The organism is Streptomyces sp. NPDC060366 (assembly GCF_042725135.1).
GTDB lineage: Bacteria > Actinomycetota > Actinomycetes > Streptomycetales > Streptomycetaceae > Streptomyces.
Window position 1 is genome coordinate 393,663 of record NZ_JBHXDC010000003.1, and the last position, 57,671, is coordinate 451,333.

The window sequence follows — 57,671 nt, forward strand, 5'->3', positions numbered from 1 at the left end:
GTGCTGGGGCTCCGGCCGCGTCGAAAGTGCCAGCCGCCCGTGGTCGGGTCCGTGGTGGGGGGCCGGGGGGGCCCCCCCCCCCCCCCCCCCCCCCCCCCCCCCCCGGGGGGGGGGGGGGGGGGGCCCCCCCCCCCCCCCCCACTCCTCTGTCGCCTTGGTGCTGTTCGGCCGTCTCGGACCGGGCCGCCTAGAGAGTGCCGAAGCCCACTCGTCGTGTCGTCGGCTCGCCGATCTCCACGTACGCGATGCGTTCGGCCGGTACGAGCACCTTCCGCCCCTTCTCGTCCGTGAGGCTGAGCAGCTTCGCCTTGCCGGCGAGTGCGTCGCCGACGGCGCTCTCGACCTCCTCGGCGGACTGCCCGCTCTCCAGAACGATCTCGCGGGGCGTGTGCTGCACGCCGATCTTGACCTCCACCGCTATGTCCCTCCGAACGGTCGGTGCGTTGCGCGGTCAACCGCGCGGTACGCAGCACACATTAGCCCGGCGGGACGATGCTCAGGACGGTGGCGGGGCACGCCCGCAGCGAACACGGACCGGGTCAGGCGCCCGGCTGCTGCTCGCTGCCGTGCAGCGGGAATCCGGCGATGCCGCGCCATGCCAGCGAGGTGAGAAGTTCCACGGCCTTGTCGCGGGGGATGACCGACTCGCTGGAGAGCCAGTAGCGGGCCACCACCTGGGAGACACCGCCGAGCCCGACGGCCAGCATCATGGACTCCTCCTTGGAGAGGCCCGTGTCCGAGGCGATCACGTCGGAGATCGCCTCCGCGCACTGGAGCGCGACCCGGTCGACGCGCTCGCGCACGGCCGGCTCGTTGGTCAGGTCGGACTCGAAGACCAGCCGGAACGCGCCGCCCTCGTCCTCGACGTAGGCGAAGTACGCGTCCATCGTGGCCGCGACCCTGAGTTTGTTGTCGGTCGTCGACGCCAGGGCCGTACGCACCGCGTGCAGCAGGGCCTCGCAGTGCTGGTCGAGAAGCGCCAGGTAGAGGTCCAGCTTCCCGGGGAAGTGCTGGTAGAGGACGGGCTTGCTGACGCCGGCCCGTTCCGCGATGTCGTCCATCGCCGCGGCGTGGTAGCCCTGTGCGACGAAGACTTCCTGAGCCGCGCCCAGAAGCTGATTGCGTCGAGCGCGGCGTGGCAGGCGCGTGCCTCGCGGGCGCGCCGCCTCGGTCTGCTCTATGGCTGTCACGCCGCCTCCCAGAATCGTTCCGTGCGCGCTGTGCGCCGCCTTGCCATCGTACTTTTGGGTATCCCGGCTGTGCGTGGTCAGGTCGCAGAATTTCACGGACCGGACGGTCGGGGAGCCGGATATCCGTCCGGCCTCGTATGCGGCGGCGGAGAAAAGTATCCAATGCTGACAAAAGGCGAACCCGGTCCTGGGCACTCGCTCAGCGGTAGTCGTCCTCGTCGAGGGAGACGATACGCGCCTGTTCGGCGGCGTCCGCCTCGTCAGCCTCGGTCGTATCGAGGGGGGCGGGTGGATCGTCGCCCTCCGGCCGCACATCCCTGTGCTGCTCGGCTGCGTCGGCCTCCGGGGTCTCCTCGTCGATTTCCTCGAGTTCGCCGGAATCCGTCCCGGCCGTCCGTTCTTCCTCGTCGGTGTCGTTCGGGAATGTGTCCGGGCCGTTCGGGTCCGCCGGCATGGGGCGCCCTTTCCTTCTCCGGTCGTCTTCCGTCTTTCATTCGCGAAATGAGGCGAATACCGACGCCTACTTACGAGGGTAGGAGGTCCGGACGCGCGGCGCTATGCGTCCTGTGACGGTGAACACGCGAACCGGCGCGTGATCGTCTCGTAACATTGCCCGCATGTCTTCGACCGAGCTGCCGGAAACCCTCGCCGCCGCCGTCCCGCGCGTGAGTGCCGTCCGGGTCGCCGAAGGTGAGCGGCTGCGTACGGTCGCCCTGCCGGGGCTGACCCTGAACGTCCGCTCACGGCCCCCGACGCGCGCCGGACTGCCGCGCGCCCTGTACGTGCACGGCCTCGGCGGCTCCTCGCAGAACTGGTCCGACCTGATGCCGCTGCTGGCCGACGTGGTCGACGGCGAGGCGGTCGACCTTCCCGGCTTCGGGGACTCCCCGCCGCCGGAGGACCGCAACTACTCGGTCACGGCCCACGCGCGGGCCGTGATCCGGCTCCTCGACGCGAACGGCCACGGCGCGGTCCACCTCCTCGGCAACTCCCTGGGCGGCGCCGTCACGACCCGGATCGCCGCCGCCCGCCCCGACCTGGTGCGCACCCTCACCCTCGTCTCGCCCGCGCTCCCCGAGATCCGCGTGCAGCGCAACGCCCTGCCGACCGCCCTGCTGGCCGTACCCGGGGTCGCCGCGCTGTTCGGGCGGATGACACGCGAGTGGACGGCCGAGCAGCGCACGCGCGGGGTGATGGCCCTCTGTTACGGAGACCCCGGCCGGGTCTCGGAGGAAGGGCTGCGGCACGCCGTGGAGGAGATGGAGCGGCGGCAGCGTCTTCCGTACTTCTGGGAAGCGATGACGCGCTCCGCGCGGGGCATCGTCGACGCGTACACCCTCGGGGGACAGCAGGGGCTGTGGCGGCAGGCCGAACGGGTCCTCGCGCCGACACTGCTCGTCTACGGAGGGCGGGATCAGCTCGTTTCGTACCGAATGGCACGAAAGGCGTCCGCCGCTTTCCGTGATTCGCGGCTCCTGACGCTTCCGGACGCCGGACATGTTGCCATGATGGAGTACCCCGAGACGGTCGCGGAGGCCGCGCGCGGTCTCATCCGGGAGTCCGACGGGGCGACGGGTGGGACGGTGGGTGAGACGAACGACCGTGCCGACCGTAGTTACGGTAGAGGCGGCGCGGTCGTTGGTGAGCGCGACGACGGCGGTACTGGCAACGACAGCGACAACGACAGTGGCGGGAGCTGATCCTGGGCGTGGGACGACACAGCCGTAAAGGCCCCGCACCCCAGGGATCCGACAGCAAGAAGCGCGCTTCCGCCGGAAGCGGTCCGCCGGCCGGTCGGCGGGACGCGCCCGCCGCGCCGTCTCCCGGCGGGCGGGACCATGCCGCACCACCGTCGTACGGCACCCCCGCGCAGGGCGTGCCGCAGGTGCGCGGCGGACATCCCGAGCACCGTGAGCCGGGTGGCGGCTGGGGTCAGCAGCGCTACGGGGAATGGCAGGGCGGCGGCTCGCCGGGGCCCCGGCAGCCGCAGGGCCGGCAGCCGCGCTCGGCGCCGACCGGGCAGCGCCAAGTGCCGGGTCCGCGACGTGAGTTCATCGACGCCTTCGACGCGCCGCCCTCTCCGTACGGAGCCGGTGTCGGCGGCGGTACGGACGTCGACCCCGCGCGGTGGCGGCCCGATCCGTACGCCCCCGTCACCGACTGGGACGACGAGAACAGCCGGCCCCGTGCGGGCTCCGCCGACGGCTCGGGCCGCGGCTCCGACCGGGACGACCCCGAGGCCGACCCGGACGCCGACGGCGACGGAGAGCGGCCCGCGAAGGGCGGTCTGGGCCGTACCTTCACCGGGATCGCCGCGGCGGCCGTGACCACGGTGCTCGTCGTCGTGGTGGCCGGTCAGGTCACCGACCGCGGCGAACAGCGGGCCGGCGCGCAGCCCTCCGGCGGGCTCGCCCGCGACGGCGAGGGCGCCGCCTCGCGCTCGGACGGCAGGCCGACGCCGAAGGAGCCCGCCGTCCAGGCCCCGGCGCTGCCGCCCACCTACAGCGAGTTGATGACCAGGCAGTTCCCGCTGGCCGCCGATCTGAAGGGCTCGGGCGAGTTCGAGGCGGTGCCCGGACTGGCGAAGGCGCCCGGCGAGGGCCGCAAGATCCGCTATCGGATCGATGTCGAGAAGGGCCTCGGCCTCGACCGGAACCTGTTCGCCGACGCCGTGCAGAAGACCTTGAACGACGACCGGAGTTGGGCCCACGACGGGGCCATGACCTTCGAGCGGATCGCCGGTGGCTCGCCCGACTTCGTGATAACTCTGGCGAGTCCCGGGACCACGGCCGAGTGGTGCGCCAAGTCCGGGCTGGACACCACCGTCGACAACGTGTCCTGCGACTCCGCGGCGACCGACCGCGTCATGATCAACGCGTTCCGCTGGGCGCAGGGGGCCAAGACGTACGGCTCCAAGGCGATGCTCACCTACCGGCAGATGCTGATCAACCACGAGATCGGGCACCGGCTCGGGCACGACCACGTGAGCTGCCGGACGCCGGGCTCGCTCGCCCCGGTGATGCAGCAGCAGACCAAGACGCTCAACCTCGACGGCGTGAAATGCAAGCCCAACCCCTGGGCGTTTCCCGGCAGTTGAGGCATCGGCCGCAGCTTGACGCAGTGTGACCGAACGATCCCTTACCGCGACGGAACGCTACCGCGGTGGGAAAGTTACGTGCATTCACCCCTTCTGGTGGTGCGACGGACAACCGTCCGCCGTTCCACCCTGATGTCCGCTTACGGTCGTCCCGCTGTGAGTCGCCGATCCAACGGCGGCTTCCCACAGGGGAGATCGGGGTGTGCTCGTGCGGATCGGACTGCTTACGGACGGTGGCTACCCGTACGCGACAGGTGAGTCCAGGCTCTGGTGCGACCGGCTCGTGCGCGGTCTCGCACAGCACGAGTTCGACATCTACGCGCTCAGCCGCAGCGCCCACCAGGAGGGCACCGGGTGGATCCAACTGCCTCCTTCCGTAACTCGGGTGCGCACGGCGGCGCTCTGGTCCGCGCAGGGCGACGGCAGGGCGTACGGCCGGCGTGAACGACGGCGCTTCGTGGGGCACTTCGGGGATCTGATCACCGCGGTCTGCGCCCCGGACGGGCGAGCCGCGGAGAGCGTCGCCGACGACGCGCGCGGCGCCGGCGCCTTCGCCGAAGGGCTGTACGGACTCGCCGAGCTGGCGCACGAGCACGGCGGTCTCTCCACGGCCCTGCGCTCGGAGGCCGCCGTACGGATCCTGGAGACCGCCTGCCACGCCCCCGGCGCGCGCCGGAGCGTGCGCGGCGCCACCGTCCCCGACTACCTGGCCTTCGCTTGCCAGTTGGAACGCGCCCTGCGCCCGCTCTCCCTCGACTGGTACGACGACGACGGGCTCGGCGGCGTCGACCTCTGCCACGCGACGACCGGCGGATCCGCCGCCCTGCCGGGACTCCTGGCCAAACGCTTCTTCGGTGCGCCGCTGCTGGTCACCGAGTACGGCGTCCAACTCCGCGCCCACTACCTGGCCGCCGGACCCGGCGGCGACGCGCCCCTGCGCACGCCGGTACGCGCCCTGCTCGCTGCCTTCCAGGGCCGGCTCGCCGCCGAGGTCTACCGCCAGGCCGCCGTCATCACCCCCGGCAACACCCACGCCAGACGCTGGCAGGAGCGCTGCGGAGCCGATCGCGCCAAACTGCGCACCGTCTACCCCGGCATGGAGACGGAGCGCTTCGCGGCGCTGGGCGAACGCGAGGAGAGCGCCGGGGCCGGCGAGGGCGGTGACGGCGGCGATCCGAAAGCGTTGGTCTGGGTCGGCCGGATCGAGCCCGCCAAGGACCTCATCTCCCTGCTGCACGCCTTCGCCGACATCCGTAAGGAGGAGCCCGACGCGCGGCTGAGGATCATCGGCGCCGCGGCGCAGGGCACGGAGGCGACGGCTTATCTCGCCCACTGCCGCGCCTTGGCCGCCCAGTTGTTCCCCGACGAGGCTGCCGACGCGCACGCCGTGGGCGACAACTGCGTCTCTTTCGAGGAGGTCGGCGGGCCCGGCGCGCCGGAGCTGGTGGACGCCTACGCCGCGGGCGGGGTGATCGTCCTGTCCAGCATCGTCGAGGGCTTCCCCGTCAGTCTGGTCGAAGCGATGTTCTGCGGACGCGCGACGGTCTCCACCGACGTCGGCGCGGTCGTCGAAGTCATCGGAGGCACCGGGCTCGTGGTGCCCCCGCGCAATCCGCGGGCGCTCGCCGACGCCTGTGTCGCGCTGTTGCGCGACCCGGAGCGGCGCGAACGGCTGGGCGCCGCCGCGCGGGCCCGCGCGCTCGAACTCTTCACCGTCGAGCAGAATCTGGCGGCGTTCCGCGGCATCTACCTGGAGCTGATCTCGCACGCCCCGGTCCGGCGTCCGGCCGAGACAGTGAACGCGCACGGCGAGCCGCTGCCGTTCGCCAACCCGGCGGAGGCGTACGTACCCGGTCACTGGACCGCCGGGCAGGCCAGGACCGTACCGATGCCGCCGCCCGTACCGATGGTGCCTCCCGTGTCGATGCCGCTGCCCCCGCCCGCGACCGAGCCCGCGCCCTTCTCCCCGGCGACACGGACGTCGCGTCCTACGGAGGCGGTCGGCGTGGGTGCCGGACAGGCCCTGGGGGAGAGCGATGTCTGACGCGGGCACCACACCCGTGGGGACGGCCCGGCTCGCCCGGCGGCGGGGACCGGCCGACCCCGTCAGGACGCTGATGCGCAGCCACCGTGAACTGTGCGAGCGCGCCGTCGACCCGCTGGAGATCGCCGCCGGTCTGGAGGCGCACGGCGTCACCGACCGGGCCGCCGCGCGCTTCCGGCACCGGGACGTCTTCTCCCTCGCCGAGGAGCTGTACGCGCGCGTGCCGCGCGCCGCGGACAGTGACACGGACGACGCCGACACCACCGCGCCGTATCCGGCGCGTGCCGGCGATCCACGCGCCGGGTGGGCGCTGCGCACCCTGCTCCCGGGCGCCGTGTGCGCCGTCGCCGTCGTCGCCGAGCGGTATGTAGACGGTGGGGGAGCGCGCTCCGCGATAGGCGTGGCGGGGGCTGTCGCCCTCGCCATCGCGCTCACCGTCGCCCTCCGGCGCGGCCCGCTGCGCGTCGAGGGCCACACCGCGCGCGTCTCCCGTCTGTGGGTGTGCTGGCTGCTGGCGTACGTGCTGTACGGCGACGGGCTGCTGCGCCTGTCCGGCGGCGGCCCGCACGGGACCTCGCCCCTCACCGACGCGGCCGCGCCGCTCCTGGCCCTGGCGCTCGCCGTGGCCCCCGCGGCCTGGTGCGCCCATCTGCTCTCCGTACAGGCGCGGCGCGGGTTCGCCGACAGCCGCGGACTGGCCGAGTTCGCCTCCCGGACCCGGCCACCGCTGCTGGGCCTGCTCGCGCTGTACGCCCTCACACTCACCGCCCTGGCAGTCCTCGCCGAACTCGTCGCCGGCGGCGACCGGGGCGCGGGCGCCGGTCATCCCGTCGCGACCGTCGCCCTCGGCGGTCTGCTCCTCCTCGCCCGGCTGCTCACCGTCCACGGCTTCCCCGGGGCGGCGGCGACCGGCCTCGTCACCGCCTGCGCCGTCGAGGCGCTGGCCCTCGTCCTCGCGACGGCGGGCCGTGTCCCCGGCCTCGAATCCGTCTCCGCCCCCGTCCGGGCCCTCGTCGACGCGGGGGGAGCCGGCGCCGTACCGGCCCTCGCCTGCGGCGCCGCCGCGCTCGGCCTGCTGATCCACGCCACCGTCGCCCTGCCACGGGCCTCGGCCCACACCTGACCGGTGGGACCACCGACCTCCGGCGCACACCCCCTCCGGGCCACACCCCCGGACCCCCACAGACCTCCCGCGGAGCCGACGCCGCGGGCGTAACCCGAAGCACACCGCAACACCCTCTAAGGAGACGACAGAACATGACCCGTCAACCCCCAGCACCGACACGTCGGAACCAAGGGGCCGCGCGATGAGGGTCCTCCTGCTCGGTGCCAACGGTTTCCTCGGGCGCTTCGTCGCCGACCGGCTGCTCGCCGATCCCGCCGTCCATCTGACCGCACTCGGCCGCGGCGACGACGCCGACGTACGGTTCGACCTCGCCGGCGGCAGTCCCGGAGCCCTCACCCGCTTCCTGGACGCCGTCCACCCAGGAGTCGTCATCAACTGCGCCGGCGCCACCCGGGGCGGCGCCCGCGACCTGACCCGGCACAACACCGTCGCCGTCGCCACCGTCTGCGAGGCGCTGCGCCGCAGCGGCTGCGGCGCCCGGCTGGTCCAGCTCGGCTGCTCCTCCGAGTACGGGCCCTCCCAGCCCGGCTCGTCCACCGCCGAGGACGCGGTGCCGCGGCCCGGCGGCCCGTACGGCGTGAGCAAGCTGGCCGCCAGCGAGCTGGTGCTCGGCGCCGGGCTCGACGCCGTCGTCCTGCGGGTCTTCTCGCCCGTCGGACCCGGCACCCCCGCGGGCTCCCCGCTCGGAAGGCTCGCCGAGGCGATGCGCCGCGCCATGCAGTCCGGCGACGGCGAGCTGAAGCTCGGCGGCCTCGGCGTACAGCGCGACTTCGTCGACGTACGGGACGTGGCCCGTGCCGTGCACGCGGCCTCGCTCTCGGCGGCGCAGGGCGTCGTCAACATCGGGACGGGGCGCGCGGTCCGGCTCAGGGACGCCGCCGCCGTCCTCGCCAGGGTCGCCGGATACGGCGGCGCCCTGCACGAACTGGACACGCCCACCGGCCCCCCGCGCCCCGCGCACGCCACCCTCGGCCCGCCGCGCGGAGAGCACCCGGCGGAGCAGCTGGGCGCCGGCCCGTTCCCGTACCCCGACGGCTGCGGCGGCTGGCAGCAGGCCGACGTGCGCACCGCGCGTGACCGGCTCGGCTGGCGGCCCCGTATCAACCTGGAGGAGTCGCTCGCCGACATCTGGATGGAGGCGGCATGTCGCATCTGACGACCACCGGCGGCAGCCTGTCGGCCACCGGGGCCGCCGGGCTGGGCTTCGGCATCCCCGGTTACGCGCATCCGCTGCTCGCCCCGGTCGAGTGGGCCGAACTGGCGCGCCCCGGCACGCCGTTGCACTGGGCCGTGCTCAACGTCTCAGACGGGCCCGGCGCCATGCCGGACCCGCACTGCCTGGAGGCCGCGGGCCGGCTCAGGAACGCGGGCGTGCGGGTGCTCGGGCATCTCGATCTCGCGTACGGCGCCCGGAGCTTCGGCGAGATCGTCTCCGACGCGCACGACTTCCACGACTGGTACCGCGTCGACGGCTTCTACCTGGACCGGTGTCCGGCGCAGGCGTCGTACCTCCCCGACGTCCGGCGTACGGCGGCGACGCTCGACACGGTCGCCCACCGCGGGCATCTGGTCCTCGGCCACGGCACGCATCCGCACCCCGGATACGCCGAGATCGCCGACCAGTTGGTCACCTTCCGCGGGCCGTGGACCGACTACCGCTGGTCACAGGCGGCCGAGTGGACGGCGGACCATCCACCCGAGCGCTTCGCGCATCTCGTCCACGGCGTGCCGCGCAGCCATCTTGACGAGGCGATGAGGATCGCGCGCTGGCAGGGCGCGGGCACGATCTTCTTCACCGACCGGAGCGATCACGACGACCGGACGGGGCAGAACAGCCCATTCGCGGCCCTGCCCGGCTACTGGGACGAAATCGTCTCGCAGATCGGACCGGGTGTCTCGGAATGAGAAGGCGCGTGGCAGTGTTACTGAAGGAACAAACGTACTGACCAACCGACCAATCCCCTGTTGAGGTCCCTGTGTCGCTGCCACCCCTGGTCGAGCCCGCTGCCGAGCTCACCGTCGACGAGGTCCGCAGGTACTCCCGTCACCTGATCATCCCGGACGTCGGGATGGACGGGCAGAAGCGGCTGAAGAACGCGAAGGTGCTCGTCGTTGGCGCCGGCGGGCTCGGCTCGCCCGCGCTGATGTATCTGGCCGCGGCCGGTGTCGGAACGCTCGGCATCGTGGAGTTCGACGAGGTCGACGAGTCGAATCTCCAGCGGCAGATCATCCACAGTCAGGCGGACATCGGCCGCTCGAAGGCCGCTTCCGCGCGTGACTCCGTCCTCGGCATCAACCCGCTGGTGGAGGTCGTCCTTCACGAGGAGCGGCTCGAGTCCGAGAACGTGATGGAGATCTTCTCCCAGTACGACCTGATCGTGGACGGCACGGACAACTTCGCCACCCGCTATCTGGTCAACGACGCGTGTGTGCTGCTGGGCAAGCCGTACGTATGGGGCTCGATCTACCGCTTCGACGGTCAGGCGAGCGTCTTCTGGTCCGAGCACGGTCCCTGCTACCGCTGCCTCTACCCGGAGCCGCCGCCGCCCGGCATGGTCCCGAGCTGCGCCGAGGGCGGCGTACTCGGCGTCCTGTGCGCGTCGATCGGGTCCATCCAGGTCAACGAGGCGATCAAGCTCCTCGCGGGCATCGGTGAGCCGCTGCTCGGCCGACTGATGATCTACGACGCGCTGGAGATGCAGTACCGCCAGGTCAAGGTCCGCAAGGACCCCGACTGCGCGGTCTGCGGCGAGAACCCGACCGTCACCGAACTCATCGACTACGAGGCCTTCTGCGGCGTCGTGTCCGAGGAGGCGCAGGTGGCGGCGGCCGGTTCGACGATCACTCCCAAGCAGCTCAAGGAGTGGCTCGACGACGGCGAGAACATCGAACTCATCGATGTGCGGGAGCCGAACGAGTTCGAGATCGTCTCCATTCCGGGCGCCAAGCTGATCCCGAAGAACGAGTTCCTGATGGGGAACGCGCTCCAGGATCTGCCGCAGGACAAGAAGATCGTCTTGAACTGCAAGACGGGTGTCCGCAGTGCGGAGGTGCTCGCGGTGCTGAAGTCGGCGGGCTTCGCCGACGCCGTGCACGTCGGCGGCGGGGTTGTCGGCTGGGTCAACCAGATCGAGCCGGAGAAGCCGATCTACTGAGTGACGCTCTTTGTGTAAGGAGGCCGGTCCACACGTCGTGTGGACCGGCCTCCTACGTATGCGGGCCGCCGGGGCCCGTCGGACTCACTTGCAGACCGTTCCGTCCTTCGGCACCTTGCCGTCCAGCAGATAGCCGTTCACGGCGTTCTGCACGCACGAACTGCCGCTGTTGTAGGCGCCGTGCCCCTGGCCCTCGTACGTCAGCTCGACGCCGACGCCCTTGCCGAGCGCCTTCACCATCGCCCGCGCGCCCTCGTACGGCGTCGCCGGGTCGCCGGTGTTGCCGATGACCAGGATCGGGGCCGCGCCCGGCGCGCTGACGTCGGGCTTGTCCCACTCGCCCGGCACGGGCCACTCGGAGCAGCCCAGCAGGCCCCAGCCGAGGAAGTCGCCGAAGACCGGTGACACCTTGCGGAATTCGGCGAGCTTGGCCTTCGTCTGCGCGAGCGTGTAGCGCTGCTTGGAGTCCACGCAGTTGACGGCCGCGTTGGCCGCCTGGATGTTGCTGTACTGGCCCTTCTCGTTACGGCCGTTCATCGCGTCCGACAGGATGAGCAGCAGCGCGCCGCTGCCGCCGTCGGCCTCGTCCAGCCCCTGTTCGAGCAGCGGCCAGTACTCCTTCGAATAGAGCGCCTGGGCAATGCCGTTGGTGGCCTGCGTCTCGGTGAGCTTCCGGGCGCCGATGCCGTTGATCGGCTTCTTGTCGAGCCGGTCGAGCAGCTCGACGACGAAGTTCTCGATCTCCTGCGGGGTGCTGCCCGGCAGCGTGCACGCGTCGCCGCGGCTCACACAGTCCTTCGCGAAGTTGGTCAGGGCGAGCTGGAAGCCCTTGGCCTGGCCGAGCGAGCCCTGTTCGGAGCTCTCGGACGGGTCCACGACGGCGTCGAAGACGGTGCGGCCCACCGACTTCGGATACAAGTGGGCGTAGACGCCACCCAGTTCGGTGCCGTACGAGATGCCGAAGTAGTTCAGCTTGTCGTCGCCGAGGACCTGGCGCATCAGCTCCATGTCGCGTGCGGCGTTGACGGTGCCGACGTGCGGGAGCTCCTTGCCGGACTTCCGCTCGCAGCCGCCCGCGTACCACTTGAGGCCGTCGACGTACGACTTCTCCTCGGCACTGTCGTCCGGGGTCATGTCCCGCGCGTAGTACGCGTCGAGCTGCTTGTCGTCCTTGCACTCCACGGGCTCGCTGCGGCCGACGCCGCGCGGGTCGAAACTGACCAGGTCGTAGCGGGTGCGCAGCTTCTCGTAGTCCTTGCCGAAGGAGGGCAGTCCGGTCACCCCGGAGCCGCCGGGCCCGCCGAAGTTGAAGACGAGTGAGCCGATGCGCTTGTCCGGGTCGCTCGTCCTCGCCCGGATCAGGGCCAGCGGGATCGTGTCGCCCTTGGGCTTCGCGTAGTCGAGCGGGGCGGCCATGGTCGCGCACTCCCACTTGGTGCCGCCGGGCAGCGGCGACGGGGCCGTACCGCCGCCCTCGGCGGCCGACGGGGTGGGGCACGTCTTCCAGTCCAGCTTCTGGGACGTCAGGTCCTCGGGCGCGGCGCTCTTGTCGGCCCTGTTCTGGCCGTCCTGGTCGTTCCGGCTGTTCTGCCCGCCCTGGTCGCCGCTGTCGGGGCCCGAGTCGGAGCCCGAGCATCCGGCGGCGGCGAGCAATGTGGCGACGGCGACGGCGGTGACGGCGGTCAGCGCCGGGCGGCGACGCCCGGCGGGAGTGGTGGAGGCGGAGAAGGAGGGCATCGGCATCTCCCCATGGTGCGTCGTGACGAGGAGCGGCGCGCGGCCCGGGGTCCAGCCGAGTGGTTGCCCCGCTCGGGGACCGGTCTCAGAGGGCTCCCTTGCGGGTGAGGTGGTTGAAGCAGATCCAGCCGGGCAGCACCGGCAGCCACAGCGTCAGCGTCCGGTACAGGAGCACCGCCGGGACCGCCACCTCGGACGGCACGCCGCCGGTCACCACCAGACCGACCGTCAGCGCCGTCTCGACGGCTCCCACACCGCCCGGCGTCGGAGCGGCCGATCCCAGCGCGTTGCCCGCCAGGAAGATGACGGCGACGCTCGCGTAGCTCAGCCCGTGATCGCCGTTGTCGAAGGCCCGCACCGACGCGTCCAGGCACATCACGAACAGACCGGTCAGCAGCAGCATGCCGCCGATGCCGGTGGCGAGTTTCATGGGCCGCTGGAGCACGTCGAGCATGCGCGGCACGACCCCCGCGAACAGCGAACGCAGCCGCGTCACCAGGAACTTGCGCAGGAACGGGATCGCGGTGACGACCAGCACCAGCACGGCGACCGTCAGCAGACCCGCGATCACCGTCCTCGACGGGGTGAGGGAGGCCGTCTTCTCCGTACCGGTGAGATAGCCGAAGAGGAGCAGCAGCAGGATGTGAGCGCCGAGTCCGAACAGCTGCGAGGCGCCGACGCTGGCCACGGCGAGCCCCGGGCGTACGCCCGCGCGCTGCAGAAAACGGGTGTTGAGCGCCACGCCGCCGATCGCCGCCGGGGCGACGATCTTGACGAAGGACCCGGCGACCTGCGCGACGACCGTACGCAGGAAGCCCACCCGCTCCGGCACGAAGCCGAGCAGGCTCATCGCGGCGGCGAAGTAGCTGAGCGAGGAGAACAGGACGGCCGCCGCCACCCAACCCCAGTGCGCCTCCGCGACGACCGTGCCGAAGTCGATCCCGGCGAGGCTCGACAGCAGGAAGTACGCGGCGACGGCGCCCGCGATGAAACTGAGGAGCGTGCGCGGTCTGATCCGCTCCAGACGGACCGGCTCGACCGGTGCCTGCGGCCTGATGAGCAGCACCTGCGCGCGGATCTGGGAGAGCAGGTCCTCCTCGCGCGCGCCCTCCTGCGCGTCGTCCAGCGCCCTCTTCTCGGCCTGCTTCTCGGCGCGCAGCGACTTGCGGGCCGCCTTGCGTTCGGCGTCCGTGGCCGGTGCCTTCGCCTCCGACGTACGGGAGTGCTTGGCCGCCAGGGACGCCTGGAGCACCGCCTCGCGCTCGCGCTGGGACCGCTCACGGGCGAGCCGGCGCAGCGTCGCGCGCGTGGAGCGGCTGAGCGCGATCGGCTGGAGCAGCGGCAGACAGTCGGCGACCGTGTCGGGGCCGAGCACGTCCACGGCGGTGGCCACCGCGCGTTCGGCGCCGATGCGCAGTCCGACCGTGGTGAGGAGCTGTGCGATGTCCATCCGCAGTACGACGTCGCCCGCCGCGATCTCGCCGCCGCGCAGATCGGTGACGATCACCTGGCCGTCCCGGTCGACCAGCAGCGCGTCGCCGGTGAGCCTGCGGTGGGCGATACGGCGCGACTGGAGCGCCTTGACCTGTTCCCACGCGCCGCGTACCAGCTCGTCGGTGATCTCGTCGTCCGGCAGCGAGTCCAGGGAGCGCCCGCCCATGTGCTCGTACACCAGGATGACGGCGTCGGGGCCCAGCTCCGAAGTGGCGATCAGCTTGGGCGCGTTGGCGCCGGCGGCGATGGCGGCGTACGCCAGGAGCGCCTCCTGCTCCAGTGCCTGGCGCAGGGAGGGGATCGAGCGGCGGGTGCTGATCGAGCGCAGGGTGAGGCGGCGCCAGACCCGGTAGAAGAAGCCCTGTGCCTGCTGTTCCCGGTCGACGACGGTGACGTCCAGCGGTGGGCCCTCGTCGAGCGTCACCAGATAGCGGCGGCCCCGTTCGCCCTGCTCGGTGGAGTCGGCGGTGTCGTCGGGCTCGGCGCGCATCGCGCTGACGGGCCGGAAACCCACATGGCGAAGACCCGCCATCAGTGTCTGGCCGGTGGGCCGCACGTTCGGGGAGCCGACCGCGTAGAGCGTGCCGTACGCGACGGTCCAGCCGATCAGCACGGTGAGGATGATCGAGAACGGTGTGGTGTAGCCGGCGACCAGCATCGCGAAAGCGTCGAGCAGCAGCACCACCCACAGGACCACGCGCCAGCGCGGTCTGCGGGCCATCCCGACGGCCGTCATATAGGCGATGACGGGCGCGAGATAGCCGTGTACGGGGTCGGTGAGCCCTTCGCCGGGCTGCGCGCGCGTCAGGGCGTCCTGGATGGAACCGGGCGCCGCACGGGCGACCCAGAGATCGGTCGCGAGCGTCACACCGTGCGCGAGGACGGCGGCGAGGACACCGTCGGCGATGCGCAGGCCGTCGCGTTTGATCAGCCGCTCGATCGCGAACGCGACCGGGACGAGCAGCACGGCGATGCTGGAGATCAGACCGGCGACCTTGACGAGCAGGTCGGGGGCCTGGCCGGTGCCCTTGCTGATGTCCTGTTCGAGGCCGGACGTCGTGCCGTGGGCGAAGGCGGAGAGGCCGAGGACGATCGCGATGGCGAGGATGCCGATGAGCAGGCGCAGGAGGTCGGACGGGCGGTGCACGCGGGCGGCGAGCAGCGGCTCGTCACCGGAGAGCGGGTCGGCGTGGCTGCCGGGAGGGACGCCCCGGCCGGTCGCGCCGTCGCTGTCTGTGTCGGTGTCGGTGTCGGGTGCGTCGGCGTGGGCCTCGGCGGCTCTGTGGGCTCCGTGAGCTTCGGGGGCTTCGGGGGCTTCGTGGGTGGTGCCGGCCTCGCGTTCGGTGCCGTTACCGGCCTCGGCTCCGGCGTCGCCGCCCTTCTCGGCGCCGGTGTCGGCACCGGTCTTCGCGCCGTCGTCGGGGGCCGGATCGGGGCGTGGCTCGGCCTCAGGGGTGCCGGCCACCGTCGGAGGCTGCACGCCCTGCTCCTTTGTCGAGTCCGTGTCTTCTTGATCTCGTATCACCAGTCACCGCCCGGATGATGGTGGCACGCCAGGGTGACAGAGGGGGGTATCAGGGTGCATTGAGGAACACCGCGCCGCGTGCGCGGGACATGCCGCCGGGCCGGGACATGCCGCTGGGCCGGGCCGAGCGGTCGGGCCGACTGTCGGTGCCGTGCGGCAGGATGGGACGGATGACGAGCGACGAGCCCGACGAGGTGTCCGGAGAGCTGCCCGAGTACGCGGAGCGGGTGCTCGACGTCGCCGACCTGATCCCGTCGGGCCGGGTCATGGCGTACGGCGACGTCGCCGAGTGGCTGGGCGAGGGCGGCCCGCGCCAGGTCGGCCGGGCGATGGCGCTGTACGGCGGGGCCGTGCCCTGGTGGCGTGTGGTCCGCTCGGACGGTGTGCTGCTGGCCGGTCATGAGCTGCGGGCCCTGGCCCACTACCGGGAGGAGGGCACCCCGCTGCGGGAGGCGTCGCGCAGCGCCGAAGGTCATATGCCGCGCCTCGATATGAAACGGGCGCGATGGGACGGCCGACCGCCGGAACCGGGCGCTGATGCGGACGATGCTGCTCACATCTGACAGTTTCTGGCATTCCGCTGTGTCGCGAGAGGTCCTGCGAGTCCGCTGAGGACCGTACGGATGACGACGGGACATGGCGACCGAGGAGACCGCCGCGACCGCGGTGCCCGTGCGGGCCGTCGGATCATCGGGCGGACTCCCCGCTTCCGTGTCGTCCCACGGCGTAGCCTCGTCAGCTTGCGGCACACACATCCCAGAAAGCCCCGTCACCACCAGCACCCCCTCCAGGACCGGCGATCCACGTGAGCTCCTCCCCTTTCACCGGACGTACCCCGCACCGTCGGGTACGGCAGCGGACCTCCGGTGCGTACCGACTGGTGCGTACGACGCCGGCTCCGGTGGATCCTCCTGTGCTGGACGCAGCGCAACGTCCGGTGGTTGACCACGACCGCGGACCGCTGCTCGTGCTGGCGGGTCCCGGCACGGGGAAAACGACCACGCTGGTCGAGAGTGTCGCCGCGCGGGTCGCGCGCGGCCTCGATCCCGAACGGATGCTCGTCCTCACCTTCAGCCGCAAGGCGGCGGTCGAACTGCGCGACCGTACGGCGGTCCGGCTGGGCGGTGCGCAGGGGCCGCAGGCGACCACGTTCCACTCATTTTGTTACGCGCTGATCCGCGCCCATCAGGAGGCCGACCTCTTCACGGAGCCGCTGCGGCTGCTGTCGGGACCGGAGCAGGATGTCGCCGTACGGGAACTGCTCTCCGGCCAGCTCGACCTGGAGCGCGAGGGGCTGGCGCACATCCGCTGGCCCGACGAGCTGCGGGCCTGCCTCACCACGCGCGGTTTCGCCGACGAGGTACGCGCGGTGCTCGCCCGCAGCCGTGAGCTGGGGCTCGGCCCGGACTCCCTGTCCGTCTTCGCGCGCCGCACGGGGCGCCCCGACTGGACGGCGGCGGCGTCCTTCCTCGCCGAGTACCTCGACGTCCTGGACATGCAGGGCGTACTCGACTACGCCGAACTGGTCCACCGCGCGGTGCTGCTCGCGGAACGGCCGGAGGTCGCCGAACGACTGGCCGACCGGTACGACGCGGTCTTCGTCGACGAGTACCAGGACACCGACCCGGCGCAGGTCCGACTGCTCAGGGCGCTCGCCGGGCACGGCCGGACGCTGGTCGCGTTCGGTGACCCGGACCAGTCGATCTACGCGTTCCGGGGCGCCGACGTGAACGGCATCCTCGACTTCCCCGACGCCTTCCCGCGCGCCGACGGCCGTCCCGCCCCCGTGGAGGTCCTGACGACCTCCCGGCGTTCCGGCGCGGATCTGCTCGCCGCGACCCGGCTGCTGACCCGCCGGATGCCGCTCAACCGACTGCCGGGCGACAAGGTACGGGCACACCGCGAGCTGGCGGCGGTCCGTGAGGGCGGCCGGGTCGAGACGTACACCTACCCGACCGCCTCGACCGAGCTGGAGAACATCGCCGACATCCTGCGGCGCGCGCATCTTGAAGAGGGCGTGCCGTGGAGCGAGATGGCGGTGCTCGTACGAGCCGGGGGCCGGACCATCCCCGCTGTACGGAGGGCCCTGACCTCGGCGGGCGTGCCCCTGGAGATCGACGGCGACGATGTGCCGCTGCGTCACGAACCGGCGGTGTCGCCGCTGCTGACGGCGCTGCGCGCGGTAGCGACGGCGGCGGTGCGGTCGGGGCACGGCGAGGCGGAGGCCGGAGGCGAGGCTCGGGACGAGGCCGACGCCGGGGGCGAAGCGAAGTCGGAGCCCGAAGACGGGGCCGGGGGCGAGGGCCTGGGGGAGACCGCCGACGCCGACGCGACCGACACAGGCGCGACCGGCACCGGCTCCGGTACCGACGCCGAGGTTGAGGTCGGGAGCGACTGGCTCGACGTCGAGACCGCGCTCACACTGCTCACCTCGCCCCTCGGCGGTATGGACGCCGCCGACCTCCGCCGCCTCGGGCGGGCCCTGCGCGACGAGGAGCGGGCCGCCGGCAATCGGGTACCGCCGCCCTCCGACAAGCTGATGGCCCGCGCCCTCGCCGAACCGCAGCGGCTCGTCACACACGACCCCGCCCACGCGCGCGGCGCGCAGCGGCTCGGCGCGCTGCTCGCCAAGGCACGTGACCTGCTCGCGGGCGGCGGCACCGCCGAGGAGGCGCTGTGGGAGCTGTGGGACGGCACCCCCTGGCCGGCACGGCTGGAGCGCTCCGCCCTGCGGGGCGGCGCCGGCGGCCGTAACGCCGACCGTGACCTGGACGCCGTGTGCGCCCTGTTCGACGCCGCCGCCCGAGCCGAGGAACGCACCGGCGGGCGCGGCGCCCTCAACTTCCTTGAGGAGATCGACGCGCAGGACATCGCGGCGGACACGCTCAGCGGCAGGGCCGTACGGCCCGACGCTGTCCGTCTCATGACCGCTCACCGTTCCAAGGGCCTTGAATGGCGGCTCGTCGTCGTCGCGGGAGTCCAGGAGGGACTGTGGCCCGACCTCCGGCGGCGCGGCTCTCTTCTGGAGGCGGACAGGATCGGCCGCGACGGTCTGGCCGAACCCCTCACTCCCGGCGCCCTCCTTACAGAGGAGCGACGCCTCTTCTACGTGGCGGCGACCCGCGCCCGCGAACGGCTCGTCGTCACGGCGGTCAAGGCTCCCGCCGACGACGGCGACCAGCCGTCCCGCTTCCTCACCGAACTGGGCGCCGACCCCAAGGACGTCACCGGCCGGCCACGCCGTCCGCTCGCCGTCGCCGCGCTCGTCGCCGAACTGCGTGCCACGACCGTCGACCCGCATGCGGCGCCCGCGCTGCGCGACGCGGCGGCCCGCCGGCTCGCCCGGCTCGCCGCACTCAGCGACGAGGACGGCCAGCCGTTGGTCCCCGCCGCCCACCCGCACCGCTGGTGGGGCCTGTACGAGCCGACGCACAGCGCCGTGCCCCTGCGCGACAGGGACCAGCCCGTCGCCCTCTCCGGCAGCGCGCTGGACCAGCTCGCCAACACCTGCGCGCTCCAGTGGTTCCTCGGGCGGGAGGTCAAGGCGGACGAGCTGTCCACCGCCGCCCAGGGCTTCGGCAACGTCGTCCATGTCCTGGCCGACGAGGTGGCCTCCGGCCGTACCCCCGCCGACCTCGCCGTCCTCATGGAGCGCCTGGACTCCGTCTGGGACTCCCTCGCCTTCGACGCGCCCTGGAAGTCCCAGCAGGAGAAGCAGCACGCGCGCGTGGCGCTCGAACGCTTCCTGCGCTGGCATGTGATGGACCGCGCCGGGCGCACACCGGCGGCCACCGAGCACGCCTTCGACGTCACTCTTGAAGCCGGCGCCTATGAAGTACGCATCCGGGGCTCCATGGACCGTGTGGAGCAGGACGCCCAGGGGCGCGCCTACGTCGTCGACTTCAAGACCGGCAAAGCGGCGCCTACCAAGGAGGAGGTCGCGCACCACCCCCAGCTCGCCGTGTACCAGCTCGCGGTGGGGGAGGGCGCGGTGGACGAGATCTTCGACGGGCGGCGTCCCGAGGCGGGCGGCGCCGAACTCGTACAACTGCGGCAGGCGGCGCTCAAGAAGGAGGGCGGCGAGGACCTGCCCAAGATCCAGGCGCAGGAGCCGCTCGCCGGCGAGTGGGTCGGCGATCTGCTCGCGACGGCGGCGGGGCGCGTACTGGACGAACGCTTCACACCGAGCACCGGCCAGCACTGCGCGCACTGTTCCTTCCGTGCGTCGTGCAGCGCGCGGCCGGAGGGCCGGCAGATCGTGGAGTGAGTGCCCCTCCCGTATGAATCCCCTCGTGCACATGCACCCTTCGCGGCGGCTCGGGTGACCGGAAGGGGAACGGCACGTCAGGCACGGATCGCGAGACGCGCCCGACGTGCCGGATGTGCGAGGAGAGACGACAGATGACCGCGATCAAGCGGAAGTTCCTGATGCCGGCGCTGATGAGCGCGATCACGGTGGCCGCGCTGGCGAGTTGTTCCACCGGCGGTGCCACCGAGGTGGCGGAGGGCGCGGTCGGCACGGACACCGCCGGGGCCGCCGCGAAGCAGGCGGCAGCGCCGTCGACGGGGGCGCCCTCGGCCGGTCCGTTCGCGGGCCTCGACGCCGCGCGGATCGCCCAGAAGGCCCTCACCGCGACCAAGGGCGCGAAGTCCCTGCGGCTGACGGCGGAGAGCACGAACGACGGCCGCCTGCTCAAGGTCGATTTCTCGCTGGACGAGCGGGGCACCTGTACGGGAGGTCTGCGCCGCGACGACAGCGAGGCCGAGTTCACCGTGGTGGACGGCGTCACGTACCTCAAGGGCGACGACGAATTCTGGCGGGCTGTCACCACCGGCGGGAACCCGGACGGCAGGAGCGCCGACCCCAGCCGGAGCGCCGGAACCGGCGGTGCGGACGAGCTGGTCGAACTGCTCCGGGGCAAGTGGCTCAAGATTCCCGCGGGCGAGGACGCCGCCGGGCGCGCGCTGGGCGGCGCCTGCGATCTGGACGCGATGCTCGACCGCCTGGACACCGACCGGACGAAAGGCCTGACCACGGGCGCCGCCGCCGAGGTCGACGGCCGAAAGGCGTTGACTCTGGTGAAGCGGGAGGGCGGCGTGACGCGCACGACGTTCGTCGCCGCCGAGGGGGCGCCGTATCTGTTGAAGTCGGTCAGCGAGGGCGGCGCGGACCCCGGCACGGTCCTCTTCCGGGACTTCGGAGTACCCGTCAGCGCGACGGCACCGCCCGCCACCGAGGTCGTCGACCTGCGGGACATCCAGCCGTAGGCGGGCCCCGGGCCCGGGGCGCGGGGACCACCGACGACGGTGACGTCCAGCACCCGACAGCCGAGACGTCCCGGTCTGCCGGATCTGTCCGGCGTTCTCCTGTCAGTGGTCCCCGATAGCCTCTCTGAAGTGTCCGCTCGTATCACCGACCCCGCGCAGCTCAACGAACTCCTCGGCATTCCGTTCACCCCGGAGCAGACGGCGTGCATCACCGCACCGCCGGCCCCGCAGGTGATCGTGGCCGGCGCGGGCTCCGGCAAGACGACGGTGATGGCCGCGCGCGTGGTGTGGCTCGTGGGCACCGGCCAGGTGGCACCCGAGCAGGTCCTCGGCCTCACCTTCACCAACAAGGCGGCGGGTGAACTGACCGAGCGGGTCCGCAAGGCGCTCGTACGGGCCGGGGTGACCGATCCCGATCTGCTCGACCAGGAGAACCCTCCGGGCGAGCCGCGCATCTCCACGTACCACGCGTTCGCCGGACAACTCCTCACCGACCACGGCCTGCGGATAGGGCTGGAGCCGACCGCCCGGCTGCTCGCGGACGCCACGCGCTACCAACTCGCCGCGCGGGTGCTGAAGGAGGCCCCCGGCCCGTATCCCGCCCTGACCAGGTCGTTCCCCGCCCTGGTCAGCGATCTGCTGGCGCTCGACGCCGAACTCGCCGAACATCTCGTCCCCACCGGTGAACTCGCCGCGTACGACACCGAACTGCTGCGCACCCTCGAAGGCGCCCGGCTCACCAACGCCGACCTGCGCAAGGTGCCCGAGACCGCCACCGCCCGCCGCGAACTGCTCGATCTGGTGGGGCGGTACCGCACGGCCAAGAGCGCCCGCGACCTGCTCGACTTCGGTGACCAGATCGCCCTCTCGGCCGAACTGGCCCTCACCCGGCCCGAGGTCGGCCGCATCCTGCGCGACGAGTTCCGCGTCGTGCTGCTCGACGAGTACCAGGACACGTCGGTCGCCCAACGCCTGCTCCTGTCGGGTCTCTTCGGCTCCGGCACCGGCCACGCGGTGACGGCCGTCGGCGACCCCTGCCAGGCGATCTACGGCTGGCGCGGCGCCTCCGTCGCCAACCTGGACGACTTCCCCTCCCACTTCCCCTACGTCGACGGCACCCCGGCCGCCCGCTTCTCGCTCAGCGAGAACCGCCGCAGCGGTGGCCGTCTGCTCGACCTCGCCAACGGTCTCGCCGGGCCGCTGCGCGCCATGCACGAAGGAGTGGAAGCGCTGCGGCCCGCGCCCGGCGCCGAACGCGACGGGATCGTGCGGTGCGCCCTCCTCCCCACCCATGCCGAGGAGTTGGACTGGCTCGCCGACTCCATCGCGCATCTGGTGCGCACCGGCAAGGAGCCCGCCGAGATCGCGGTGCTGTGCCGCACCGCCGGTGACTTCCCCGCGATCCAGAGCGCGCTGGTGGCTCGCGACGTGCCCGTGGAGGTCGTCGGCCTGGCCGGGCTGCTCCATCTCCCGGAGGTCGCCGACCTCGTGGCGATGTGCGAGGTCCTCCAGGACCCGGGCGCCAACGCCTCCTTGGTACGGCTGCTCGCCGGCCCGCGCTGGCGCATCGGCCCCCGCGACCTGGCGCTCCTCGGCCGCCGCGCCCGACTGCTGGTCCACCGCGCGAAGGGCGGCTCCGACGAATCGGCCGATGCCGACGAACGACTGGCGGCGGCGGTCGAGGGCACCGACCCCGCCGAGGTGATATCGCTCGCGGACGCGCTCGACACGTTCCTGGAGTCGGCGGGAGGCAAGGACGACGGCCTGCCCTTCTCCGCCGCAGCGCGCGTCCGTTTCGCCAGGCTCGCGGCCGAACTGCGCGATCTGCGCCGCTCGCTGGCCGACCCGCTGATGGACGTCCTGCACCGGGTCCTCGCCACCACCGGCCTGGAGGTCGAGCTCTCGGCGTCCCCGCACGCCCTGGCCGCACGGCGCCGCGAGACCCTGGGCAACTTCCTCGACACGGCGGCCTCCTTCGCCGCGCTCGACGGGGACGCCACGCTCCTCGCCTTCCTCGCCTTCCTCAGGACGGCGGCGCAGTACGAGAAGGGCCTGGACAACGCCCTGCCCGGCGGCGAGAACACCGTGAAGGTCCTCACCGCGCACAAGTCCAAGGGACTGGAGTGGGATGTCGTGGCCGTCCCCGGCCTGGTCACCGGACAGTTCCCCAACAGCAAGGCGCGCGAGGCATGGACGTCCCAGTCGAAGGTCCTGCCGCACGCCCTGCGCGGCGACGCCCCGACGCTCCCGGACGTCCCCGACTGGGACGCCAGGGGCCTCAAGGCGTTCAAGGACGAGATGCGCACCCACCAGCACACGGAGGAACTGCGCCTCGGCTACGTGACGTTCACCCGACCGCGCTCACTGCTGCTGGGTTCGGGCCACTGGTGGGGCCCGACCCAGAAGCGCGCCCGCGGTCCCTCGGACTTCCTGAACGCCCTGTACGAGCACTGCGTGGCCGGTTTCGGCGAGGTCGAGGTGTGGGCCGACGAGCCCCCGGAGTCGGAGGAGAATCCCGCGCTGCTCGCGGCGGACACGGCGCGGGCCTGGCCGCTTCCGCTGGACCCGGACTCCCTGGCCCGCCGCCGCACCGCGGCGGACACGGTCCTGGCGCACCTGGACGCGCTGACGGCGTCCGCCGGACGGTCCGAGGTGGCGGATCAGCCGTACGACGAGCCTCCTCCTGAAGAGGACGCCCCGCCGCCGGACGACGTGTACGACCCGGCGGACGGACCCGACCCCGTCGAGGAGAGGGAGAACGACGATCTGGCGGACTGGGACGACTGGGAGACGGGACGCGAGCACTCGCGGACGCCGGAAGCCGTGGAGGAGCGGCCGGCGGACGTAGCGGCGTCCGCGGGTCCCGCGCACCTGCCCGGCCCCCGGCCTCCGGCCGACGCGGAACGCCTCACCCCCGAAGAACGCCGCACCCTCGCCTCCTGGGACCGCGACCTCGACGCCCTCTCCGGAGAGCTGCTGCGCGCCCGCGCGCGCGTCCGTGACGTCCCCGTACCGCCCTCCCTCTCCGCCTCCCAACTGCTGCGTCTCGCCGCCGACCCCGACGCCTTCGCGCAGGAACTGGCCCGCCCCATGCCCCGCCCGCCGCAGCGGGCCGCGCGCCGCGGCACCCGGTTCCACGCCTGGGTGGAGTCCCGCTTCGACGAGCTGCCGCTCCCGATGCTCGGCCCCGACGAGTTGCCCGGCGGAGCCGCGGACGAGCCGGAGATCGCCGACGAACGTGATCTGGCGGCCCTCAAGGACGCCTTCGACCGCACCCCGTACGCCCGGCGCACGCCGTACCGCGTCGAGGCGCCGTTCCAGCTCACCCTCGCCGGCCGCGTGATCCGCGGCCGTATCGACGCGGTGTACCGCGACGTCGACCCGCTCGACGACACCGTCACGTACGAGATCGTCGACTGGAAGACCAGCCGCGGCCGTACCGCCGACCCGCTCCAGCTCGCGGTCTACCGCCTGGCCTGGGCCGAGCAGCACGGCATCGCGCCGGACGCGGTGACGGCCACCTTCCTCTACGTACGCAGCGGCGAGGCCGTACGCCCCGAGGGGCTGCCCGGCCGCTCCGGACTGGAACGCATCCTCCTGTACGGCGCCGAGCACGCGACCGGCGACGGCACCGGCGACGGCACCGACCACGCGCCCGAAGACACCTCCGCCACCGCCGGCGAACACATGCCGGAACAGCGCCCCGAACAGGGAACGGCAGACGAGACCACCCCCGGAGCCGGATAGGCTCGATGTATGAGCGAGACCCCGGACAGCGCCGTCCGTACGCACACCCGTGACTACATCCGGTCCCACCGCGCGGCCTTCCTCGACGACCTCTCCGAGTGGCTGCGCATCCCGTCCGTATCGGCGCAGCCCGACCACGACGCGGACGTACGGCGCAGCGCCGACTGGCTCGCGGCGAAACTTCGCGAGACCGGCTTCCCGGTCGCGGAGATCTGGGACACCCCCGGCGCCCCCGCCGTCTTCGCCGAGTGGCCCTCCGACGACCCCCAGGCACCGGTCGTCCTGGTCTACGGCCACCACGACGTCCAGCCCGCGGCCCGCGAGGACGGCTGGCACAGCGACCCCTTCGAACCGGTCGTCCGGGACGGCCGGCTGTACGCGCGCGGCGCGGCCGACGACAAGGGGCAGGTGTTCTTCCACACACTCGGCGTCCGGGCGCATCTCGCCGCCACCGGCCGCGACAACCCCGCCGTACATCTGAAACTGCTCGTCGAGGGCGAGGAGGAGTCCGGCTCCCCGCACTTCCGCGCGCTCGTCGAGCAGCGGGCCGCCCGCCTCGCCGCCGACGCCGTGATCGTCTCCGACACCGGCATGTGGTCCGCGGACACCCCCACCGTCTGCACCGGGATGCGCGGCCTCGCGGAGTGCGAGGTGGAGCTGTACGGCCCCGACCAGGACATCCACTCCGGCTCGTTCGGCGGCGCCGTGCCCAACCCGGCCACCGTCGCGGCGCGCCTCGTGGCCGCGCTGCACGACGAGGACGAGCGGGTCACCGTGCCCGGCTTCTACGAAGGCGTCGCGCCGCTCACCGACGCCGAGCGCACGCTCATCGCCGAACTGCCCTTCGACGAGGAGGCATGGCTGCGTACGGCCAAGTCGCACGGCACGCTCGGCGAGGCGGGCCACTCCACGCTGGAGCGCGTCTGGGCCCGTCCCACCGCCGAGGTCAACGGCATCGGCGGCGGCTACCAAGGCCCCGGCGGCAAGACGATCATCCCGTCGTCCGCGCGGCTGAAGCTCTCGTTCCGGCTCGTCGGCGGCCAGGACCCGGACCGGATCGAGCGCGCCGTCGGTGACTGGATCGACGCCAGGATCCCGGCCGGTGTCCGCCACAAGACCACCTTCGCCGCGGCGACCCGCCCCTGTCTGACCCCGCTGGACCACCCCGCGCTCCAGTCGGTCGTACGGGCCATGGGCCGCGCCTTCGACCAGAAGATCCGCTTCACCCGCGAAGGCGGCTCGGGACCGGCCGCCGACCTCCAGGACGTGCTCGGCGCGCCCGTGCTGTTCCTGGGCATCTCCGTACCGTCCGACGGCTGGCACGCGCCCGACGAGAAGGTCGAGATCGACCTTCTTATGAAGGGCGTGGAGACGACCGCCTACCTCTGGAGCGATCTCGCCGCCGCTCTCCGCTGAACAGACACCCATCCATCCGGGGGAGTTGGAAGTACCAGTGAGCACCACAACCAGCGGCGGAGAAACCGCCGCACACCGGCCGATCGTCCTCACCTCCGACAGTGGCATCGACCGGGCCGCGCACCACCGCCTCGACGAGGCGTGGCTGGCCGCCGCGTGGAGCCACCCGACGACGCGGGTCTTCGTCGTCTCCGCCGGCCAGGTGTTGATAGACGACACCCCCGACGGTCGCACCGAACTCGTCATGACCCCGTCCTTCGAGGCGCCCCTCACCGAGACCCACCGCTACTTCCTCGGTACGGACGACGACGGAGTCAGCTACTTCGCGCTCCAGAAGGACACGCTGCCGGGCCGCATGGACCAGTCGGCGCGCCCCGCGGGGCTCCGTGAGGCGGCGCTGCTGCTCTCCCCGCGCGACGCGGGCCTGATGGTCCACGCCGTCGCGCTGGAGAACTGGCAGCGGCTGCACCGCTTCTGCTCCCGCTGCGGCGAGCGCACGGTGATCGCCGCGGCCGGCCACATCCGCCGCTGCCCCGCGTGCGGTGCCGAGCACTACCCGCGTACCGACCCCGCCGTGATCATGCTCGTCACCGACGAGCGGGACCGCGCGCTCCTCGGCCGTCAGGTGCACTGGCCGGAGGGGCGGTTCTCGACGCTGGCGGGCTTCGTGGAGCCGGGGGAGTCGATCGAACAGTCCGTGGCCCGCGAGGTGTTCGAGGAGGCGGGCATCACGGTCGGCACCGTCGAGTACGTCGCGAGCCAGCCCTGGCCCTTCCCCTCCAGCCTGATGCTGGGCTTCATGGCCCGCGCCACCTCCTTCGAGATCACCGTGGACGGTGACGAGATCCAGGAGGCGCGCTGGTTCTCGCGCGACGACCTGCGGACCGCGATCGAGTCGGGCGAGGTCCTGCCGCCGTCGGGCATCTCGATCGCGGCACGGCTGACGGAGCTCTGGTACGGAAAGCCGCTGCCGAAGCCGCTGAACTGACCGGCATGCGAAAGAGCCCCCGCCGGCCGGCGGGGGCTCTTTCGCATGTCGCGTCCTGTCGCGCCGTGCGGTGCACCGCACGTGGGCTCAGGCGCCGACCTTCTGCTTGACCTGCGCGAGAGACGGATTCGTCAACGTCGATCCGTCGTCGAAGAGCAGGGTCGGGACCGTCTGATTGCCACCGTTCGCCTTCTCGACGAACGCCGCCGAATCCGGGTCCTGCTCGATGTTGATCTCGGTGTACGCGATGCCTTCGCGGTCCATCTGGCCCTTGAGCCGACGGCAGTATCCGCACCATGTGGTGCTGTACATCGTCACGGTCCCCGGCATGTCTTCTCGCGCTCCTCTGGCAGGCTCGAAATGTCTTCGCTGAGAGGAGAACGTACGTGACCTGGTCACCATTCCCGTACTTGTACGACCAACGGGGCTCCCCTGTGGACAAGTGCAGCACCAGCCTCACGGGACCTGGCAGCATGGCGGGGTGACAGCAGCAACGCACTCCTCACTCTTCCCGCAGGATTCCGACGGCAGCCAGTTCGTGGCACCGCCGCGCGACGCCGACGCGGTGCTCGACGGGCTCGACCCCGAGCAGCGCGAGGTCGCGACGGCGCTGCACGGTCCGGTGTGCGTGCTGGCCGGTGCCGGCACGGGCAAGACGCGGGCGATCACCCACCGGATCGCGTACGGCGTGCGGGCCGGGATCCTCCAGCCCGCCAGCGTCCTCGCCGTCACTTTCACCAACCGGGCGGCCGGGGAGATGCGCGGACGGCTGCGCCAGCTCGGTGCGGGCGGTGTCCAGGCGCGTACGTTCCACTCGGCGGCGCTGCGACAGCTCCAGTACTTCTGGCCCAAGGTGGTCGGCGGTGAGCTGCCCCGGCTGCTGGAGCGCAAGGTCCAGCTGGTCGCGGAGTCGGCGGCCCGCTGCCGGATCAAACTCGACCGCAACGAGTTGAGGGATGTCACCGGCGAGATCGAGTGGGCCAAGGTCACCCAGACCGTGCCCGCCGACTATCCGGCCGCGGTCGCCAAGTCCCACCGCGACGCCCCGCGCGACCCCGCGGAAATCGGCCAGATCTACGCGATGTACGAACAGCTGAAACGGGACAGGTCCGTGATCGACTTCGAGGACGTCCTGCTGCTCACCGTCGGCATCCTCCAGGACCGGCACGACATCGCCGACCAGATCCGCGGTCAGTACCAGCACTTCGTGGTGGACGAGTACCAGGACGTGAGCCCGCTCCAGCAGCGGCTCCTCGACCTGTGGATGGGCGACCGGGAGAATCTCTGCGTCGTCGGCGACGCCAGCCAGACGATCTACTCGTTCACCGGCGCCACCCCGGACCATCTGCTGAACTTCCGCACCCGCCACCCGAGCGCGACGATGGTGAAGCTGGTCCGTGACTACCGCTCCACCCCCCAGGTCGTACACCTGGCGAACGGCCTGCTGAATCAAGCCAGGGGCCGCGCCGCCGAACACCGGCTGGAACTGATCTCCCAGCGCGACGCGGGCCCCGAGCCCGTCTACACGGAGTACGCCGACGAGCCGGCCGAGGCAGAGGGCACCGCCCGCCGGATCCGCGACCTCATCGCGGCGGGCGTCCCCGCCGGCGAGATCGCCGTCCTGTACCGGATCAACGCCCAGTCGGAGGTCTACGAACAGGCTCTCGCCGACGCCGGAGTGCCCTACCAACTCCGTGGCGCCGAGCGGTTCTTCGAGCGCCAGGAGGTACGGGAGGCGGGCGCCGCCCTGCGCGGCGCGGCCCGCTTCGGCGGCAACGACTCCCTGCTCGACGATGTGGTCGACCTGCCGTCGCAGGTGCGGGCCGTGCTCTCCACCAAGGGCTGGACCACCGAACCGCCCACGGGCTCGGGCGCCGTGCGGGACCGCTGGGAGTCGCTGGCGGCCCTCGTGCGTCTCGCCGAGGACTTCGTACGGGCCAGGCCGGAGGCGACCCTCGGCGATCTGGTGACCGAGTTGGACGAGCGCGCCGCGGCCCAGCACGCCCCGACCGTCCAGGGAGTCACCCTCGCCTCGCTCCACTCGGCCAAGGGCCTGGAGTGGGACGCCGTGTTCCTGGTCGGTCTGACCGAGGGCATGATGCCGATCACTTACGCCAAGACCGACGAACAGGTCGAGGAGGAGCGCAGGCTCCTCTACGTCGGGGTCACCCGCGCCCGGCTGCACATCTCCCTGTCATGGGCGCTCTCCAGGGCCCCCGGCGGCCGGGCCTCCCGGCGTCCCACCCGCTTCCTGAGCGGCCTGCGGCCGGGCTCGTCCGCCCCGGGAACGCGCGGCGCCGGCGCGACGGGGGGCGGCGCGGCCGAGCGTGGCGGCCGGCGCAAGCGGCGCGGCCCGGTGCTGTGCCGTGTCTGCGGCACGACACTGACGGACGCCGGCGAGATGAAGCTGATGCGCTGTGAGGGCTGCCCGTCGGACATGGACGAGGGGCTGTACGAGCGACTGCGCGAGTGGCGCTCCGACCAGGCGAAACAACTGGGCCAGCCCGCGTACTGCGTGTTCACCGACAAGACACTGATGGCGATCGCCGAGTCCGTGCCGGGCGACGACGGCGAGCTCTCCCGGATCTCGGGCGTCGGCGGTCGTAAGCTGGAGCGGTTCGGAGCCGATGTCCTCGCCATCTGTGCAGGTGAGGAGCTTGCCGGGGAGGACGAGGAGAGCTGATACAAACTCGTCGAAAAAATAGTTTGCGCGCGCCCCGCGAATCACCATAGGTTCTTAACCACGGGAACAGCGGGCTTCTCCGAAGCCCTGTCCCCGTGCTCTACTTGTCCGAAGTGGTATCCGGATTTCGATACGCCGAGAGGAGGCGATTCCAGTGATCAGCATCACCAGCAGCTTCATCAGCACCGCCAAATTGACCGATCGCTCGGTCGTCTCCGCCTGCTCGTTCGACGTTTCGCTGTCCGGACTGCTCGCCACCGACGGATCTCCGTTCGTCGCCACCGGTCTGTCGGGCGCCCGCGCCGGCCGGACCAACCCCGTGGCTCTGCGTGTCATGGGCGGCAATGAGCGACCGAGCAAGGCACTGGCGGCAGAAGTAGCAGCGGCAGAGGCCAAGGCCTATGCGCTCGCCGCAGCCGGTGCGGAAGCGAAGCAGCAGACGAAGCAGCACCACACGATGTGGGCCTTCCGTGGGCCTGAACCCTGGAGTGATCCAGCCTGATTCTCGATCAGGCCGGCGCCTTCAGGGCCGCGGAACCCCACCCGGGATCCGCGGCCCTTCTGTTTGTCCCGAACGGGACGGGCGGAGCGAAGGGGCCTCTGGAAGAGAACCACCCGGTACCAGCCGACACCTGGCCAACAGGCCGGACCGAACAGACGAGGAAGACACCACCGTGCAACTCGAAGCGCACGCCCCGTCCGTACCGCCTTCCGAAACGATCACCCCGCACGGCCTCACGGAGGACTCCACCTTGACCCCGCTCACTGCGCTCACCGCGCTCGACGACGCCATCGAGAACCTCGGCGTACCCGTTCCGTGCCGTGCCTACGACCCGGAGGTCTTCTTCGCGGAGTCCCCGGCCGACGTCGAGTACGCCAAGTCCCTCTGCCGCACCTGCCCGCTGATGGAGGCATGCCTCGCCGGCGCCAAGGAGCGGCGTGAGCCGTGGGGTGTCTGGGGCGGCGAACTCTTCATCCAGGGCGTGGTCGTTGCCCGCAAGCGGCCCCGTGGCCGTCCGCGCAAGAACCCGGTCGCTGCATGAACGCCACCGGCACCATCGACCGCCCTTTCACGCACGATCCCAAGAAGCAGGCCCCGATGACCTCTTCCCTGCGTGAGCCGTCCGGCTCCGCCACCACAGCTGTCAGTACCACCGGCGCGAGCGACTCGCGTCAGAACAGGACCCGCGAGATGCAACTCATCCCAGAAGCCATGGCACGCGCGCATATGACCGAGCGCCTGCGTGAAGCCGATGCGGAACGCCGGGCCGTGCGCCTGGTCGCCGCTCGGCGGATGCAGCGCCGCGCCGAGCGCGTGTCGATGCGCGCCCGCCGCGCGCTGGCCATGGCGGTCATGAACTGACCGCCATCGGCCGGGCGCCACAACGCCACGAGCCCTGAGTGTTCTTGACGCGGGGGCCGGTCCTCAAGGACCGGCCCCCGCGGTGCGTTCTCCAGGTCCTGTCCGGCGGATCTTCGGGGACCCGGGACGCCTGGTGTCAGGCGCCCGCCTCGACCTCGGGCTCCTCCTCGTACACGTACTCCTCCGGCAGGAAGCCGGGCAGCCACCCCTCCAGCTCCTCACGCAGCCGCACCGTGGCGTTGAGCTGGCACAGCACCCCGATCGTGCTCAGCGTGACGCGGTGTATCAGCAGATAGGAGGGCGGCAGATTCAACTGCTTCCCCAACTGATGGGCCGGGGACCGCGGGTCGGCTATCCGAGCCGCCTGCGTGCGCATCCAGCCGCGGCTGAAGGTGAACTCCTCCGCCTCCGCCGGCTCGATGATGGGCACCAGATACTCCAGCACCGCGTCCGGGTCGAGATCGATCGACTCCTTGACGAAGCCCTCCGCGCGCAGCAGTTCGTACACCGCCTCGGCGTCGCCCTCCAGTGTCAGCCGCAGCGACTCACCGATCGTCTCGGGCAGGCCGCCCGGCAGCCGGTCCACCGTGCCGAAGTCCAGCACACCGAGCCGCAGTTCACCCTCGGCCTCCATACCGTCGTCCCCGGCGCCTGCGGGCGGCAGCAGCCGGAAGTTGCCCGGATGCGGATCCGCGTGCAGCAGCCCCGTACGCGCCGGGCCCGAGAAGAGGAAACGCGCCAGCAACTGGCCCGCGCGGTCCCGCTGCTCCTCGGTGCCGTCCGCGATGACATCCGCCATCGGTATGCCGTCCATCCACTCCGTGACCAGCACCTGCTCGCACTGGTGCACCACGTCGGGCACCACCACATCGGGATCGTCCGCGAACTCCGCCGCGTGCTCCCGCTGGGCATCCGCCTCCAACTCGTAGTCCAGCTCCTCCGACACCCGGTCGCGCAACTCCGTGATCAGGGGCTTCACATCCATGCCCGGGATCAGCGGTCCCAGCAGCCGGGCGAACCGGCTCAGCTGCGCCAGGTCGGAGAGCAGGGCCTCACCGGCTCCCGGGTACTGGACCTTGACGGCCACATTCCGCCCGTCGTGCCACACCGCCCGGTGCACCTGGCCGATCGAGGCGGCGGCCGACGGCTTCTCCTCGAACTCCAGGAACAGCTCACGCCAATCCTCGCCGAGCCGCTCCGTCAGCACCTTGTGCACCGTGCTGGTCGGCATCGGAGGGGCCGCCTCCTGGAGCTTGGTGAGCGCCGCCCGATAGGGCCCCGCCACCTCCTCGGGCAGCGCGGACTCGAAGACGGACAGCGCCTGGCCGAACTTCATGGCCCCGCCCTTGAGCTCGCCGAGCACCTTGAAGAGCTGGTCCGCCGTGCGCTGCTGGAGCTCGCGGCCGACGATCTCCGCGGACTTGCCGCCGATCCGCTTGCCGAGACCCCACGTGGCACGACCGGCGAACCCCAGTGGCAGCGCGGCCAACTTGGCAGTTCGAGTGACCGCCTTCCGGGGAAGATCAGACATACGCCCCTCCAATTCCCAGACAGCCGGGCCGCCTATGGCGGTTACCGCACCATTGTGTCGTGCGGCGCCCTTGGCACGGTCATGCCCTCTCCCTCAGCTTCTCCCGCGGCCCCACAGGGGCAGTCCGGATGCGGCACGATCCGCTCCGAACGCCAGTCGAGCAGGGGCAGTGTGATCTCCCAACGCGCCCCGGTGCTCGCCGGCAGCTCCCCGTCCAGGAAGGACAGCGCGTGGGCGGCTGTGAGACCGGCCACAGTGGTGGCGAGACCCAGGTCACAGGCCGGTGTGACCGATGCCCGGCGCCCCGAGCGCCACTGGGCGAGCATGAGGGGCCACCCCGGCTCCCGGCCGACCCGCTCCTCGGTGAGACAGCCCGCGCACGCTGTGCCGCCGGGCAGCACCAGGGGCCCCACCACACCCGTGGCCTCGACAACTCCCGCGTAGAGATGGGGAGTCCCGGTGGCGATCCAGCGCTCGGCGGACGCCGGATCCGGCGCGTAGGCCGCGAGCCCGTCCCGTGGCGCGACGATCACCAGCGACAGCCCCGCCCCGCCGCCGACGGTCGCCCGCGCCGCCCGCTCGTCGGCCCGCTCGGGCCTCTCGGACACCCGCTCGTCCGACGAGTCGTCGAGGACATCGGTCTCCGCCCCGCCCGCACCGGGCGCCGCTCTGACGGATCGGCTCGGCGCCGAGCGCCGCACCAGATGCCGGGCCGCCACATCCCTGCGCTCACCCACCGACTCCGCCGGGAGCCCGCCCGGCGCCACGTCCCACGCCTCGGCGATCCCGCTGTCCAGCACATCCACCCGGCCAACCCCCGCGGCCGAGAGCGCCGAGGCGACGGCCGCGCCGACGCGGCCCGCTCCGCGCACCTGGACACGCATGGTGCGGCGCGCCGCCAGCCGCTCCATCGCCGCCCCCGGCTCCCGGTGAGTGACGGACAGTGACGCCAGATCCGCCCGCAACCGGTCCAGCTCGACCTTTCGATTCCGTAACGCTTCGGCGGCCCGACCGCCCGCTGTGCTGTCGTCCAGCAGCCCGGCCGCCGCGAGCCGGTCCACGAGCGCGTCCGCCTTGCCGTCCGGCAACCCCATCGTCCGCGCCTCCTCGCGAAGCAGCGGAAGTCCTCGCGTGCCGTCGAGCAGATCGAGAAAACTTCCCGTGGCCGTATCGACAGGGCCCACCACCACCGCGTGCGCGGGTGTGATTCCGAACTGCACCGTCTGTCGCTCCCGCCAAGCCCGGCGCAGCGCGGGCTTCACCATTGGATGCATATTCGTCTCCCCCGTGTGCCTGTCCCGCGATCGGAATCCAGAATGCAGGGAACTGGTGAGAGATGCGAAGAGTTATCCACAGGCGTGGGGAATTAGCCGTTCAAATGACGGGTGCATGGAGTGGATCAAGATCAAAGGGTTCCCGCGACGGGACGTCCCCCACTGACAGCGGGTAACGTCGAGGCGTGTCCGCCGAACCTTCCCCTCGCGTTGCGGGGGAATCCCCACCGCACATCGCCGGAAGTGAAGAGCGCAGCGTGACCGGCCGTCCGCAGCGCGGCCCGGCGACGAGCGCTGTCGAGGTCCGCAGGAGCGCCCGGCGCAACAGAACGGTCTCGGCCTACCGCGAGGGCGACCGCACCATCGTGCTCATTCCGGCCCGGATGTCGGAGGCCGAGGAGCGTCGCTGGGTGACGGTCATGCTCGACAAACTCGCGGCCCAGGAGAGCAAGCGCATCCTCGGCGACGGTGATCTGACCGACCGCGCCAAGCGGCTGTCCGAGCAGTATTTCGACGGCCGGGCCCGCCCCGCGTCCGTCCGGTGGGTCACCAACCAGAACACCCGCTGGGGCTCCTGCACCCCCGCCGAGGGCAGTATCCGCCTGTCCCACCGGCTCCAGGGCATGCCCGAGTACGTCGTCGACTACGTGCTCGTGCACGAACTCGCCCATCTGCTCGTGCCCGGTCACGGCCCGGCTTTCTGGGAGCTTCTGGAGGCGTACCCGCGCACCGAACGGGCCCGCGGTTACCTCGAAGGCGTCGTCGCCGGCGAACAGCTGCCACATCTGCCGGACGCCCCCGGAGTGTGATGGCGCCCTCTCGGTGATCGTGTACCGAATCTGTACCGACTTGGCCCAATCTCGTACTCAACCGTTAGCCTGACGCGACGTGTTCAGCTCGGGATGGGGGACGGTCGTTACGCATGGCGAGGGAATTCCAACGCGGCCACAAGGCCAAGATCAGTGACCTCACGCAGGGGACGGATCTGTACGTAGGTGTGCAGATCTCGGCACCCGGCTTGACGTTCGACATCAGCTGTTTCGGCCTCGACGCCAATGAACAGCTCTCGGACGACCGGTATTTCATCTTCTTCAATCAGCCGAAGTCTCCCGAGGAATCCGTCCAGTTGCTGGGCGCGCAGTCTGGGGACACCGAGTCATTCCGGGTAACGCTCGACCGCATTCCCGCGAACATCCAACGCCTCTCCTTCACCGCCACCATCGACGGCGCCGGACAGATGTCCCAAGTGGGCCCCGGATACATCCGGATAGTCGCGGGCGGCGAAGAAGTCGTCCGATACGCGTTCACCGGCTCGGAGTTCAGCACCGAGCGCGCGGTGATGCTCGGAGACTTCTATCTCAAGGACGTCTGGCGGTTCGCCGCGGTCGGCCAGGGCTTCGACGGCGGTCTCGACGCACTGCTGAAGAACTTCGGCGGCGAGGTCGCCGAGGAAGAGCCGGCCGCCGCCCAGCCGCCCGCCGGCGGAGCCGCGCCGTCGTTCGCCCCGCCGCCCGGCGGCCCCGCGCCCGCTCCGGCCTTCGGAGCCCCGGCCGCGCCGCAGGCCCCACAGCCCGCACCGTCGTTCGGCGCACCGCCGCAGGCCCCGGCCCCCGCGCCCCACCCGATGCACGGTGCGCCGACCGTCGCCGCGCCCTTGGCCCCGCCGCCCGCGCCGTCGCCGTACGCGCAGCCCGGCCAGCCGCAGGCGCAGCAGCAGCCGCAGTTCGGCCAGATCCCAGGCCAGGCGCCAGGCCAGTTCCCCGGCCAGTTCCCCGGTCAGGGACAGCCGCCCGGCGCGCCCTCGCCGTACGGCCAGCCGGCGCAGCCTCCGTACGGAGGCCAGCCCCAGGGGGCTCCGCCCCCCGGCATGCCGCAGCCGGGCCAGCAGGCCGGCGCGGGTCTCCAGGCGGCGCTCCAGCCGTACCGCGAGGCGGCCACCGGGCAGCGCTGGACCCCGCAGAACCAGCAGCTCATGCGGGTCGACCTCGCCATGGGCGGCGCGTCCGTACTCGCCCGCCAGGGCAGCATGGTCATGTACCAGGGCAAGGTCGACTTCGGCTACAAGGGCGCCGGTTTCGCCGGCCGCATCGTCGGCAACGCGACCGGTCAGGAGATGCAGCTGATGCGCTGCTCCGGCCGCGGCCAGGTGTTCCTCGCCGAGGAAGCCTCGCATCTGCACCCGATCGAACTCCAGGGCGACGGGATCTGTGTCTCCGCGGAGAACGTCCTCGCCTTCGACGAGTCCCTTCAGTACGAGGTCCGTCGCATCGAGGGCCACGGCATCCCCGGTGGGGCCCTGTTCACCATGCAGTTCCAGGGCACCGGCACCGTCGTCGTGAAGACCCACGGAGTCCCTGTCGTCCTGCCGGTCACGCCCACGACCTTCGCCGACTGCAACGCCGTCGTCGCCTGGTCCGCCGCGTCCCAGGTGATCCTCTCCAGCCAGGTCCGGCTGCGCCGCAACGCGTATCCCGGGCACAGCGGAGAGACCGTGAATCTCCAGTTCCGGGGAGCCCCCGGAAACTTCATCGTCGTCCAGCCGTACGAGGTCTGAGGGAGCCCGGCACATGAACCAGCAACTCGCGGGCTTCGCCCCGACCCCCGTCACGGCCCGGATGGAGAACCACGGCCGCACCATGCTCAAGGTCGCCATGGCCAGTGGGCAGGACCTCTACGCGCGCACCGGCTCGATGGTCGCGTACGAGGGTTTCGTGCAGTACGAGCCCAATCCGCCCGCCGTGCGCCAGATCGCCGGCCAGTGGGTGACGGGCGAAGGCACACCGATCATGAAGTGCGCCGGGGACGGCCTGCTCTACCTCGCCGACTACGGCGCCGACGTCGTCGTCATCAACCTCAACAACGACTCGCTCTCGGTCAACGGCACCAACCTGCTGGCCTTCGACGCGCACCTCCAGTGGGGCGTCGAGAAGGTGAAGGGGATGGCCAAGTTCGCCGGACAGGGTCTGTGGAACGTCACGGTCGGCGGGACCGGCTGGGTCGCGCTGACCTCGCGCGGCACGCCGATCGTCGTCGACTGCGGCCGTGGTGAGGACGAGACGTACGTCGACCCCGACGCCCTTGTCGCCTGGTCACCCGGGCTCAAGGTGAAGGGCAAGCGGAGCTTCAAGGCCTCGTCGCTCGTCGGGCGGGGCAGCGGGGAGGCCTACCAGATGGCCTTCTCGGGCCAGGGCCTCGTCGTCGTACAGCCGAGCGAGGACAGCACGGACCGCCTGCGGATCCGGGGCTGAGGGGGAGGAGAACATCATGCAGAGCCCGCTTTTCGGACTCGCGGAAACGCAGTCCCAGGACCGTTACGTCGTACAGAACCCGCAGCTGCTGCGGGTCGCGCTCACCGGCCACGACGACGTCCTCGCCCGTAAGGGCGCGATGGTCGCCTACCAGGGACTCATGGACTTCGACGGTGAGTACCAGTCTCCGGGGCAGCGCCGAGCCAGGGCGAACACCGGTGAGGGCCTCGACCTGATGCGCTGCTCCGGGCAGGGCACGGTCTACTTCGCCAACCTCGCGCAGTACGTGCACGTCGTGGATGTCGACCAGGAGGGCATGACCGTCGACAGCGCCTATGTCCTGGCGCTCGACTCCGCGCTGCACATCGAGGTCATCGCGGTGGACAGCCAGTACGGCATCTCAGGCTCCGGCAAGTACCAGCTCAACATCTCGGGCCGGGGCAAGGTCGCCCTGATGACGTCCGGGCAGCCGCTGATGATGCACGTGACGCCGGACAAGTACGTCAACGTGGACGCCGACGCGATCGTCGCGTGGTCGTCCGCGCTGCGGGTGCAGATGCAGTCGCAGACGCACTCCTCCGGCGTACGGCGCAGGCGAGGCAACACGGGCGAGGGCTGGGAGCTGAGCTTCCTCGGCCAGGGCTTCGCCCTCGTACAGCCCAGCGAGGTCATGCCGCCGCAGAACGCGGAGATCGGACAGGGCGCGCGTGCGCAGTTCGGCGTGGGCCAGCAGGGCGCCCACGCGCAGAACCAGAACAACGTCTGGAACCGCGGCTGACCGCGGTCCTTCCGGTCCTCGCAGTCCTTGAGGGGCGGTCTCCTCGGAGGCCGCCCCTGCTCGGTCCCGCCGGGCGGGTCAGCCGCGCACCCGCGCCGGGAGCACCGCGCGCGTGCGCTCCAGGAGCCGAGCCACCGACCCGTCGGCGACCGCCGCCACCTCGTCGTAGGCGAACCAGCGCAGATCCAGTGACTCCTCGCTGATCTCCTCGACCGCGCCGACCGGCGCCAGAGCCGCGTACTGGACATCCAGATGCCAGCGGCAGGGCGCCGGAATCGCGTGCCGGTCGAGCTGGACGGGCCCGCCGGGCAGGAGCGTCAGTCCCGGGATCCCGGACTCCTCCGTGGCCTCGCGCAGCGCCGCGGCGGCGAGCGAGCCGTCCCCGGGCTCGCAGTGCCCGCCCATCTGGAGCCACATGCCCAGCTTCTTGTGAAGGGTGAGCAGGACGCGGCCCCGCTCCGGGTCGATCACCAGCGCGCTCGCCGTGACATGCCCGGCCCCACAGGACTTCCACATCCCGTCCGGACGGGCCGCCAGATGCTCCAGATAGATCCCGCGGAGCTCGTCCTGGCCGTCGTACGTCTCCAGTACGCGGACGGCGTCGTCGTGCAGAGTCACTTGGCGCCGTCGTCCTTGCCGTCGTCGTCCGGGCCCTTGTCGCCCTTGTCGCGCTCGTCGGGGTCGGTGTCCTTCTCCAGCTTGGGCTTGCCGCCCGCGGCCTCGCCGAGCATCTTGTCCAGCTCGGAGAAGTCCGCGTGCTCGTGGTGGACGAAGCCGTCCGGGTCGTCCAGGTCGGAGGCCGTCGGCAGGTTGTCGGGGTGCTCCCAGAGCCCGTCGCGGCCGTCCACGCCCCGCGCGTCCGTGAGCGAGGCCCAGAGCCGGGAGGCGTCCCGCAGCCGCCTGGGGCGCAGCTGAAGGCCGATGAGGGTGGCGAAGGTCTGTTCGGCCGGGCCGCCCGAAGCGCGCCGCCTGCGCAGCGTCTCGCGCAGCGCGTCAGCCGACGTCAGCCGGGTCTTGGCGGCCTCGTGCACCACCGCGTCCACCCAGCCCTCGACCAGCGCCAGCGCCGTCTCCAGACGGGCCAGGGCGGCCTTCTGCTCGGCCGTGTCCTCCGGCTGGAACATGCCCTGCTGAAGCGCTTCCTGAAGCTGCTCGGGGTTCGACGGGTCGAGCTGGCTGACCGCGTCCTCCAGCTTGGACGAGTCGACCTTGATACCCCGTGCGTACCCCTCGACGGCACCGAACAGATGCGACCGCAGCCACGGCACATGGGCGAAGAGCCGCTGGTGGGCGGCCTCGCGCAGGGCCAGATACAGCCGCACCTCGTCCTGCGGGACACCGAGGTCCTTACCGAAGGTGGCGATGTTCAGCGGGAGCAGCGCGGCCTTGCCGGCCGGGCCCAGCGGCAGCCCGATGTCCGTCGAACCGACCACCTCGCCCGCGAGCACGCCCACGGCCTGCCCGATCTGCTGGCCGAACATGGCGCCGCCCATGGACCGCATCATGCCGATCAGCGGGCCGGCCATGGCCTGCATCTCCTCGGGCAGCACGTCGCTCATGGCGGCGCCCACCCGCTCGGCCACCGGGTCGACGAGCTGCTGCCACGCGGGGAGGGTCGCCTCGACCCACTCGGCGCGGCTCCACGCCACGGTCGAGCCCGCGCCGGACGGCAGGGACGTCACGCCGTCCAGCCAGATGTCGGCGAGACGGACGGCCTCCTCGACCGCGGTCCGCTCGCCGGGGCTGACGCTGGCGTCCTTCGTACCGTCGGGCGTGCCCTGCGAGACCTGCTGGCGGGCGATCTGCTTGGCCATGTCCCAGTTCACGGGACCGCCCTCGTAGCTCAGCATCTGGCCGAGCTGCTGAAAGGCCGCGCCCAGGTCGTTCGGATTCATCGATCCGAACATCGCGGCGAACGGGTTGTCCCCGCCCGCGCCACCGGGACCGCCCGGACCGCCGGGCAGGCCGAACCCCAAGAAGGGGTTGCCCCCGCCCTGACCGCCGGCACCCTGACCACCTCCGGCAGGGCCGTTCTTCTTGCCGTCGCCGTCCTCTGGCTCCTCCGGCGGAAGGCCGAATCCGAATGGGGTGTCACTCACGGGTTTCCTCGGCTCGTTGGGCCGCCGGCTTATCCGCCGACGGCGACTGCCCGACAACACCACCCAGCGTAGACATCCGAGCCCGCATCCGGGCTCGGTGCTCCGCCAACGCTTGGCCTGCGGCAGGATGGACGCCACCTGGTACGTACGTGTCATACACGTCCGTACTGAAGACAACCGCTGGAGACGCCCGGTGAGTTCCCCAGATCCACAGGTTCGCGCAGCGCGAAACCGCTCAACCCCGACCCCGCCACGCGGCCCCGTCGTCGCGGTCACCGGAGCCGCCTCCGGCGTCGGAGACCTGCTCACCCGGCGTCTCGCGGCGTCCGAGGAGATCAAGCAGGTCGTCGCGATCGACGAGCGCCGCGGGGAGGTGAGCGAGGCGCAGTGGCACATCCTCGACGTACGGGACCCGGCCATCGCCGAGAAGCTGCGCGGCGCGGACGTGGTGGTGCACCTGGCCCTTGATCTGGACCTGGAGCGGGACGCCGCCGCCCGTACGGCGTACAACGTCCGGGGCACCCAGACCGTGCTCACCGCTGCCGCCGCCGCGGGGGTGCACCGGGTCGTCCTGTGCACCTCGGCCATGGTCTACGGGGCGCTGCCCGACAACGACATCCCGCTGTCGGAGGACGCGGAGCTGCGCGCCACCGCCGAGGCCACGGGCGTCGGCGATCTGCTGGAGATCGAACGGCTCGGCCGCCGGGCGCCGCGCGCGCACCCCGGCCTGAACGTCACGGTCGTACGGCCCGCCGTCCTCGTCGGCGGCACGGACACCGCCCTCACCCGCTACTTCGAGTCGCCCCGGCTGCTGGTCGTGGCCGGCTCCCGGCCCACCTGGCAGTTCTGCCACGTGGACGACCTGGTCAGCGCCCTGGAGTACGCGGCGCTGGAGAAGGTCGACGGCGAGTTCGCGGTCGGCTGCGACGGCTGGCTCGAACAGGAGGAGATCGAGGAGCTGAGCGGCATCCGCCGTATGGAGCTGCCGTCCGCGGTCGCCCTGGGCGCCGCCGCGCGGCTGCACCGGATCGGCCTCACACCGTCCCCGGCCGGTGACCTCGCCTACACGATGCATCCCTGGGTGGTCAGCGTCAGCCGCCTCCACGACGCGGGCTGGCGGCCGCAGTGGACCAACGAGGAAGTCCTCGGCGCGCTGCTCGAAGAGGTGGAGGGCCGGCACACCGTCGCGGGCCGGCGCCTCGGCCGCAAGGACGCCACGGCCGCCGGTGCCGCCGGTGCGACGGTCGCCCTGCTCGGCGCGGCGGCGGTGGTACGGCGCGCCCGCAAGGCACGCCGACGCTAGGCCGTGTCTTCGAAGTCCCGCCTGGCCCGCGACGCCTGGCACGGCACCTCGCCGCGTTGTCGGAGTCGGAGCCGGCCAAGTACGGCTGGTCCATCCACAAGTCCGATCCTCCGCCTCGCGACGCACCGCACCAGCCGCCGCGGGCCCCGCCCTGTAGGACGCTCCGAGCGGCGGGCCCTACCGCCGGTCGAACGCGCCATTCCGTGATGCCGGTGCCGTACGGCACGATGGGCCGCATGGCACGCATCGAGGCGCATCCGGGCGAGAGGGCGGCACAGGACCCCGTCCGGCTGCTGGCGATACGCGAGACCCCACTGTCCGTCGACGAGATCTTCCAGGCCGTCGGGGACGACGCGGCGGGCGGCACCGCCCTGTTCGTCGGGACGGTCCGCAACCACGACGGGGGCGCCGATGTGGACGCCCTCGGATACTCCTGCCATCCGTCCGCCGAGGCCGAACTACGCCGGGTGGCCGAGAAGGTGGTCGCCGATTTCCCCGTACGCGCGCTGGCGGCCGTCCACCGGGTGGGTGACCTCGCCGTGGGCGATCTCGCGGTCGTCGTCGCGGTCTCCTGCCCGCACCGCGCGGAGGCCTTCGAGGCCTGCCGCAGGCTGATCGACGACCTCAAGCACGAGGTGCCGATCTGGAAGCACCAGACGTTCTCCGACGGTACGGAGGAATGGGTCGGGGCCTGCTGACGGCCCTCCCGGACCTCCCCGTCGCCCTCTGTTCCCGTGTGGCCCGATTTGCGTAACCGCATCCCTGCCCGGAGCGTTGGAGCAGCGGATGACTAATCTGCTGATCATCGGTTTGCACACACACATGGGTAGGGAGGTCGGAATGGCCGCGCTTGCCTGGTTGCTGATTCCGCTCTTCGCCGCGGTAGGCGCGGCGATATGGGGAAGCTGGGTTTCGAGAAACCGAACCATCGGAGACATGGCCGAACTCGCCGGCTACGCGCGCTTCCGGGACGCGATGTCGAAGTCCGATCCCGGCACGACGGACGCCGCCTGAGGCGCCCTCGTCCACCCGCCCCACGGGTCCGGCCGTGCCCCACTGCGCCCGGCCGTCCGTCCGGCCACGAGCCGGGGCCAAGTCCCCTCGTACGGACCGGCCCCGGGGGTGCGCCGACAGACCCTTCCCGTACTGTCGTTCCATGCCACGCCGCACCGCGACGATGCTCGCTTCCACTCTCGTCCTCATCGCGCTGCTCTGTGCGGGAGTGTTCATCCCCGTTCCGTACGCGGAGATGAGTCCCGGTCCCACGGTGAACACACTCGGCGACGCGAATGGCGAACCGGTGCTTCACATTGAGGGTCGCAAGACCTTTCCCACGACGGGGCATCTCAATATGACGACCGTCAGGGTCACCGGCGCGGATTACAAGATGAATGTGGTCGAGGCGGTCTACGGCTGGCTGTCGCACGACAACATCGTGGTGCCGCACAACACGCTCTATCCGGACGGCAAGACGGAGGAGCAGTCGACGCAGGAGAACGCCGAGGAGTTCAGCCAGTCCCAGGAGAGCGCGAAGGTCGCGGCCCTGAAGGAGGAGAACATTCCCGTCACGTCGCGGGTCGTCGTCGCCGCGGTCGTCAAGGACAGCCCCTCCGAGGGGACTCTGCACGCCGGTGACGTCATCAAGGCGGTGGACGGCAAGACCGTCGAGGCGCCGCCGGACGTCGCGGAGATCGTCACCAAGCACAAGCCGGGCGAGGACGTCGTTTTCACGATCATCCCGGCGAAGGTGGCCGAGGCGGCCGAGAAGGCCGGCAAGGAGCCCGAGGGCAGCGAGAAGGTGACGGTCAGGTCGGTGAAGTCGGACGAGGGCGACGACCGGGCCATCGTCGGGATCCAGGCCGGGACGGACCACACGTTCCCGTTCGAGATCGACATCAAGCTGGCCGATGTGGGCGGGCCGAGCGCGGGGCTGATGTTCGCGCTCGGGATCGTCGACAAGATCACGCCCGGCGATCTGACGGGCGGCAAGTTCGTCGCCGGTACCGGCACGATCGACGACAACGGGAAGGTCGGGCCGATCGGCGGGATCGGGATGAAGCTGGTCGGCGCGCGGGACGCGGGTGCGCGGTACTTCCTGACGCCGGACGAGAACTGTGCCGCTGCCGCCTCCGACATTCCGGACGGGCTCACCCTGGTGCGGGTGAAGAACATCAAGGACGCGACGGCGTCTCTGGAGAAGATCAAGAGCGGGGACGGGGCGGGTCTGCCGAGCTGCTCGACGAGCTGACCGACGGGGCCGTGTGCCGGGCCGGTTCTGTCCTCAATCGCCGGACGGGCTGATTGGGCGCGGGTGGGCCGGAATGGTTTCGTCCGGTGGGCGGGCGTCCTCAATCGCCGGACGGGCTTGAAGTGCCCGTCCGGCGAGGGGTCGTTACGCCTCGAACGTGGCCGACAGGGCCTCCGCCAGGCCCGGGACCAGGCCCGCGCCCGTCAGGACCTGGGTCGGTGAGTCCTTCTCGCGCAGCCGCAGCGCCGAGTCCCGCGTCCCGTCCCGCAGCACGGCGACCGTCATCCGTACCTCCTGACGATCCGGGTGCGCGGCGACCCAGTCCACGAGCGCGGACTCGTCGAGGTCTTCGGGCACCGACGCCTCGGCGGACGGCGGCAGCATCAGACGCTCCACCGTGATCGCGCAGCCCGCCACCGCGCCGGGCCAGGCGATCGTGGCGAGGAACTCGTCGAGCGGCGTACCCGCGGGGATCTCGTCCTGCTCGACGGGCGTGAGCGGGGCGGGCGTCGTGCCGTCGTCGAGACCGAGCTGGGTGGCCAGCTCCGGCTCGTCGGACCGCAGCCGGGCCGTGTCGACGAGCGCGAACAGTCGGGCCGGCTGGTCCCAGCCCAGGCCGGAGGCGTATTCGTCGATCTCCAGCACCGCCCTGGTGATGGGGGTCGAGGCGACCGGACCCGATGCCGAGGACGGCTGATCGGACGAGGAGGCCGGGGAAGAGGAGGAGGAAAGGTTGGACATGGCCAACATCCTGCCTCCTTCGGACCCCCGTGCGGGAACTAGGTAAAGCCTCAGTAAGTTGCATGGGTGGGCCCTACGATCGTTTGGGCCCGCTTACAGACGCTGATTCAGCTGCTTTCACACGACCGCGAACTTCGAGGTGCGCACGTTGGCTTTCCAGATGCCGGACCGCGGCGGAGGCCCGACCGGGCCACGGATCAGAGTGGGCCGGCCGTCCAGACGTGCCCGGACCCTGCTCATGACACTGGGCATCCTGGCCGTCCTGGCCATGCTGTTCGTCATGTTCGCGGGGTTCTGGACCGACTGGCTCTGGTATCGCTCGGTGAAATACTCGTCCGTTTTCACCACCACCCTCTGGACCAAGATCGGCCTGTTCGCGGTCTTCGGTCTGCTGATGGCGGCAGCCGTCGGCGTCAACATCTGGCTGGCGCACCGGCTGCGTCCGCCGCTGAGCGCGATGTCGCTGGAGCAGCAGAGCCTCGACCGGTACCGGATGGGCATCGCCCCGTACAAGAAGTGGGTGCTGCTCGGGATCACCGCCCTGGTCGGGCTGATCGCCGGAGCGTCCGCGGCCGGTCAGTGGCGCACCTGGCTGATGTGGATCAACGGGGTGCCCTTCGGGCAGAAGGACCCGCAGTTCAACCTGGACGTGAGTTTCTACGCGTTCGACCTGCCCTGGTACCGCTTCATGCTCGGCTTCGGCTTCGCCGCCGTCGTGCTGGCGCTGATCGCCGCCGCGCTGACTCACTATCTGTACGGAGGGCTGCGCGTCACCAGCCCCGGCGCGCGTGCGACGGGCGCGGCCACCGGCCATCTCTCGGTGCTGCTCGGTGTGTTCGTCTCGCTCAAGGCCGTGGCGTACTGGCTCGACCGGTACGGCCTCGCGGTGAAGTCGAGTGACTTCAAGGCGACCGGCAACTGGACGGGTCTGAGGTACGTCGACGCCAACGCCTACCTGCCGGCGAAGACGATCCTGTTCTGCATCGCCGCCATCTGCGCCGTGCTGTTCTTCGCGACGCTCTGGCGCCGCACCTGGCAGCTGCCGGTGATCGGCTTCGGTCTGATGGTCCTGTCCGCGATCCTCATCGGCGGCCTCTACCCGGCGATCGTGCAGAAGTTCCAGGTCCAGCCGAACGAGCAGGCCAAGGAAGCCCCGTACATCGAGAAGAACATCGATGCCACGCGCGCCGCGTACGGCATCGACGACGCCGATGTGACGGATTACTCGGGCAAGGGCGCTCCGGACAAGAAGGCGGAACAGCGCAAGGCCGCCGACTCCGCGGCCAGCTACCGGCTGGTCGACCCCAACGTGGTCTCGCCCGCCTTCCAGCAGCTCCAGCAGGAACGCAAGTACTACCAGTTCCCGGACACGCTGGACGTCGACCGCTACCTCGGCCCGGACAAGAAGCCGCAGGACACGGTCATCGGTCTGCGCGAGCTGAACATCGCCGGTATCCCCAAGCGCAACTGGATCAACGACCACTTCACCTACACCCATGGGTACGGAGCGATCGCGTCCAAGGGCACGGGGACGGTCACCGACGAGAACGACGGCACGATCGGCGCGCCCGACTTCACGGAGTCCGGCCTGCCGACCAGCGGTCAGCTCGGCGAGTACGAGCAGCGGATCTACTACGGCGAGAAGACCCAGCAGTACTCGATCGTGGGCGGCCCGCAGAAGGAGCTCGACTACGAGAAGAACGGTGAGCAGACCACCAGCTACAAGGGCAAGAGCGGCGTCGATCTCTCCAACCCGGTGAACCGCGCGGCCTACGCCGTGGCGTTCAGCGAGCCGCAGATGCTCTACTCGGGCGCCATCGGCGAGGGTTCGCGGATCCTGTACAACCGCACGCCCAAGGAGCGCGTCGAGGCGGTCGCGCCGTGGCTGACCATCGACGGCGACGCCTATCCCGCCGTGGTGGACGGTCGGATCCAGTGGATCGTCGACGCGTACACCACGACGAACGGCTATCCGTACGCCTCCCGTACGACGCTGGGCGACACCACGGCCGACTCGCTGACCAACAACCAGCGCGCGGTCGTCGCGCAGCAGAACCAGGTCAACTACATCCGCAACTCGGTGAAGGCCACCGTCGACGCGTACGACGGCTCGGTCAGCCTGTACCAGTGGGACACCAAGGACCCGGTCCTCAAGACCTGGATGAAGGCCTTCCCGAACACGGTGAAGCCGAAGACGGACATCAAGCCGGACCTGCTGGCCCACCTGCGGTACCCGCAGGACATGTTCAAGGTCCAGCGCGAGCTGCTCACCCGGTACCACGTCACGGACGCCGCCCAGTTCTACAGCGGCTCCGACGCGTGGCAGGTGCCCGACGACCCGACGAACAAGGACAACAGTGCGGTCCCGCCGTACTACCTGAGTCTGAAGATGCCGGGACAGACGTCCCAGAAGTTCTCGCTGACGACGACCTTCACACCCAACGGGCGTCCCAACCTCGGGGCGTTCATGGCGGTCGACGCCGATGCCAACAGCGAGGACTACGGCACGATCAGAGTCCTGAGAGTGACCTCCACGGTCCAGGGACCACAACAGGTGCAGAGCGAGTTGAACGGCGTGCCCGAAGTCGCCACGTTCGTCCGTGACATGAGAGGCACCGACTCGGACATCGAGTACGGCAATCTCCTGACGGTGCCGCTCGACGGAGGCTTCCTCTACATCGAGCCGGTGTACGCCCGAGGCGGCAGCGCGAACTATCCGCTGCTGAAGAAGGTGGCCGTCTCCTACGGAGGCAAGCCGGTCTTCAAGGACAGCCTGTCCGAGGCGCTGAACGCGGTGTTCGGTGTCGACGGGGCCGAGCCGCCTCCGGAGACGACGCCGCCGGGCGACGGTGACACGACGACGCCGCCGGCCACCGGCGACGCCGCGCTCAAGGAGGCCATCGCCGACGCCCAGAAGGCGTACACGGACGGTGAGGCCGCTCTGGCGAAGCAGGACTGGGAGGCGTACGGAAAGGCCCAGGAGGCCCTTCAGGACGCCCTGGGGCGCGCTGCCGAGGCGGAGAAGTCCGCCGAGACGCCGGCCAAGCCACCGGCGGGCGGGAGCGACGACAAGAGTTGATCAGCGACCACCCCGCGTCGTGGTACGGTTTGGAACACAACGACGCGGGGTGGAGCAGCTCGGTAGCTCGCTGGGCTCATAACCCAGAGGTCGCAGGTTCAAATCCTGTCCCCGCTACTTCTCAGTCAAAGGCCCGGATCCGACAAGGATCCGGGCCTTTGCTGCGCGTTGTGATGTCTTCGTACCTGTTCGTGGCCGGTCCGTGACCGTGTGTCCGGTGAAGTGGGCGGTGGGAGTGGCGAGTTGACCGGAGAGGCGTTTGGGTTGTCTCTCTGTGGGCATGTCGACAAAACGCTGAAGTGACCTTGCTGGCCGCGATATACCAGGTGTACGCGGGTAACAGGTGGTGCAACGATGGATTTTATGGGGGACAGGGCAACTCTGTTGGAGACAGGGCGGTTTGTACCGCGACAGGCGGATGATGCCGCCGACATCGAGAACTCCAGGGGCGCGGCCGGCGCCACGGCCGCCGGTGGCCCCACGGAGAGCGCCGACGCCGAGACGGAGGCGCGCCACCGGCGTGCCGCCGACACGGGTGACGTCGCCTCGATGAGCGTGCTCGGCGCGCTGCTGCTGCGCCGCGGCGATCTCGACGCCGCCGAGAAGTACCTGCGCGCGGCGACCGCCGCGGGCGACCGCGCCGCCGCCAACAACCTGGGAGTCCTCCTCCACCAGCGCGGTTACACGGAGGAGGCGTCGGGCTGGTGGCGTGTCGCCGCCGTCGCCGGTTCGGCCGCAGCGGCCCACGCGCTCGGCCGGCACTACCGCGAGCAGGGCGACGAGCCGGCGGCCGAGTACTGGCTGCGGCTGTCCGCGGAGCAGGGGCACGCGCTGGGCGCGTACGCCCTCGCCGATCTGCTGGAGCACCGCAGCGACGTCGGTTCCGAGCGCTGGCTGCGGGCCGCCGCCGAGCAGGGGCACCGGGAGGCCTCGTACCGCCTCGCGCGCGGCCTGGAGCGGCGGGCGCGCCAGGCCGCGCGTACCGGCAACACCGTCCGGGCGGTCATCGCGGGCAAGCGGGACGGCGCCCGCGACAGTTCGGCCTCGGGCCCCCGTCAGGCGCCCGTCGCCGCCCGCGCCGACGGTGCGGTCCCCGCGGCCGCGGCCGACGCCGGGCAGTCACTGCTCGCCGAGGCCGCCCAGTGGTACAGGCAGGCGGCTGCCCGCGGGCACCGCCGCGCCGCGCTGCACCTCGGCGCGATCCTGGAGAGCCGCGGTGAGCTGAAGGAGGCCGGCCGCTGGTATCTGACGTCCGCCGAGGACGGCGAGGCGCGGGCCGCCTGCGCTCTCGGCTTCCTGCTGCGTGACGCGGGCGACGAGGAGAGCGCCGCCGTCTGGTGGCTGCGGGCCGCGCAGGACGGCGACGGCAACGCCGCCAACGCGCTCGGCGCGCTCCACGCCGCGCGCGGCGAGCAGCAGACCGCCGAGCGCTGGTACCGGGCCGCGATGGACGCGGGCGACGTCAACGGGGCCTACAACCTCGGGCTGCTCTGCGCGGCCCAGGACCGTACGGCGCAGGCCGAGCAGTGGTACCGGCGGGCCGCGTACGCGGGCCACCGCGAGGCGGCCAACGCCCTTGCCGTCCTGCTCCTCCAGGCCGGTGACCCGACCGGCGCCGAGCCGTGGTTCTCCAAGGCGGCCGAGGCGGGCAGCGTCGACGCCGCGTTCAACCTGGGCATCCTCTACGCGGGCCGTGACGACGACCGTACGGCCCTGGTCTGGTACGAACGGGCGGCGGCGGCCGGGCACACCGAAGCGGCCCTCCAGGTGGGCATCGCGTGCCTCAGGGACGGCGACGAGCAGGCGGCGGAGCGGCATCTGCGGTGCGCGGCCGGTGGCGGCAGCGCGGAGGCGGCCTTCCGGCTGGCGACGGTGCTGGACGCGCGGCAGCCACCGCCGGGCGCGCCCGCGCTCGGCGAGACGCAGCCGGAGAAGACCGAGTGCGAGCAGTGGTACGAGCGGGCGGCCGAGCACGGTCACCGGCGGGCCCAGGTGCGGGTCGGGATGCTCGCCGCCGGCCGCGGCGACATGACGGACGCGGCGCGCTGGTACCGGCAGGCGGCGGAGGCGGGCAGCCGCAACGGCGCCTTCAACCTGGGGCTGTTGCTGGCCCGCGAGGGCAGTGAGCGGGAGGCGGCGCTGTGGTGGTCCCGCGCGGCGCAGGCGGGCCACGGGCGCGCGGCGCTGCGGCTCGCGCTGCTCGCGGCCCGGCGCGGGGAGCTGGCCGAGGGCCAGCGCTGGTGCGCCCGCGCCGTGGAGTTGGGGCCGTCCGAGGTGACGGAGCGGGCCGCGCGGCTGCGCGAGGCGCTCCATCAGGAACTGACCGCGTGAGCGGCGGTCGCCGTCGGGCGACCGCCGTTTTTCCGGTGCGCGAAAGGGATTTGCGCTGGTCGACGGGGTGACGTAATGTCGAGTTCAACGACGCGGGGTGGAGCAGCTCGGTAGCTCGCTGGGCTCATAACCCAGAGGTCGCAGGTTCAAATCCTGTCCCCGCTACTGAAGAAGAACGAAGGCCCGGATCCGATACAGGATCCGGGCCTTCGTCGTGTGCCGAAGTGAATGGGGCGCTCAGCCCCCGCGCCGCGCGCGCAACGCGCTCAGGCGTGTGCGCAGTTGGGACAGGTGCCCCGGTAGGTCACTTCCACGTCCGAGACCGCGAAACCGAAGCGCTCCGTCGTGGGGAGGTCGGCCAGCGGGTCACCCAGCGGATGCACGTCGCGGATCGTGCCGCACTGCGCGCAGACCAGGTGGTGGTGGGGCCGGTGGGCGTTCGGGTCGTACCGCTTGGCGCGGCGGTCCGTGGAGACCTCGATGACCTCTCCGAGCGTCACCATCTCGCCCAGGGTGTTGTACACGGTCGCCCTGGAGATCTCGGGCAGCCGGGCGACGGCCCGTGCGTGCACCTCGTCCGCCGTGAGGTGTACGTGGTCCCCGTCGAGGACCTCGGCCACCACACGGCGCTGGGCGGTCATCCGCCAGCCGCGTTCGCGAAGTCGTTCCAACAGGTCACTCATGAGGATCAGCTTAACAGTGAAGACGCCCAGATCCTGAACGAGTGTGGAGTTGGACCCCTGCTTGACTTAGACAAAGTCCATCGTAGGATCGTGACAGGCAACCGCCGAGCGACAGGTTCAGCAGGAATGACCAGGAGGCGCACGTGACGCAGGGACCGCTTACTACGGAGGCCGGCGCGCCGGTGGCCGACAACCAGAACAGCGAGACGGCGGGTGCCGGTGGTCCCGTCCTGGTTCAGGACCAGGCTCTTCTGGAGAAGCTCGCCCACTTCAACCGTGAGCGCATTCCGGAGCGCATCGTGCACGCCCGAGGCGCCGGCGCGTACGGCACCTTCACGCTCACCCGCGACGTGTCGCAGTGGACGCGTGCCAAGTTCCTCTCCGAGGTCGGCAAGCGGACCGAGACCTTCCTGCGTTTCTCCACCGTCGCCGGCAACCTCGGCTCGGCCGACGCGGTGCGCGACCCGCGCGGCTTCGCGCTGAAGTTCTACACCGAGGAGGGCAACTACGACCTCGTCGGCAACAACACCCCGGTGTTCTTCATCAAGGACGCCATCAAGTTCCCCGACTTCATCCACACCCAGAAGCGCGACCCGTACACGGGCAGCCAGGAGGCTGACAACGTATGGGACTTCTGGGGTCTGAGCCCCGAGTCGACGCACCAGGTGACCTGGCTGTTCGGTGACCGGGGCATCCCGGCCACGCTGCGCCACATGAACGGGTACGGCTCGCACACGTACCAGTGGAACAACGAGGCCGGCGAGGTCTTCTGGGTCAAGTACCACTTCAAGACCGACCAGGGCATCAAGAACCTCACCACCGACGAGGCGAACCGGCTCTCCGGCGTCGACCCCGACAGCCACCAGCGTGACCTCCGCGAGTCCATCGAGCGCGGCGACTTCCCCTCCTGGACCGTGCAGATCCAGGTCATGCCCGCGGCGGACGCGGCCGGTTACCGCTTCAACCCGTTCGACCTGACCAAGGTCTGGCCGCACGAGGATTACCCGCCGGTCGAGATCGGCAAGCTGGAGCTCAACCGCAACCCGGAGAACATCTTCGCGGAGGTCGAGCAGTCGATCTTCAGCCCGGCGCACTTCGTGCCCGGTATCGGCCCGTCGCCCGACAAGATGCTCCAGGGCCGTCTGTTCGCGTACGGCGACGCCCATCGCTACCGCGTCGGCATCAACGCCGACCACCTGCCGGTGAACCGTCCGCACGCCACCGAGGCGCGGACCAACAGCCGTGACGGCTTCCTGTACGACGGCCGCCACAAGGGCGCCAAGAACTACGAGCCGAACAGCTTCGGCGGCCCCTTCCAGACGGACAGGCCCCTCTGGCAGCCCACTCCGGTCACCGGCACCACCGGCAACACCGAAGCCCCCGGCCACGCCGAGGACAACGACTTCGTGCAGGCCGGGAACCTCTACCGGCAGATGTCGGAGGACGAGAAGGGCCGACTGGTCGACAACCTCGCCCAGTTCATCTCCAAGGTCTCGCGCGACGACATCGCCGAGCGGGCGGTCAACAACTTCCGTCAGGCGGACGGAGACTTCGGCAAGCGGCTGGACACCGCGGTCCAGGCACTGCGCGGCTGACGGCCCTTGCCGATGAGGTGGTGGAAGCCGGGTTCCGGGACGGATCCGGCTTCCACCACCGCCCCGCGACGTCTCCCGGCAGGCCCGGAGGTCAGCCGGTCAGCGCCGACGGGCGCCGCGCGACCGGTGCCCAGCAACGGATGATGTCGCGTACGGAGACGATGCCGACCGGCTCCCGGTCGTCGCAGACGATCAGATGACGGAAGCCGCCGTGCGTCATCGCCTCGGCCGCCTCCTCCAGGGTCCAGATCGGTGAGGCGAACACGACGTCGGTGGTGGTGTGCGTCCCGGCGAGTTCCACCTCGGGATTCTGGCCGTCGCCGATCGAGATCAGGATGTCGCGCTCGGTGATGATCCCGAGGCCGCTCTTTTCGGTGTCCAGGACGACGGCCGCGCCGACCCGGCGCTCCGCCATCAGCTGCGCGGACTGGCGGAGTGTGTGGGTGGGCCCGATGGTGAGGACCACCGTGCTCATGGCGTCACGGACGAGCATGGATGGAGCCACCTCCTCGGTGAACCGGTCCCTCTGCTGGAGAACGGATTCACAAGTTCACAAGTGGGGGTAGTCTCAGAGTGACACCGACACGGTGAGTCAACAAGGGGGCGGGCGGAGCGAGGCGCCCCGCGCGCGGTGATCAGAACCGCACGCCCCCGGCGCCCCAAGGATTCCCGATCCCCCGAATGGCCTATTGCCGACGGTTAAATCTCGGCCGGGCGCGGAAGCCGGGCGCCGAAGCCGGCCACGGACGCCGGACGCGGACACGGACGGCATCCGTGCCGCTCGCGTCGGCGGCGGTCGTCAGTAGCGCTGGTTCAGATAGCCGAGCAGTTCCTCGTGCAGCACCCCGTTCGACGCCGCCGCGTTGCCGCTGTGCGGCCCCGAACGCCCGTCCAGGCCCGTGAACCGCCCGCCCGCCTCCTGGACGATGACCGACGGCGCCGCCATGTCCCACAGCGACAGCTCCGGCTCCGCGCACATGTCCACGGAACCCTCGGCGACCATCATGTACGGCCAGAAATCGCCGTACCCGCGCGTACGCCAGCAGGCCCGGGTCAGATCCAGGAACCCGTCGAGGCGGCCCTGCTCCTCCCAGCCGCTCAGCGACGAATGCGCGAACGAGGCGTCCCCGATGCGCGAGACCTTCGAGACGCGCAGCCGGGTCGCCGCCGAGAGACTGCGGCCCGAGTACGCGCCGCCGCCCTTCGCCGCCCACCAGCGGCGCGCCAGCGCGGGCGCCGACACCACGCCGACCACCGGCTCGTAGCCGCCCTCGCCCGCCACCATCAGCGAGATCAGCGTCGCCCAGACGGGGACGCCGCGTACGTAGTTCTTGGTGCCGTCGATCGGGTCGATGACCCAGCGGCGCGGGCCGGTGCCCTCGATTCCGTACTCCTCGCCCAGTACGGCGTCACGGGGCCGCGCGCGCTGGAGATTGCCGCGGATCAGCTCCTCGGCCGACTTGTCGGCCTCACTCACCGGGGTCATGTCCGGTTTGGTCTCGACCTTCAGGTCGAGTGCCTTGAACCGGTCCATCGTCGCGGCGTCGGCGGCGTCCGCGAGGACATGGGCGAGTCGCAGATCATCGTGGTAATCGGGCATGGTCGTCACAGTATCGACAGCGTCCAAGATCGGGCTACGGGCCGGTGCCGCGGCCGCCCGGCGGGCGGCCGGACCCGCGTCCGGTCCTCTTGACAGCGCGCGAGGCTGCGTCAACTCTGAGTGCGGAGCCGAACGGCCCGGGAGGCAACGATGCCTACAGCGCGTGAAGCCCTACTCAACGCCGCACTTTCGGCGCTCACGGACCAGTCCTGGTCCGCCGTCAGGATGGTCGACGTCGCGTCGGCCGGCGGGGTCTCGCGGCAGACCCTCTACAACGAGTTCGGCAGCAAGGACGGTCTCGCCCGCGCGCTCGTACGGCGCGAGGCCGATCTCTACCTGTATGGCGTCGAGCGGCTGCTGGCGGAGCCGGCGGACGCGGTCGACCGTCTGGTCTCGGTGGCCGAGTGGACGGTGTCCGAGGCGCGCTCCAGACCCCTGCTGCGCGCCCTTCTCACCGACGGCTGGACCGAACGCCACCCGGCGCCCCGTCCCCTGCGCCCGGCGGCCCCTCCGGGGGGCGCGCCCGCCCAGCGCCGCGCGGACGCCGGTCCGCCCGCGCCGGCGGATCTGGTGGCGGCGGTACGGAACCGGGCCGTGGCCGCGCTGGACCCGGGGCGGCCGGACCGCCGGGGCCGTACGGACCAGCTCCGGGGCGACCAGCCGCGTACGGAACCGCTGCGTGTGCAGGCGGGACGGGTGCAGCGGGCGCGCGTCGAACAGGCACGTACGCCGCAGCACCGCGGACCGGAGCGGGCCCGGCCCGACCAGCCCCGGCCGGATCAGCTCCGGCCGGATCAGCCCCGGCCGGATCAGCCCCGACCGGAGCAGCCCCGGCCCGAGAACGGCCGCTCCGTCGCACCGGTCCGTGCCCCCGAGCCCGTCCTCCGTACGAAGGACGAGTCCGCCGAGCTGGCCTTCCGCTGCGAGCTGGCCGTACGTCTCGCTCTGGCGCATGTCGTCGCGCCCGACTCAGAGCCCGTCGGGCGTCTGGTGCGCGCGGCCGTCGCCGGGCCGATCGCGGCGGTCAGTGCTGGGACGAGCCCGAGAGCTGGAGGCCGATGACCCCGATGATGACCAGCGAGATCGAGACAATCTTCAGCGTGGAGACCAGGTCGTCCAGGAAGATCATCCCGTAGATCGCCGTACCGGCCGCGCCGATGCCGGTCCACACCGCGTACGCCGGTCCGACGTCGAGCTTCTTGAGGGAGAGGGTCAGCAGACCGAAGCTGGCCAGCGCGAAGACCGCGAAGGCGATCGTGGGCCAGAGCCGGGTGAACCCGTGGGAGAGCTTGAGACAGACGGCGAAGCCCGTTTCGAGCAGCCCCGCGACCACGACCAGCAGCCACGCCATCGTCTGCGCCTCCCCGTATTGCTCACCGCGTCTTTTCCGGGCCTTGGTAACCCTTGGTAGGGCTTGCCGAGACTTGGTGAGTTTATGCACTTACCAGGGGTTGTGGGCGGCAAACATGGCGGGATCAGTCGCCCTCCCGGCGTTCCCGGGTGGAGAGCAGACGGCGCAGCGAGTCGAGCCTCGACGGGTCGGCGTGCCCCTCGGCCACCCACGCGTCGAGCGCGCAGTCCGGTTCGTCGTGGCTACAGCCACGCGGGCAGTTCTCCGTGCCCGGCACGAGATCCGGGAACGCCAGGATGACGCGCGAGGGATCGACGTGGTGCAGGCCGAAGGAGCGGATGCCGGGAGTGTCGATCACCCAGCCGTCCACCTTCTCCAGCGGCAGCGCGAGCGCCGATGTGGTGGTGTGCCTGCCACGCCCGGTGACCGCGTTGACCAGGCCGGTCGTACGGCGCCGGTCGTCCGGCACAAGGGCGTTGACGAGCGTCGTCTTGCCGACACCGGAGTGCCCGACGAACGCGGTCATCCGGCCTTCGAGGTATTCGCGTACCCGGTCGGCAGCCTCGCCGGTGGCCAGTTCGTCCCGTCGTGTGACGACGTAACGGATCCCCAACGGCCGGTAGGTCTCCAGCAGTTCGTCCGCCGACGCCAGGTCGGACTTGGTCAGGATCAGCAGCGGTTCGAGGCCCGCGTCGAACGCCGCGACCAGACAGCGGTCGATCAGCCGGGGCCGCGGCTCGGGGTCGGCGAGTGCCGTGACCACGGCGAGCTGGTCGGCGTTGGCGACGACCACGCGCTCGAACGGGTCGTCGTCGTCCGCCGTGCGCCTCAGTACGGAGCGTCGCTTCTCGATCCGCACGATGCGCGCGAGCGTGTCCTTCTTGCCGCTCAGGTCCCCGACGAGCGACACCTGGTCGCCGACCACGGCGGCCTTGCGGCCCAGTTCGCGCGCCTTCATCGCCAGGACGACGGTGTCACCCACCAGACAGGTGAGCCGGCCCCGGTCGACGGTCAGGACCATGCCCTCGGCCGCGTCCTCGTGCTTGGGGCGGATGTTCGTACGCGGTCGGTTGCCCTTGGGGTTGGGGCGGGAGCGGATGTCGTCCTCGTCGGGGTTCTTGCCGTAGCGGCGCATCGCGTCAGGCTCCCGCTCCCGCGAGCATCTCGGTCCACATCTGCGGGAAATCGGGCAGGGTCTTGGACGTCGTCCCGACGTTCTCGATCTCCACGCCGTCGACGACGAGGCCGATGATCGATCCGGCCGTTGCCATGCGGTGGTCCTCGTACGTGTGGAAGACGCCTCCGTGCAGGGGGCGCGGGCGGATGTGGAGGCCGTCGGCGGTCTCGGTGACGTCGCCGCCGAGCTCGTTGATCTCCTTGGTGAGGGCGGCCAGCCGGTCCGTCTCGTGAAGCCGCAGATGGGCGACGCCGCGCAGGGTGGAGGGGCCGTCGGCGAGTGCCGCGACGGCCGCGATGCCGGGGGTCAGCTCGCCGACCTCGCTCAGGTCGACGTCGATGCCGTGGATCCGGCCGCCGCCGGTGAACGTCAGCCCCTGTTCGGTCAGTTCACAGGAACCGCCCATTTCGGTGAAGATGCGGCGCAGCGCGTCGCCGGGCTGTGTGGTGCGGGTGGGCCAGTCCCGTACGGTCACCCGGCCGCCGGTCACGAGGGCGGCGGCGAGGAACGGCTGGGCGTTGGAGAGGTCCGGCTCGACGGTCAGGTCGCGGCCGAGCACGGCGCTGGGGGAGACCCGCCAGACGTTCGGCTCGCCGCCCGTCTCCGGCTCGTCCACCTGGGCACCGACGCGGCGCAGCATGTCGACGGTCATCCGGATGTGCGGCAGGGACGGGAGGGTGGAGCCGACGTGCCGTACCTCGACGCCCTGGTTGAAGCGCGGGCCCGAGAGCAGCAGCGCGGAGACGAACTGGGACGACGACGAGGCGTCGATCTCGACCGTGCCGCCGTCCAGCGCGCCGCCGCCGTGCACGGTCAGCGGGAGCGAGCCGCGGCCCTCGTCGTCGATGCGGGCGCCGAGGGCGCGCAGGGCGTCGATGACGCCGTTGAGCGGGCGTACGTAGGAGCGGGGGTCGCCGTCGAAGTGGATGGGGCCGTCGGCGAGGGTGGCGACGGGCGGCAGGAAGCGCATGACCGTGCCCGCGTTGCCGACGTCGACCGTGGCCGGGCCGTGCAGTCCGTTGGGGAAGATCCGCCAGGCCTCGCCGGTGAACGACTGGCTGCCGGCGCCGCGCGCGGGGGTCATGGAGCCCGCGGCGGCGGAGCTGGAGGAGATCGTCTCCTCGATGCCGACGCCCATCGCGCGCAGGGCGTCCGCCATCAGGAGGGTGTCGCGTGAGCGCAGGGGACGGCGCAGCCAGCCGGGTTCGGCGGCGAGCGCGGCGAGGACGAGGCCGCGGTTCGTGACCGATTTCGATCCGGGCACGGTGACAGTCGCTTCGACGGCCCCGCTCGCGTATGGGGCGGGCCAGGGGGCAGGGTGCACGGCGCTTTCGGTCATGGCCTTTACTTTAATGGCTGCACAACGGCCCCGATCTCTATCAAATACGTTGAAATCGGGGCGTAATACGAAGGTGGTATGGAGGCGTCGACCGGCTCGCGGAGGCGCCGCGTCCGCCCCGGGGGCCCCGCGTGGCCACGGTCCCGCCACGCGAGGGCCTACAGGCCGAGCAGCCAGGTGCCTCCGCCGATCAGTGAGCACAGCGAGACGGCGTGGAAGAGGAACAGCCACATCGCGGGCGGTACGTGCGTCAGCCGCGCGAGCTGGTCGGCGTCGGAGTCGGGGGCGCCGCCGTGCCGCCGCTTGGACTGGAGCTCGAACGCCGGCCGTACGCCGCCGAGCAGCAGGAACCACACCGCGGCGTACGCGAACGCGGCCTGCACGGTCGGGCCGGTCAGCCAGGAGATCAGCAGGAAGGCCGCACCCGTAACGATGACGGTGAGCGCCCCGTACGCGTTGCG

46 protein-coding genes, 2 tRNA genes and 1 pseudogene (1 of these 49 only partly in view) are annotated in these 57,671 nt (G+C 71.2%); 31 read left to right on the forward strand and 18 right to left on the reverse strand.

Annotated elements, in window-relative coordinates:
- Positions 1-187: 187 nt before the first annotated feature.
- The 3 genes from ACFWHU_RS10720 to ACFWHU_RS10730 all read right to left on the reverse strand — a co-directional run bounded on the left by ACFWHU_RS10720 (position 188) and on the right by ACFWHU_RS10730 (position 1,644).
- Positions 188-415 (reverse strand): DUF3107 domain-containing protein, encoded by a 228-nt coding sequence (locus ACFWHU_RS10720; protein WP_078075210.1) that lies wholly within the window; start codon positions 413-415, stop codon positions 188-190.
- A gap of 124 nt (positions 416-539) precedes the next feature.
- Positions 540-1,190, reverse strand: a complete 651-nt coding sequence (locus ACFWHU_RS10725) for a TetR/AcrR family transcriptional regulator (protein ID WP_078075209.1) — start codon at positions 1,188-1,190, stop codon at positions 540-542.
- Between the two features lie 199 nt (positions 1,191-1,389).
- Positions 1,390-1,644 carry a hypothetical protein gene (locus ACFWHU_RS10730; RefSeq protein ID WP_387224634.1) on the reverse strand — a complete coding sequence of 85 codons (255 nt, stop codon included), beginning with the start codon at positions 1,642-1,644 and terminating at the stop codon, positions 1,390-1,392.
- Positions 1,645-1,807: 163 nt separating this feature from the next.
- Here ACFWHU_RS10730 and ACFWHU_RS10735 point away from each other — a divergent pair, with 163 nt between their 5' ends.
- From ACFWHU_RS10735 to moeZ, 7 genes are all read left to right on the forward strand, one after another.
- Entirely contained in the window at positions 1,808-2,890 is a 1,083-nt protein-coding gene (locus ACFWHU_RS10735) for an alpha/beta fold hydrolase (RefSeq protein ID WP_385799767.1), read from the forward strand.
- Between the two features lie 8 nt (positions 2,891-2,898).
- Positions 2,899-4,287, forward strand: coding sequence for a DUF3152 domain-containing protein (locus ACFWHU_RS10740; RefSeq protein ID WP_387224635.1), 1,389 nt, complete (start codon positions 2,899-2,901; stop codon positions 4,285-4,287).
- Positions 4,288-4,495: 208 nt separating this feature from the next.
- On the forward strand, positions 4,496-6,331 hold the full coding sequence (locus ACFWHU_RS10745; RefSeq protein WP_387224827.1) for a DUF3492 domain-containing protein: 1,836 nt from the start codon (positions 4,496-4,498) through the stop codon (positions 6,329-6,331).
- Complete coding sequence (locus ACFWHU_RS10750) at positions 6,324-7,454, forward strand: hypothetical protein (RefSeq protein WP_387224636.1); 1,131 nt, start codon at positions 6,324-6,326, stop codon at positions 7,452-7,454. The genes ACFWHU_RS10745 and ACFWHU_RS10750 overlap by 8 nt, the downstream gene beginning before the upstream one ends.
- 184 nt (positions 7,455-7,638) lie before the next feature.
- Positions 7,639-8,613, forward strand: coding sequence for an NAD-dependent epimerase/dehydratase family protein (locus ACFWHU_RS10755; RefSeq protein WP_385799773.1), 975 nt, complete (start codon positions 7,639-7,641; stop codon positions 8,611-8,613).
- Positions 8,601-9,362, forward strand: coding sequence for a spherulation-specific family 4 protein (locus ACFWHU_RS10760; RefSeq protein ID WP_385799775.1), 762 nt, complete (start codon positions 8,601-8,603; stop codon positions 9,360-9,362). The genes ACFWHU_RS10755 and ACFWHU_RS10760 overlap by 13 nt, the downstream gene beginning before the upstream one ends.
- Before the next feature lie 71 nt (positions 9,363-9,433).
- Positions 9,434-10,612, forward strand: a complete 1,179-nt coding sequence (moeZ, locus tag ACFWHU_RS10765) for an adenylyltransferase/sulfurtransferase MoeZ (protein ID WP_354605771.1) — start codon at positions 9,434-9,436, stop codon at positions 10,610-10,612.
- Positions 10,613-10,696: 84 nt separating this feature from the next.
- Here moeZ and ACFWHU_RS10770 read toward each other — a convergent pair whose 3' ends face one another.
- A complete protein-coding gene (locus tag ACFWHU_RS10770) occupies positions 10,697-12,349 on the reverse strand; it encodes an alpha/beta hydrolase (RefSeq protein ID WP_385799883.1) in 1,653 nt (550 codons plus the stop codon).
- 85 nt (positions 12,350-12,434) lie between these two features.
- Positions 12,435-15,323, reverse strand: a complete 2,889-nt coding sequence (locus tag ACFWHU_RS10775; protein ID WP_387224637.1) for a lysylphosphatidylglycerol synthase domain-containing protein — start codon at positions 15,321-15,323, stop codon at positions 12,435-12,437.
- Positions 15,324-15,538: 215 nt separating this feature from the next.
- On the opposite strand from ACFWHU_RS10775, the gene ACFWHU_RS10780 reads away from it, so the two are divergent.
- From ACFWHU_RS10780 to nudC, 6 genes are all read left to right on the forward strand, one after another.
- Positions 15,539-15,931, forward strand: coding sequence for an MGMT family protein (locus ACFWHU_RS10780; protein WP_385799778.1), 393 nt, complete (start codon positions 15,539-15,541; stop codon positions 15,929-15,931).
- Between the two features lie 242 nt (positions 15,932-16,173).
- Complete coding sequence (locus ACFWHU_RS10785) at positions 16,174-19,635, forward strand: ATP-dependent helicase (RefSeq protein ID WP_387224638.1); 3,462 nt, start codon at positions 16,174-16,176, stop codon at positions 19,633-19,635.
- Positions 19,636-19,769: 134 nt separating this feature from the next.
- The gene (locus ACFWHU_RS10790) at positions 19,770-20,636 is read left to right on the forward strand and encodes a hypothetical protein (protein ID WP_387224639.1); all 867 of its coding nucleotides are present in this window, start codon (positions 19,770-19,772) and stop codon (positions 20,634-20,636) included.
- Positions 20,637-20,765: 129 nt separating this feature from the next.
- Entirely contained in the window at positions 20,766-24,383 is a 3,618-nt protein-coding gene (locus tag ACFWHU_RS10795; protein ID WP_387224640.1) for a UvrD-helicase domain-containing protein, read from the forward strand.
- Between the two features lie 9 nt (positions 24,384-24,392).
- Positions 24,393-25,799 carry a dipeptidase gene (locus ACFWHU_RS10800; protein ID WP_385799786.1) on the forward strand — a complete coding sequence of 469 codons (1,407 nt, stop codon included), beginning with the start codon at positions 24,393-24,395 and terminating at the stop codon, positions 25,797-25,799.
- A gap of 37 nt (positions 25,800-25,836) precedes the next feature.
- The gene (gene nudC / locus ACFWHU_RS10805) at positions 25,837-26,787 is read left to right on the forward strand and encodes an NAD(+) diphosphatase (RefSeq protein WP_385799788.1); all 951 of its coding nucleotides are present in this window, start codon (positions 25,837-25,839) and stop codon (positions 26,785-26,787) included.
- Between the two features lie 87 nt (positions 26,788-26,874).
- Here nudC and ACFWHU_RS10810 read toward each other — a convergent pair whose 3' ends face one another.
- The gene (locus tag ACFWHU_RS10810; RefSeq protein ID WP_023538817.1) at positions 26,875-27,117 is read right to left on the reverse strand and encodes a mycoredoxin; all 243 of its coding nucleotides are present in this window, start codon (positions 27,115-27,117) and stop codon (positions 26,875-26,877) included.
- A 151-nt stretch (positions 27,118-27,268) separates the two neighbouring features.
- Here ACFWHU_RS10810 and ACFWHU_RS10815 point away from each other — a divergent pair, with 151 nt between their 5' ends.
- From ACFWHU_RS10815 to ACFWHU_RS10830, 4 genes are all read left to right on the forward strand, one after another.
- Complete coding sequence (locus tag ACFWHU_RS10815; protein ID WP_387224641.1) at positions 27,269-29,470, forward strand: ATP-dependent DNA helicase UvrD2; 2,202 nt, start codon at positions 27,269-27,271, stop codon at positions 29,468-29,470.
- A gap of 154 nt (positions 29,471-29,624) precedes the next feature.
- Positions 29,625-29,972 (forward strand): hypothetical protein, encoded by a 348-nt coding sequence (locus tag ACFWHU_RS10820; protein ID WP_385799792.1) that lies wholly within the window; start codon positions 29,625-29,627, stop codon positions 29,970-29,972.
- Positions 29,973-30,144: 172 nt separating this feature from the next.
- Entirely contained in the window at positions 30,145-30,513 is a 369-nt protein-coding gene (locus ACFWHU_RS10825; RefSeq protein WP_385799794.1) for a WhiB family transcriptional regulator, read from the forward strand.
- On the forward strand, positions 30,510-30,833 hold the full coding sequence (locus ACFWHU_RS10830) for a hypothetical protein (RefSeq protein ID WP_385799796.1): 324 nt from the start codon (positions 30,510-30,512) through the stop codon (positions 30,831-30,833). Before ACFWHU_RS10825 ends, ACFWHU_RS10830 begins: the two co-directional genes overlap by 4 nt.
- Before the next feature lie 136 nt (positions 30,834-30,969).
- Here the strand turns inward: ACFWHU_RS10830 and ACFWHU_RS10835 are convergent, their stop codons facing one another.
- The gene (locus tag ACFWHU_RS10835; RefSeq protein WP_385799798.1) at positions 30,970-32,364 is read right to left on the reverse strand and encodes an ABC1 kinase family protein; all 1,395 of its coding nucleotides are present in this window, start codon (positions 32,362-32,364) and stop codon (positions 30,970-30,972) included.
- A 41-nt stretch (positions 32,365-32,405) separates the two neighbouring features.
- On the reverse strand, positions 32,406-33,638 hold the full coding sequence (locus ACFWHU_RS10840) for a TOMM precursor leader peptide-binding protein (protein WP_387224642.1): 1,233 nt from the start codon (positions 33,636-33,638) through the stop codon (positions 32,406-32,408).
- Between the two features lie 185 nt (positions 33,639-33,823).
- On the opposite strand from ACFWHU_RS10840, the gene ACFWHU_RS10845 reads away from it, so the two are divergent.
- The 4 genes from ACFWHU_RS10845 to ACFWHU_RS10860 all read left to right on the forward strand — a co-directional run bounded on the left by ACFWHU_RS10845 (position 33,824) and on the right by ACFWHU_RS10860 (position 37,664).
- A complete protein-coding gene (locus ACFWHU_RS10845) occupies positions 33,824-34,447 on the forward strand; it encodes a M48 family metallopeptidase (protein ID WP_387224643.1) in 624 nt (207 codons plus the stop codon).
- A gap of 113 nt (positions 34,448-34,560) precedes the next feature.
- The gene (locus ACFWHU_RS10850; RefSeq protein WP_387224644.1) at positions 34,561-36,192 is read left to right on the forward strand and encodes a TerD family protein; all 1,632 of its coding nucleotides are present in this window, start codon (positions 34,561-34,563) and stop codon (positions 36,190-36,192) included.
- Between the two features lie 13 nt (positions 36,193-36,205).
- A complete protein-coding gene (locus tag ACFWHU_RS10855; RefSeq protein ID WP_385799806.1) occupies positions 36,206-36,886 on the forward strand; it encodes an AIM24 family protein in 681 nt (226 codons plus the stop codon).
- 16 nt (positions 36,887-36,902) lie between these two features.
- On the forward strand, positions 36,903-37,664 hold the full coding sequence (locus ACFWHU_RS10860) for an AIM24 family protein (protein ID WP_385799808.1): 762 nt from the start codon (positions 36,903-36,905) through the stop codon (positions 37,662-37,664).
- Positions 37,665-37,742: 78 nt separating this feature from the next.
- Here ACFWHU_RS10860 and ACFWHU_RS10865 read toward each other — a convergent pair whose 3' ends face one another.
- Both ACFWHU_RS10865 and ACFWHU_RS10870 read right to left on the reverse strand, forming a co-directional pair.
- Complete coding sequence (locus ACFWHU_RS10865; protein WP_387224646.1) at positions 37,743-38,282, reverse strand: NUDIX hydrolase; 540 nt, start codon at positions 38,280-38,282, stop codon at positions 37,743-37,745.
- Positions 38,279-39,763: a zinc-dependent metalloprotease gene (locus tag ACFWHU_RS10870; RefSeq protein WP_387224647.1), complete on the reverse strand. Its 1,485-nt coding sequence runs from the start codon at positions 39,761-39,763 to the stop codon at positions 38,279-38,281. Before ACFWHU_RS10870 ends, ACFWHU_RS10865 begins: the two co-directional genes overlap by 4 nt.
- 193 nt (positions 39,764-39,956) lie before the next feature.
- Here ACFWHU_RS10870 and ACFWHU_RS10875 point away from each other — a divergent pair, with 193 nt between their 5' ends.
- From ACFWHU_RS10875 to ACFWHU_RS10890, 4 genes are all read left to right on the forward strand, one after another.
- A complete protein-coding gene (locus tag ACFWHU_RS10875) occupies positions 39,957-41,066 on the forward strand; it encodes an SDR family oxidoreductase (RefSeq protein ID WP_385799814.1) in 1,110 nt (369 codons plus the stop codon).
- A gap of 236 nt (positions 41,067-41,302) precedes the next feature.
- A complete protein-coding gene (locus tag ACFWHU_RS10880; RefSeq protein WP_385799816.1) occupies positions 41,303-41,764 on the forward strand; it encodes a molybdenum cofactor biosynthesis protein MoaE in 462 nt (153 codons plus the stop codon).
- Positions 41,765-41,852: 88 nt separating this feature from the next.
- Positions 41,853-42,080: a hypothetical protein gene (locus ACFWHU_RS10885; protein WP_385799891.1), complete on the forward strand. Its 228-nt coding sequence runs from the start codon at positions 41,853-41,855 to the stop codon at positions 42,078-42,080.
- 142 nt (positions 42,081-42,222) lie between these two features.
- Entirely contained in the window at positions 42,223-43,314 is a 1,092-nt protein-coding gene (locus ACFWHU_RS10890) for a PDZ domain-containing protein (RefSeq protein WP_385799818.1), read from the forward strand.
- Positions 43,315-43,458: 144 nt separating this feature from the next.
- Here ACFWHU_RS10890 and ACFWHU_RS10895 read toward each other — a convergent pair whose 3' ends face one another.
- Positions 43,459-44,064 (reverse strand): PPA1309 family protein, encoded by a 606-nt coding sequence (locus tag ACFWHU_RS10895; RefSeq protein WP_387224648.1) that lies wholly within the window; start codon positions 44,062-44,064, stop codon positions 43,459-43,461.
- Between the two features lie 151 nt (positions 44,065-44,215).
- Here ACFWHU_RS10895 and ACFWHU_RS10900 point away from each other — a divergent pair, with 151 nt between their 5' ends.
- The 4 genes from ACFWHU_RS10900 (at position 44,216) to ACFWHU_RS10915 (ending at position 49,630) form a co-directional block, all read left to right on the forward strand.
- A complete protein-coding gene (locus ACFWHU_RS10900; protein WP_387224829.1) occupies positions 44,216-47,134 on the forward strand; it encodes a UPF0182 family protein in 2,919 nt (972 codons plus the stop codon).
- A gap of 43 nt (positions 47,135-47,177) precedes the next feature.
- Positions 47,178-47,251: transfer RNA gene (locus ACFWHU_RS10905), tRNA-Met, on the forward strand.
- A gap of 237 nt (positions 47,252-47,488) precedes the next feature.
- Positions 47,489-49,465, forward strand: a complete 1,977-nt coding sequence (locus ACFWHU_RS10910) for a tetratricopeptide repeat protein (RefSeq protein ID WP_385799822.1) — start codon at positions 47,489-47,491, stop codon at positions 49,463-49,465.
- 91 nt (positions 49,466-49,556) lie between these two features.
- A tRNA-Met gene (locus ACFWHU_RS10915) sits at positions 49,557-49,630 on the forward strand.
- Positions 49,631-49,731: 101 nt separating this feature from the next.
- Here the strand turns inward: ACFWHU_RS10915 and ACFWHU_RS10920 are convergent.
- Entirely contained in the window at positions 49,732-50,148 is a 417-nt protein-coding gene (locus ACFWHU_RS10920) for a Fur family transcriptional regulator (RefSeq protein WP_387224649.1), read from the reverse strand.
- A gap of 143 nt (positions 50,149-50,291) precedes the next feature.
- On the opposite strand from ACFWHU_RS10920, the gene ACFWHU_RS10925 reads away from it, so the two are divergent.
- Positions 50,292-51,743 (forward strand): catalase, encoded by a 1,452-nt coding sequence (locus tag ACFWHU_RS10925; RefSeq protein ID WP_387224650.1) that lies wholly within the window; start codon positions 50,292-50,294, stop codon positions 51,741-51,743.
- A 91-nt stretch (positions 51,744-51,834) separates the two neighbouring features.
- On the opposite strand, the gene ACFWHU_RS10930 is transcribed toward ACFWHU_RS10925, so the two are convergent.
- Complete coding sequence (locus ACFWHU_RS10930; protein ID WP_385799828.1) at positions 51,835-52,236, reverse strand: cyclic nucleotide-binding/CBS domain-containing protein; 402 nt, start codon at positions 52,234-52,236, stop codon at positions 51,835-51,837.
- A 306-nt stretch (positions 52,237-52,542) separates the two neighbouring features.
- Positions 52,543-53,343, reverse strand: coding sequence for a histidinol-phosphatase (hisN, locus tag ACFWHU_RS10935; protein WP_385799830.1), 801 nt, complete (start codon positions 53,341-53,343; stop codon positions 52,543-52,545).
- 150 nt (positions 53,344-53,493) lie between these two features.
- On the opposite strand from hisN, the pseudogene ACFWHU_RS10940 reads away from it, so the two are divergent.
- Positions 53,494-53,994 (forward strand): annotated as a pseudogene (locus tag ACFWHU_RS10940) (TetR/AcrR family transcriptional regulator); the annotation flags it as partial.
- A 373-nt stretch (positions 53,995-54,367) separates the two neighbouring features.
- Here the strand turns inward: ACFWHU_RS10940 and ACFWHU_RS10945 are convergent.
- The 4 genes from ACFWHU_RS10945 to ACFWHU_RS10960 all read right to left on the reverse strand — a co-directional run.
- Positions 54,368-54,694 carry a multidrug efflux SMR transporter gene (locus tag ACFWHU_RS10945; RefSeq protein ID WP_078079487.1) on the reverse strand — a complete coding sequence of 109 codons (327 nt, stop codon included), beginning with the start codon at positions 54,692-54,694 and terminating at the stop codon, positions 54,368-54,370.
- Between the two features lie 124 nt (positions 54,695-54,818).
- Positions 54,819-55,829 (reverse strand): ribosome small subunit-dependent GTPase A, encoded by a 1,011-nt coding sequence (rsgA, locus tag ACFWHU_RS10950; protein ID WP_387224651.1) that lies wholly within the window; start codon positions 55,827-55,829, stop codon positions 54,819-54,821.
- Positions 55,830-55,833: 4 nt separating this feature from the next.
- The gene (aroA, locus tag ACFWHU_RS10955; RefSeq protein WP_385799834.1) at positions 55,834-57,210 is read right to left on the reverse strand and encodes a 3-phosphoshikimate 1-carboxyvinyltransferase; all 1,377 of its coding nucleotides are present in this window, start codon (positions 57,208-57,210) and stop codon (positions 55,834-55,836) included.
- A 158-nt stretch (positions 57,211-57,368) separates the two neighbouring features.
- Positions 57,369-57,671 carry the end of a M50 family metallopeptidase gene (locus ACFWHU_RS10960; protein WP_385799836.1) on the reverse strand. 435 nt of this gene lie beyond the right edge of the window, so only the last 303 of its 738 coding nucleotides appear in the window; its start codon lies off the right edge, out of view; it ends in the stop codon at positions 57,369-57,371.

Coding starts and splice junctions, on each gene's coding strand:
- ACFWHU_RS10735 (WP_385799767.1), top strand. CDS start 1,808: ATGTCTTCGACCGAGCTGCCGGAAACCCTCGCCGCCGCCGTCCCGCGC.
- ACFWHU_RS10895 (WP_387224648.1), bottom strand. CDS start 44,064: ATGTTGGCCATGTCCAACCTTTCCTCCTCCTCTTCCCCGGCCTCCTCG.
- ACFWHU_RS10830 (WP_385799796.1), top strand. CDS start 30,510: ATGAACGCCACCGGCACCATCGACCGCCCTTTCACGCACGATCCCAAG.
- ACFWHU_RS10920 (WP_387224649.1), bottom strand. CDS start 50,148: ATGAGTGACCTGTTGGAACGACTTCGCGAACGCGGCTGGCGGATGACC.
- ACFWHU_RS10790 (WP_387224639.1), top strand. CDS start 19,770: ATGACCGCGATCAAGCGGAAGTTCCTGATGCCGGCGCTGATGAGCGCG.
- ACFWHU_RS10945 (WP_078079487.1), bottom strand. CDS start 54,694: ATGGCGTGGCTGCTGGTCGTGGTCGCGGGGCTGCTCGAAACGGGCTTC.
- ACFWHU_RS10885 (WP_385799891.1), top strand. CDS start 41,853: ATGACTAATCTGCTGATCATCGGTTTGCACACACACATGGGTAGGGAG.
- ACFWHU_RS10770 (WP_385799883.1), bottom strand. CDS start 12,349: ATGCCCTCCTTCTCCGCCTCCACCACTCCCGCCGGGCGTCGCCGCCCG.
- ACFWHU_RS10835 (WP_385799798.1), bottom strand. CDS start 32,364: ATGTCTGATCTTCCCCGGAAGGCGGTCACTCGAACTGCCAAGTTGGCC.
- ACFWHU_RS10730 (WP_387224634.1), bottom strand. CDS start 1,644: ATGCCGGCGGACCCGAACGGCCCGGACACATTCCCGAACGACACCGAC.
- ACFWHU_RS10780 (WP_385799778.1), top strand. CDS start 15,539: ATGACGAGCGACGAGCCCGACGAGGTGTCCGGAGAGCTGCCCGAGTAC.
- ACFWHU_RS10860 (WP_385799808.1), top strand. CDS start 36,903: ATGCAGAGCCCGCTTTTCGGACTCGCGGAAACGCAGTCCCAGGACCGT.
- ACFWHU_RS10810 (WP_023538817.1), bottom strand. CDS start 27,117: ATGCCGGGGACCGTGACGATGTACAGCACCACATGGTGCGGATACTGC.
- ACFWHU_RS10910 (WP_385799822.1), top strand. CDS start 47,489: ATGGATTTTATGGGGGACAGGGCAACTCTGTTGGAGACAGGGCGGTTT.
- ACFWHU_RS10850 (WP_387224644.1), top strand. CDS start 34,561: ATGGCGAGGGAATTCCAACGCGGCCACAAGGCCAAGATCAGTGACCTC.
- ACFWHU_RS10840 (WP_387224642.1), bottom strand. CDS start 33,638: ATGCATCCAATGGTGAAGCCCGCGCTGCGCCGGGCTTGGCGGGAGCGA.
- ACFWHU_RS10855 (WP_385799806.1), top strand. CDS start 36,206: ATGAACCAGCAACTCGCGGGCTTCGCCCCGACCCCCGTCACGGCCCGG.
- ACFWHU_RS10755 (WP_385799773.1), top strand. CDS start 7,639: ATGAGGGTCCTCCTGCTCGGTGCCAACGGTTTCCTCGGGCGCTTCGTC.
- rsgA (WP_387224651.1), bottom strand. CDS start 55,829: ATGCGCCGCTACGGCAAGAACCCCGACGAGGACGACATCCGCTCCCGC.
- ACFWHU_RS10760 (WP_385799775.1), top strand. CDS start 8,601: ATGTCGCATCTGACGACCACCGGCGGCAGCCTGTCGGCCACCGGGGCC.
- ACFWHU_RS10890 (WP_385799818.1), top strand. CDS start 42,223: ATGCCACGCCGCACCGCGACGATGCTCGCTTCCACTCTCGTCCTCATC.
- aroA (WP_385799834.1), bottom strand. CDS start 57,210: ATGACCGAAAGCGCCGTGCACCCTGCCCCCTGGCCCGCCCCATACGCG.
- ACFWHU_RS10750 (WP_387224636.1), top strand. CDS start 6,324: ATGTCTGACGCGGGCACCACACCCGTGGGGACGGCCCGGCTCGCCCGG.
- hisN (WP_385799830.1), bottom strand. CDS start 53,343: ATGCCCGATTACCACGATGATCTGCGACTCGCCCATGTCCTCGCGGAC.
- ACFWHU_RS10930 (WP_385799828.1), bottom strand. CDS start 52,236: ATGCTCGTCCGTGACGCCATGAGCACGGTGGTCCTCACCATCGGGCCC.
- ACFWHU_RS10880 (WP_385799816.1), top strand. CDS start 41,303: ATGGCACGCATCGAGGCGCATCCGGGCGAGAGGGCGGCACAGGACCCC.
- ACFWHU_RS10800 (WP_385799786.1), top strand. CDS start 24,393: ATGAGCGAGACCCCGGACAGCGCCGTCCGTACGCACACCCGTGACTAC.
- ACFWHU_RS10900 (WP_387224829.1), top strand. CDS start 44,216: ATGCCGGACCGCGGCGGAGGCCCGACCGGGCCACGGATCAGAGTGGGC.